53 protein-coding genes, 1 pseudogene and 2 other annotated features (1 of these 56 running past the window's edge) are annotated in these 57,671 nt (G+C 38.2%); of the genes and pseudogenes, 9 read left to right on the plus strand and 45 right to left on the minus strand.

All coding sequences use genetic code 11. The features are described from left to right. The coding region (locus AC58NB_RS05985) for a PTS transporter subunit EIIC (RefSeq protein WP_497425919.1) at nt 1-726 on the minus strand (726 nt) is incomplete at its 3' end. Nucleotides 727-909: 183 nt separating this feature from the next. Between AC58NB_RS05985 and AC58NB_RS05990 the strand changes: the two genes are divergently transcribed. Further along, nucleotides 910-1,620, plus strand: coding sequence for a GntR family transcriptional regulator (locus AC58NB_RS05990; protein WP_497425920.1), 711 nt, complete (start codon nt 910-912; stop codon nt 1,618-1,620). Nucleotides 1,621-1,628: 8 nt separating this feature from the next. Further along, a pseudogene (locus AC58NB_RS05995) lies at nt 1,629-1,948 on the plus strand (aldo/keto reductase); the annotation flags it as partial. Nucleotides 1,949-2,021: 73 nt separating this feature from the next. Here AC58NB_RS05995 and AC58NB_RS06000 read toward each other — a convergent pair. The 9 genes from AC58NB_RS06000 to AC58NB_RS06040 all read right to left on the minus strand — a co-directional run bounded on the left by AC58NB_RS06000 (nt 2,022) and on the right by AC58NB_RS06040 (nt 9,994). Beyond that, nucleotides 2,022-3,449: a glycoside hydrolase family 1 protein gene (locus tag AC58NB_RS06000; protein ID WP_497425921.1), complete on the minus strand. Its 1,428-nt coding sequence runs from the start codon at nt 3,447-3,449 to the stop codon at nt 2,022-2,024. Nucleotides 3,450-3,530: 81 nt separating this feature from the next. Then, nucleotides 3,531-4,442 carry an ROK family protein gene (locus AC58NB_RS06005; protein WP_497425922.1) on the minus strand — a complete coding sequence of 304 codons (912 nt, stop codon included), beginning with the start codon at nt 4,440-4,442 and terminating at the stop codon, nt 3,531-3,533. Between the two features lie 105 nt (nt 4,443-4,547). Continuing rightward, a complete protein-coding gene (locus AC58NB_RS06010; RefSeq protein ID WP_497425923.1) occupies nt 4,548-5,552 on the minus strand; it encodes a LacI family DNA-binding transcriptional regulator in 1,005 nt (334 codons plus the stop codon). An 88-nt stretch (nt 5,553-5,640) separates the two neighbouring features. Then, complete coding sequence (locus AC58NB_RS06015) at nt 5,641-6,483, minus strand: carbohydrate ABC transporter permease (protein ID WP_497425924.1); 843 nt, start codon at nt 6,481-6,483, stop codon at nt 5,641-5,643. Then, on the minus strand, nt 6,480-7,439 hold the full coding sequence (locus AC58NB_RS06020) for a carbohydrate ABC transporter permease (RefSeq protein WP_497425925.1): 960 nt from the start codon (nt 7,437-7,439) through the stop codon (nt 6,480-6,482). Before AC58NB_RS06020 ends, AC58NB_RS06015 begins: the two co-directional genes overlap by 4 nt. A gap of 92 nt (nt 7,440-7,531) precedes the next feature. Continuing rightward, a complete protein-coding gene (locus tag AC58NB_RS06025; protein WP_497425926.1) occupies nt 7,532-8,827 on the minus strand; it encodes an ABC transporter substrate-binding protein in 1,296 nt (431 codons plus the stop codon). Nucleotides 8,828-9,278: 451 nt separating this feature from the next. Further along, nucleotides 9,279-9,560, minus strand: a complete 282-nt coding sequence (locus AC58NB_RS06030; protein ID WP_497425927.1) for an MBL fold metallo-hydrolase — start codon at nt 9,558-9,560, stop codon at nt 9,279-9,281. 39 nt (nt 9,561-9,599) lie between these two features. After that, on the minus strand, nt 9,600-9,728 hold the full coding sequence (locus AC58NB_RS06035; RefSeq protein ID WP_497425928.1) for a hypothetical protein: 129 nt from the start codon (nt 9,726-9,728) through the stop codon (nt 9,600-9,602). A 53-nt stretch (nt 9,729-9,781) separates the two neighbouring features. Then, nucleotides 9,782-9,994 carry a hypothetical protein gene (locus AC58NB_RS06040; protein ID WP_497425929.1) on the minus strand — a complete coding sequence of 71 codons (213 nt, stop codon included), beginning with the start codon at nt 9,992-9,994 and terminating at the stop codon, nt 9,782-9,784. Between the two features lie 181 nt (nt 9,995-10,175). Here AC58NB_RS06040 and AC58NB_RS06045 point away from each other — a divergent pair, with 181 nt between their 5' ends. Continuing rightward, complete coding sequence (locus AC58NB_RS06045; protein ID WP_497425930.1) at nt 10,176-10,880, plus strand: type 1 glutamine amidotransferase domain-containing protein; 705 nt, start codon at nt 10,176-10,178, stop codon at nt 10,878-10,880. A gap of 59 nt (nt 10,881-10,939) precedes the next feature. On the opposite strand, the gene trhA is transcribed toward AC58NB_RS06045, so the two are convergent. The 3 genes from trhA to AC58NB_RS06060 form a co-directional block, all read right to left on the minus strand. Further along, nucleotides 10,940-11,584, minus strand: a complete 645-nt coding sequence (trhA, locus tag AC58NB_RS06050; protein WP_497425931.1) for a PAQR family membrane homeostasis protein TrhA — start codon at nt 11,582-11,584, stop codon at nt 10,940-10,942. A gap of 67 nt (nt 11,585-11,651) precedes the next feature. Further along, on the minus strand, nt 11,652-13,109 hold the full coding sequence (locus AC58NB_RS06055; protein ID WP_497425932.1) for an NAD(P)H-hydrate dehydratase: 1,458 nt from the start codon (nt 13,107-13,109) through the stop codon (nt 11,652-11,654). 500 nt (nt 13,110-13,609) lie between these two features. After that, the gene (locus AC58NB_RS06060) at nt 13,610-14,434 is read right to left on the minus strand and encodes a 5'-nucleotidase, lipoprotein e(P4) family (protein ID WP_497425933.1); all 825 of its coding nucleotides are present in this window, start codon (nt 14,432-14,434) and stop codon (nt 13,610-13,612) included. A gap of 91 nt (nt 14,435-14,525) precedes the next feature. On the opposite strand from AC58NB_RS06060, the gene AC58NB_RS06065 reads away from it, so the two are divergent. After that, nucleotides 14,526-14,822, plus strand: a complete 297-nt coding sequence (locus tag AC58NB_RS06065; protein ID WP_497425934.1) for a hypothetical protein — start codon at nt 14,526-14,528, stop codon at nt 14,820-14,822. Between the two features lie 118 nt (nt 14,823-14,940). Here the strand turns inward: AC58NB_RS06065 and AC58NB_RS06070 are convergent, their stop codons facing one another. The 16 genes from AC58NB_RS06070 to AC58NB_RS06145 form a co-directional block, all read right to left on the minus strand. Then, entirely contained in the window at nt 14,941-15,738 is a 798-nt protein-coding gene (locus AC58NB_RS06070) for a phosphotransferase (RefSeq protein ID WP_497425935.1), read from the minus strand. 413 nt (nt 15,739-16,151) lie between these two features. Beyond that, a complete protein-coding gene (locus AC58NB_RS06075; RefSeq protein WP_497425936.1) occupies nt 16,152-16,637 on the minus strand; it encodes a DinB family protein in 486 nt (161 codons plus the stop codon). Between the two features lie 124 nt (nt 16,638-16,761). Continuing rightward, on the minus strand, nt 16,762-17,565 hold the full coding sequence (gene trpA / locus AC58NB_RS06080) for a tryptophan synthase subunit alpha (protein WP_497425937.1): 804 nt from the start codon (nt 17,563-17,565) through the stop codon (nt 16,762-16,764). Continuing rightward, nucleotides 17,555-18,766, minus strand: a complete 1,212-nt coding sequence (gene trpB, locus AC58NB_RS06085; RefSeq protein WP_497425938.1) for a tryptophan synthase subunit beta — start codon at nt 18,764-18,766, stop codon at nt 17,555-17,557. The genes trpA and trpB overlap by 11 nt, the downstream gene beginning before the upstream one ends. Next, nucleotides 18,763-19,380, minus strand: a complete 618-nt coding sequence (locus AC58NB_RS06090; protein ID WP_497425939.1) for a phosphoribosylanthranilate isomerase — start codon at nt 19,378-19,380, stop codon at nt 18,763-18,765. The genes trpB and AC58NB_RS06090 overlap by 4 nt, the downstream gene beginning before the upstream one ends. Next, entirely contained in the window at nt 19,377-20,168 is a 792-nt protein-coding gene (trpC, locus tag AC58NB_RS06095; protein WP_497425940.1) for an indole-3-glycerol phosphate synthase TrpC, read from the minus strand. Before trpC ends, AC58NB_RS06090 begins: the two co-directional genes overlap by 4 nt. Continuing rightward, nucleotides 20,153-21,190, minus strand: a complete 1,038-nt coding sequence (gene trpD, locus AC58NB_RS06100; RefSeq protein WP_497425941.1) for an anthranilate phosphoribosyltransferase — start codon at nt 21,188-21,190, stop codon at nt 20,153-20,155. Before trpD ends, trpC begins: the two co-directional genes overlap by 16 nt. Beyond that, on the minus strand, nt 21,183-21,773 hold the full coding sequence (locus AC58NB_RS06105; RefSeq protein ID WP_497425942.1) for an anthranilate synthase component II: 591 nt from the start codon (nt 21,771-21,773) through the stop codon (nt 21,183-21,185). The genes trpD and AC58NB_RS06105 overlap by 8 nt, the downstream gene beginning before the upstream one ends. Further along, complete coding sequence (locus tag AC58NB_RS06110) at nt 21,754-23,148, minus strand: anthranilate synthase component I family protein (protein ID WP_497425943.1); 1,395 nt, start codon at nt 23,146-23,148, stop codon at nt 21,754-21,756. Before AC58NB_RS06110 ends, AC58NB_RS06105 begins: the two co-directional genes overlap by 20 nt. A gap of 51 nt (nt 23,149-23,199) precedes the next feature. Beyond that, nucleotides 23,200-23,433: a binding site (T-box leader), on the minus strand. Nucleotides 23,434-23,475: 42 nt separating this feature from the next. Beyond that, nucleotides 23,476-23,736 (minus strand) — a binding site (T-box leader). 362 nt (nt 23,737-24,098) lie between these two features. Further along, nucleotides 24,099-25,352, minus strand: a complete 1,254-nt coding sequence (odhB, locus tag AC58NB_RS06115) for a 2-oxoglutarate dehydrogenase complex dihydrolipoyllysine-residue succinyltransferase (protein ID WP_497425944.1) — start codon at nt 25,350-25,352, stop codon at nt 24,099-24,101. Between the two features lie 16 nt (nt 25,353-25,368). Beyond that, a complete protein-coding gene (gene sucA / locus AC58NB_RS06120; protein ID WP_497425945.1) occupies nt 25,369-28,209 on the minus strand; it encodes a 2-oxoglutarate dehydrogenase E1 component in 2,841 nt (946 codons plus the stop codon). Between the two features lie 214 nt (nt 28,210-28,423). Then, nucleotides 28,424-29,290 (minus strand): GNAT family N-acetyltransferase, encoded by an 867-nt coding sequence (locus AC58NB_RS06125; RefSeq protein WP_497425946.1) that lies wholly within the window; start codon nt 29,288-29,290, stop codon nt 28,424-28,426. 180 nt (nt 29,291-29,470) lie between these two features. Then, entirely contained in the window at nt 29,471-30,616 is a 1,146-nt protein-coding gene (locus AC58NB_RS06130) for an ATP-binding protein (protein WP_497425947.1), read from the minus strand. 296 nt (nt 30,617-30,912) lie between these two features. Next, nucleotides 30,913-32,136, minus strand: coding sequence for a beta-ketoacyl synthase N-terminal-like domain-containing protein (locus tag AC58NB_RS06135; RefSeq protein ID WP_497425948.1), 1,224 nt, complete (start codon nt 32,134-32,136; stop codon nt 30,913-30,915). A gap of 338 nt (nt 32,137-32,474) precedes the next feature. Further along, nucleotides 32,475-33,131 (minus strand): class I SAM-dependent methyltransferase, encoded by a 657-nt coding sequence (locus AC58NB_RS06140; RefSeq protein ID WP_497425949.1) that lies wholly within the window; start codon nt 33,129-33,131, stop codon nt 32,475-32,477. Between the two features lie 92 nt (nt 33,132-33,223). Beyond that, nucleotides 33,224-33,751, minus strand: coding sequence for a hypothetical protein (locus AC58NB_RS06145; RefSeq protein WP_497425950.1), 528 nt, complete (start codon nt 33,749-33,751; stop codon nt 33,224-33,226). A gap of 145 nt (nt 33,752-33,896) precedes the next feature. On the opposite strand from AC58NB_RS06145, the gene AC58NB_RS06150 reads away from it, so the two are divergent. Next, nucleotides 33,897-34,364, plus strand: coding sequence for a DUF6241 domain-containing protein (locus tag AC58NB_RS06150; RefSeq protein ID WP_497425951.1), 468 nt, complete (start codon nt 33,897-33,899; stop codon nt 34,362-34,364). 381 nt (nt 34,365-34,745) lie between these two features. Here the strand turns inward: AC58NB_RS06150 and AC58NB_RS06155 are convergent, their stop codons facing one another. Next, nucleotides 34,746-36,062 carry an aromatic amino acid transport family protein gene (locus AC58NB_RS06155; RefSeq protein ID WP_497425952.1) on the minus strand — a complete coding sequence of 439 codons (1,317 nt, stop codon included), beginning with the start codon at nt 36,060-36,062 and terminating at the stop codon, nt 34,746-34,748. Nucleotides 36,063-36,905: 843 nt separating this feature from the next. Here AC58NB_RS06155 and AC58NB_RS06160 point away from each other — a divergent pair. The 4 genes from AC58NB_RS06160 (at nt 36,906) to AC58NB_RS06175 (ending at nt 41,705) form a co-directional block, all read left to right on the plus strand. After that, complete coding sequence (locus AC58NB_RS06160) at nt 36,906-37,583, plus strand: helix-turn-helix transcriptional regulator (protein WP_497425953.1); 678 nt, start codon at nt 36,906-36,908, stop codon at nt 37,581-37,583. A 355-nt stretch (nt 37,584-37,938) separates the two neighbouring features. After that, on the plus strand, nt 37,939-38,685 hold the full coding sequence (locus AC58NB_RS06165) for an NADPH-dependent oxidoreductase (protein WP_497425954.1): 747 nt from the start codon (nt 37,939-37,941) through the stop codon (nt 38,683-38,685). Nucleotides 38,686-38,912: 227 nt separating this feature from the next. Further along, nucleotides 38,913-40,136, plus strand: coding sequence for a dicarboxylate/amino acid:cation symporter (locus AC58NB_RS06170; protein ID WP_497425955.1), 1,224 nt, complete (start codon nt 38,913-38,915; stop codon nt 40,134-40,136). 651 nt (nt 40,137-40,787) lie between these two features. Beyond that, the gene (locus AC58NB_RS06175; protein ID WP_497425956.1) at nt 40,788-41,705 is read left to right on the plus strand and encodes an MBL fold metallo-hydrolase; all 918 of its coding nucleotides are present in this window, start codon (nt 40,788-40,790) and stop codon (nt 41,703-41,705) included. 53 nt (nt 41,706-41,758) lie between these two features. Here the strand turns inward: AC58NB_RS06175 and AC58NB_RS06180 are convergent, their stop codons facing one another. The 15 genes from AC58NB_RS06180 to AC58NB_RS06250 all read right to left on the minus strand — a co-directional run. Further along, nucleotides 41,759-42,943, minus strand: coding sequence for a CaiB/BaiF CoA transferase family protein (locus AC58NB_RS06180; protein WP_497425957.1), 1,185 nt, complete (start codon nt 42,941-42,943; stop codon nt 41,759-41,761). 21 nt (nt 42,944-42,964) lie between these two features. After that, nucleotides 42,965-44,116, minus strand: coding sequence for an acyl-CoA dehydrogenase family protein (locus AC58NB_RS06185; RefSeq protein WP_497425958.1), 1,152 nt, complete (start codon nt 44,114-44,116; stop codon nt 42,965-42,967). A gap of 5 nt (nt 44,117-44,121) precedes the next feature. Beyond that, nucleotides 44,122-44,853: a carboxymuconolactone decarboxylase family protein gene (locus AC58NB_RS06190; RefSeq protein WP_497425959.1), complete on the minus strand. Its 732-nt coding sequence runs from the start codon at nt 44,851-44,853 to the stop codon at nt 44,122-44,124. A 13-nt stretch (nt 44,854-44,866) separates the two neighbouring features. Continuing rightward, nucleotides 44,867-45,370: a flavin reductase family protein gene (locus AC58NB_RS06195; protein WP_497425960.1), complete on the minus strand. Its 504-nt coding sequence runs from the start codon at nt 45,368-45,370 to the stop codon at nt 44,867-44,869. Further along, nucleotides 45,367-45,918 (minus strand): NADPH-dependent FMN reductase, encoded by a 552-nt coding sequence (locus AC58NB_RS06200; protein ID WP_497425961.1) that lies wholly within the window; start codon nt 45,916-45,918, stop codon nt 45,367-45,369. Before AC58NB_RS06200 ends, AC58NB_RS06195 begins: the two co-directional genes overlap by 4 nt. A 15-nt stretch (nt 45,919-45,933) precedes the next feature. After that, nucleotides 45,934-46,698: an SDR family NAD(P)-dependent oxidoreductase gene (locus AC58NB_RS06205; protein WP_497425962.1), complete on the minus strand. Its 765-nt coding sequence runs from the start codon at nt 46,696-46,698 to the stop codon at nt 45,934-45,936. Nucleotides 46,699-46,717: 19 nt separating this feature from the next. After that, a complete protein-coding gene (locus tag AC58NB_RS06210; protein WP_497425963.1) occupies nt 46,718-47,527 on the minus strand; it encodes an enoyl-CoA hydratase-related protein in 810 nt (269 codons plus the stop codon). A gap of 13 nt (nt 47,528-47,540) precedes the next feature. Further along, a complete protein-coding gene (locus tag AC58NB_RS06215; protein ID WP_497425964.1) occupies nt 47,541-48,776 on the minus strand; it encodes an acyl-CoA dehydrogenase family protein in 1,236 nt (411 codons plus the stop codon). Between the two features lie 25 nt (nt 48,777-48,801). Then, nucleotides 48,802-50,907, minus strand: coding sequence for an acetate--CoA ligase family protein (locus AC58NB_RS06220; protein ID WP_497425965.1), 2,106 nt, complete (start codon nt 50,905-50,907; stop codon nt 48,802-48,804). Between the two features lie 510 nt (nt 50,908-51,417). Continuing rightward, entirely contained in the window at nt 51,418-53,343 is a 1,926-nt protein-coding gene (locus AC58NB_RS06225) for a sigma 54-interacting transcriptional regulator (protein ID WP_497425966.1), read from the minus strand. A 148-nt stretch (nt 53,344-53,491) separates the two neighbouring features. Beyond that, nucleotides 53,492-54,421, minus strand: a complete 930-nt coding sequence (locus AC58NB_RS06230; RefSeq protein ID WP_497425967.1) for a phosphotriesterase family protein — start codon at nt 54,419-54,421, stop codon at nt 53,492-53,494. 30 nt (nt 54,422-54,451) lie between these two features. Beyond that, nucleotides 54,452-55,759: a TRAP transporter large permease gene (locus tag AC58NB_RS06235; RefSeq protein ID WP_497425968.1), complete on the minus strand. Its 1,308-nt coding sequence runs from the start codon at nt 55,757-55,759 to the stop codon at nt 54,452-54,454. A 12-nt stretch (nt 55,760-55,771) separates the two neighbouring features. Further along, nucleotides 55,772-56,257 (minus strand): TRAP transporter small permease, encoded by a 486-nt coding sequence (locus AC58NB_RS06240; RefSeq protein WP_497425969.1) that lies wholly within the window; start codon nt 56,255-56,257, stop codon nt 55,772-55,774. Between the two features lie 60 nt (nt 56,258-56,317). After that, complete coding sequence (locus AC58NB_RS06245; RefSeq protein WP_497425970.1) at nt 56,318-57,388, minus strand: TRAP transporter substrate-binding protein; 1,071 nt, start codon at nt 57,386-57,388, stop codon at nt 56,318-56,320. Nucleotides 57,389-57,418: 30 nt separating this feature from the next. Continuing rightward, nucleotides 57,419-57,671, minus strand: the 3' end of a protein-coding gene (locus AC58NB_RS06250) for an LLM class flavin-dependent oxidoreductase (protein WP_497425971.1). The gene runs 803 nt beyond the window's last position; the window shows 253 of its 1,056 coding nt (coding positions 804-1,056); its start codon lies off the right edge, out of view; its stop codon occupies nt 57,419-57,421.

Genomic DNA, 57,671 nt, shown 5'->3' on the forward strand with positions numbered 1-57,671 from the left:
TTCATTCATGCGCTTGTTTAAGAATTTTTCAAGGTATGACATAATCCAGACTAGAAATAATGGCGGTAGCACAGATGATGTATAAGTTGTCTCTGATAAAGCAATACCTAAAAATGTAATCGTCTTTCCTTCTGCAATTTGTACAGCCATATCTGCCCAGGTCGGACTGACAAGTGCCGCCACACTGGCAACTGCAATAAATGTATTTGTCTTAAAATGTTTCGATGCCGTGATGGCAATAAATATTGGGAGGAAAGTAAATGGTGCCCAAGACATAAAGCTTAATACCTGATATGTACCTGTATTAGCAAAATCCTCGAAAAATAGATTAATAATGATTAAAGCACCCTGCAGAATACCGGCAGCTGCTAAGACATATATAAAAGGAGCGAACACCGCCGACATAGTGGCAATAATACGATTTAAAATCGTCCCCTTATTCTCATCTTCATCATTAGTAGTTTCAATGTTTACTAGTTGGATAAATTCATCATAAACATCACCGACATGCTGACCAATGACAACCTGAAATTGGCCGTTGTTTTCTACCACGGTAATAACACCTGGTAATGAGGCAACCGTATCTTTTGCTTTTGGGTTAGATCTCTTTAACACTAAACGCAATCTCGTAGCACAGCGTGTTACTCCAATTACATTTTCTTCTCCACCGACCGCTGCCAAAATGTCTTTTGCCAACTTAGGATAATCTCTCACTTTAGTCGACATATCCTGTCCTCCTAATCTGATATTTATAGTAAAAATTGTATGTAAACCCAATGTTTACGTTTTCATTATAATTGTATCGGTATAATTTTACAATACATATACAATATTTTTATTTATACCTAATTTATTTGATAGAGTTATGTTATAATGTGGTAAAAATATCGATAAGTTGAGGAAGCGGTCATGTTAAAATACCAGCAGATAGCAAATGAAATAGAAAAATATATAGAGACCCATGACCTTCAGCAAGGTGAAAAATTGCCAATCCTAGAAACATTAATGGCGCAGTATGGGGTAAGTAAGAGTACAATCACGAAATCTTTAGATCTATTGGAGAAAAAAGGAGTCGTTTTTCAAGTTCGCGGAAGCGGTATCTTTGTTAGACGTCATAAAAGGAAAGGTTATATTAGCCTTCTTTCCAACCAAGGGTTTAAAAAAGACCTTGAAGATTATCAATTAACATCAAAGGTCATAGAATTAGAGGTTATTAAACCAACACAAGAAATCATGGATAACTTAAATATCGAACCGGATCAAGACGTCTATTCTGTCAAAAGAATTCGCTACATTAACGGAGAAACATTATGTATTGAGCACTCTTATTTTAATAAAGAGATTATTACCTATTTAAATAAGGAAATTGTTACAGAATCGATATTTGATTACATTCGTGAAGGCCTCGGGCTGAAGATTGGCTTTACAGATATGTTCCTTCAAGCCGACAAATTAAACAGTGAAGAAGCAGAGCTTTTAGGGTTAGAGCCTTGCGACCCTAAGTTTTGTATCGAAAGTGTTTTTCATTTAACCAATGGTCAGCCATTTGATTTTTCAAAGGTCACTTATAACTACAAACAATCCAATTTCTTTATTCAGGCGAACGGCCAGTTAATGTAACAGGGGTTCTAATAAGAATAGAAAGAATCGGAGTAACTCCATACAGCCCATTGGCCTCAGGAAGGCTGACCCGTGATTGGACAGAAAAACATTGCGCTCTGAAACTGATCAGATTCAGAAAGCTAAACGAGGAGTGCCGCATGTTCAAATAGCACTTGCCTGGTTATTACAGAAAAAACCAGTAACAGCTCCTATTATAGCCGCTACCAAGATCTCTCATCTCGAGGATTCGGTTGCTTCACTTTCCATTAAATTAACCCCTGAAGAAATAGCGTATTTGGAAGAACCATATATTCCACATCCAATAAGTGGCTTTGGATTAAAATAATTTGTGTCCATTCATCAAAACGACGACCCTAGTTTTTACTAGGGTCGTCGTTTAATTTGCCATTTTTCTCTTCTTAAATTCCGTTCGATTCAATAACTTGCTTGTACCAATAGAAACTATCTTTTTTGATACGACGGAGGTCATGGGTTCCTTCTTCGTGTTGATTGACATAGACGAATCCGTAGCGTTTTTGGAAACCGTTTAGCCAGCTTAATAGATCCGTGAAGGACCAGACACAATACCCAATCACTTCGGCACCATCGGAAATGGCGTCTTGTATCGCTTCCACATGTGCACGAAGATAAGCAATCCGATAATCATCATGGATTTGATCCCCCGCTTCTACCTGATCGAATTCACCGAGCCCGTTTTCACTTATCAGTATCGGCAAATCATATCGGTTTGTGATTCGGCGAAGCGCAACTCTTAACCCTTGCGGATCAATATTCCAATCCCAATTGGTCCGTTCAAGATTTGGATTCTTCGTTGTTTTAAATAACCCTGGAATCCCTGAGTCCTTTGATGTCCCTTTGATGCCGGTTGTATTCATTTCACCGGAGCCCACACCGTCTAATGGATTGACTTCAAAAGTTGTGCTTTGATAATAGTTTAAGCCCATAAAGTCTGGCTTACCCTCTCTTAATAAGGCAAAGTCTCCCTCTTCCACTTCTGGCGCAAGGCCTTCTTCCACTAAGTAGTTCCATGCTGCCTTCGGATATTTTCCCCAAGTATAAATATCCATCCACCAATGGCTATTGAGCTCCTCAGCATTCTCTGCAGCCAAAATATCTTCTGGCTTTGAAGAAGCCGGGTAAGCTGGTCCATAAGCAAAGCTTGGACCAATCTGACCATCCGGTACATAGTGACGGAACGCTTTGATGACACTGGCATTGGCCAAATTTGCGTGATGATTTACCTGATAGAATAGCTTCTTATCTTTTACACCTGGCGGATGTGATCCTTTTTCATATCCATGGCTAGTAAAAATATTTTGTTCATTTAAGCTAACCCAATACTTCACGCGGTCTCCAAAGCGTTTAAAACATTCCACACTATAATTTGTAAAGTCCTCAATGATTCTTCGGGACTCCCAACCGCCATATTCATCCTGAAGTGCCTGTGGCAAATCCCAATGGTACAAGGTTAGAATCGGCTCAATTTGATAGTTACGCAGCTCATTAATTAAATCATCATAAAAGGCGAGGCCCTGCTCGTTGATTTCACCTCTTCCATTTGGAAAAATACGCGCCCACGATACTGAAAAACGGTAAGTCTTTAACCCCATTTCCGCCATTAAACGGACATCTTCCTTATAACGATGATAGTGATCTACAGCCACATCTCCTGTTGTCCCTTTATAGGTCTTACCTGGGATACGTACAAACTGGTCCCAATTACTAATCCCTTTCCCGTCTATATCCCATGCTCCTTCAATTTGATAGGCAGCGGAAGCGGCTCCCCATAAAAAGTCTTTTGGAAATGGTTTAACTGTTTTATACATAAGCGTTTTAGTCTCCCTTCCGTCAAATGTTGCTTCATTTCTTTTATCAACTTGTCACATAGACACTCTCGTAATCTAGCTTTAAACCAAAATGGAATCCTTCTGCCGCTGTAAAAAATGGTACAAAGCACCGATTAGATTGGAGTCATTTCCAAACTGACATCTTTCGACTTTGACTGTTAATCCTTCGTTATCATATTTCATGTCGTTTAAGGTTTCATTAATCTGATTGATAAATCCCTCGCGATTACTGATGGCACCGCCAATCAAAATCTTCTCTGGATCAAGGATAAATTGTAGATTGTAGATGCCGACAGCAAGCCGCCGCATGAACTTATCAATTTCCTCCTGTACTTCCGTATCTCCACTTTCAGCAAGCTCAAATATCAGCTTACCGGTAAGAGCATCGGGGTCCATGCCTTTTCGTTTAGCCACCTGCTTGATTAATCCACCTACCGCTGCCAACGTGCTATAGGTTTCTACTGGTTGCGTCCCCAGATAGTTCTCCATCATCATATATCCGAATTCTCCGGCAAACCCATTTTTTCCGTGTCGAACCTTTTTATCAAGAACCACTGCACCGCCAATGCCCGTGCCAATTACCAAACATAGATAATCCTTTACATCCTTTGCTGCACCAATCCAGCCTTCAGCTAGTCCAGCACAATTTGCGTCATTCTCCAATTCAACCGGTAACTCTGTTCGCTCATGAAGAAGGTCCTTCATATTGGGCCCATGAATATAAGGAAGGGCTGTAATTCCCTCAATCATTCCTGTCTCCACATTCACGGCACCCGGCATGCTCACAGCCAGACCTTTTAACTGATACTTTTTTTTAAACTCCTTCACGATTGAATCAACCGTATCCATAAATTTGGCGAGACTCTTTTTAGGAGTCGGAAGGGAGGATTTTTCTATAAAACAACCCGTTTCATCCATGAGAGCATATTTAATGGCAGAACCTCCAACATCAAGTACCACGTAGTAACTCACCATATAACCTCCAGCTGCTCAATTTTTTAAATTTAATGGTCCAAATCCTCTGTTTATTAGCAGTGGATTTTTCACCAAAATTTTTTACAAGATCAGAGACATTTTTCAGCACGATTCCCGAACAATTAATTCTGAGTCAATAAATACAGGTTTTAATTGAGATCTCTCATTAATTAAATCATCTAGCATATAAGCGGATAATTTACCGAACTTTTCTTTATCCTGTTTCACCGTTGTTAATTTTGGATGACTATAACGGCAGGCTGCAATATCATCACAGCCAATTAACCGGATATCGTCTGGACAGTTTAAGCCTGCATCTTTAATCGCTTGCAATGCTCCAAGTGCCATCATATCTGATGTCGCAAAAATAGCCTCAGGTAAGGTTTTAGATTGAAGTATTTGCTTCATTGCCACATACCCGCTCTCTTCATGAAAATCTCCATATTGAATCCAGTCCTCACGAATCTCCAGACCAAATTGATTCAGCGCTTCGAGGAAACCTTGTTTGCGAAAGATCGAAACAGGCGAATCAAATTTGCCGCCAATAAAACCGATTTTTTTAATGGCATGAAGATAGAAGTACTCCACTACTTTTCTCGACAGCCCTAAATTATCCGTCATGATGTAACACGCTTTAGGTCCTTTTAATTCAATATCGATTCCAATACAAGGTAGACCGTCTAAGGCTAAAGCGTAGGTGGATTCTTCTACTTCTTCACCCGCAATAATTAAACAGCCATCCACATTAAAATGACGGCATCTTGCCAAATAACTTCCATTATCCGATTGAAAGTTTTCGTTTGAAAACATTAAAATATCGTATCCTAGTAAACCTATATTTTTTTTGAAGGAAGAGATCACCTCATTGAAATAAGGATGGGTCATATCTACGTTAATTCTTCCTGCATAAATTAACCCAATCAGATTTGACTTTTTCGTTGCTAGGGATCTAGCGGAAAAATTGGGCTCGTAACCATTTTGGTTAATGATATCCATAACCTTTTTCTTCGTTTTTTCACTTATTCCCTCGTAATTATTAAGGACCTTTGAAACGGTCCCCTGAGAAACATTGGCCATTTGTGCTATATCTTTAATGGTTAAATTCATGTTAATCCCTTCTAAATCCGAGTCATCTAGTGTTTCCCATTTAGAATACTAGTAGTTTCAATAGCTACCTATAATCCGGTTTGACTGCTTATTTCACAGAGCCTTCTGTGATACTTGAGATAAATAATTTATTAAAGAATAAGAATACTAGTAACAGAGGAACTGTTGCCCAAAATACTCCTGACATAATCATTCCAAAGTCCACATTATGTGTATTGCTTAATTGAGCCAATGCTACCTGAATGGTATAGTTTTCTGGATCCCTTAACACAGTAAACTGCCATAAGAACTCACCCCATACTGCCGTAAAAACAATAATACCCAATGTCGCAAAGGCAGGAAGAGTAATCGGTACGACGATACTGCGATAAATTCTGAAATTCGAACAACCATCCAATTTCGCCGCTTCAATAAGCTCATCTGGAACCGATTTACTTATATATTGCCGCATGAGGAATATTCCTAAAGGATTTAAAAAAAACAGCACCATAACTCCTGGCAAGGTATCAAGCAAACCTGCATTCGATATTAAGAAGTACTGTGGGATCAAACCCAATTGCGGTGGAATAATCATCGTTATCAGTATGGCGATAAAGAATACATTTTTTCCGCGGAAATTAAATTTTGCAAAGGCAAATCCGGCCAATGAACTAATGAATAATACAACGATTGTCACAATGGCACAAATAACAAATGAATTCCACATTGAACCGAAGAAATCAATCTGATTTAAAACCTTTTTAAAATTTTCCACTAATAAATTCCCAGGTGTAAGGGTAGGAGGAATCGAGTTAAAGGCCGAACTGGGTCTAGTGGCCATAACAAACATCCAATAAAACGGGAACAAGGATAATAAGGAGGTAATCGTCAATAAACCATAGACTAGTAGTTTACTTATGGTAAATTTCCTTACCTTTTCTTGTTTTTTCATTGTACATCCCTCCTTTTTCTTCCGGCACCTGATGTTAAGTACACATTAATTGCGGCAATTGCTGAGATCAGTACTAATAAAATGATGGCTGTTGCAGATGCGGTACCAAAGGATTGTAACTTGAACGCATCACGATATAAGTACATAACAATTGTCATTGCTTCATCCCTTGTGAAAGCACCCGTTCCCAAAAAGATCGTTGGCTCGGAAAACAGCTGCAATGCTCCAACGGTGGAAGTAAAGACTGTCAGTATAATAAATGGTTTTAACATAGGAACGGTAATATAGCGAAATTGTTGGAATTTATTTGCCCCATCTATTGTCGCGGCTTCATACAAATCATTTGGAATGCTCTGAATTCCCGCGAGGTAAATGATTGTGTTATATCCGACCCATCGCCAGAAAACCATAATTGAAATCGCAATTTTCGTTCCCCATTCTGAACTTGCCCAACTGATAGGATCAAGACCTGCTAAACTTAAAACATAATTGGCTAATGAGGATTCATGGTTACTAAACAGCACACTGAAAATCAGGGCCACCGCCACCATGGATGTTATATAAGGCATAAAAATGGTGATTCTGAAGAAGTTTCTAAATCTTAGAAAGGCCATGTTCAAAAAATAAGCAAAAATAATTCCGAACACAATTTGCGGAGCAGTACCCATGATCCCCATGACAAGCGTGTTATAAACAGCTTTCCAAAACAGAGGATCTGTTAAGACAATCTGAAAATTATCCAATCCCACTGAGACCATAGGACTGAGACCGTTCCATTTTTGAAACGCTAAATAAATACTGAAAATCATAGGATACAAACCAATAATCGCAAAAATGATAAAGAAAGGAGCGATGTATAAATAAGCAGAATACATATCTTTTTTTGCCTCTGACCTAAAGCGCTTCTTTTTCATCTTGATTTTATTCGTACCGGTATTCGCTTTCACTGGATCCATATTTACACCTCTTTTCCTATCAAAGATGGGAGTGGCGCATTCCCTTTTAAGAGTCACGCCAATCCCCACCTTATCTGGTAATCTACTTAAAATTAGCGATCTAATAAGCCCTTGGATCGTTTAACAGCAGCTTTCCATTCTTTTTCAGGATCCGTTCCTTTACTTTGAACATTCTTTAAGCTATTTAATACTTCTGAATAGATTGGGAAGTATTTTTCGCCTTTATAAACAGTCCCATTAATATCTTGTGCAGCTTGTGCAAATACCGGTGCGGTTGATTGTCCGCCAAAGAATTCATCTTTATTTGTTTTGAAAGTATCCATTTCATATACAGCTTGTGCAGAAGGGAAAAGTCCCTTGTCTTGGAAGGATTTTAGTTGATTATCTGGAGAAACTAACCATGAAGTAAATTTATAGGCTTCTTTCGCATTTTTTGTTTCGCTTGGTATGGAGATAAAAGAACCGCCCCAGTTTGCCGCAAATTCAGTTGGAAGTGTCGCAACTCTCCATTTACCGGAAGCTTCTTGCGCATTCCCCTCCATCCAACCTTTTAACCAGCCAGCCCCTAATTCAGCAGCAAATTCACCTTTGTTCACAGCATTTGCCCACTCTGGTGACCACATTTCAAATTTACCCACTATACCCATTTCATTCAGTTTCACAGCATAATCATAGGCCTCTTTAACAGCGTTCCCTTCTTCTTCTATCAGTAACTCCCCTTTAGAGTTAAGGAATGTAGTCTCAGCTCCATCTAAGTAAGCTCTGAATGCCATTTCGATACTATCGATAAATACCTTGCCTGTTTTTTCTTTCACTTTAACTCCAGCTTCTTCAAAAGCTTTTGGTGAATTGATTAATGCTGTTACTTCTTCCGGTTCTGTTGGCAGACCAGCAGCTTCAAATAAATCTGCACGATAGTATAGCGCTTTCGGTCCAATATCTGTTGGCAGACCAATCAAGAAATCACCACTATCGTCCTCACCTGTTTTCCATTTCCAATCCAAGTACTGATCCTGAATATCTTTTGCACCATGATCGTATAAGTTTTCAAAACGATCCTGCGCTCCTTTAAAACGGTCAAGTTGATCAATTTCCAACATGGTAATATCAGGCGCTCCACTTCCAGCAGATAGTGCTGTAAATAACGCATCATGGTGTTCCGCGGTTTCTGCAGCTCTTACTTTAACTGTGACATTCGGGTTTTCTTTCTCATATTCTTTCGCCAATTCTTCATAATTCGTAGCACCAAATGTCCAGAAATCCAGGGTGACTTTTTCTCCACTTTTACCATCGTTAGAAGATGCCTTTTCATTGTCTTTACATGCAGCTAACGAAAATACCAGGGCCGTAGATAATCCAATCACAGCCAATTTTTTCAAGCTTTTCAATTGTGATACCCCCCTATTATTGTTTTGTCAAACGTTCACCAAATGGTTTAAGGCTACAAAATAAATTTCGAGTAATTCTTATCCTTTCCTACCTCCTTTACCATGCTGTTCTCTAAAAATATGATAATAGCTCTACTACATAGAAACCGGTTTCCTAATAAGTTCAAGTGTTATGTAAATAATTAATAATGAAACCGCTTTCAATAGTGATTATAATTCCAATATTCTAAAAAATCAACCACTTATTGGAAATTTTATCTGCATATTTGGAAATCGCTTTCGTAAACTATTCTTCTAAATTCCTCATACCAAGAAAGTACGTGATTATACTCGGAAATAAATAAAAAAAGCGCTAGGATGTTATTCCTAGCGCTGCCTTCATCACCGAAAGAATTATGAAACTTTATTTCTCTTATCATCTAGTTATGCAAAACCAAGACCAAGAAATAGATTAATTTCGAGCAATTAATGCTTTGATTTTCTGATTAATTTCTCCACGCATTAGTCCGCCGTGATAACAGACAACGGTCTCGATATCAAATGGTGTAAACTTCTCCAGTGATTGTAAAGCCTGCTCCATGTTTACTGTAGAATACAAGGAGGAAGATAGTAGCTCACCGTTGTCGATTACTAAAGCATCACTCGCAATCAACATCTTGCTTGTGTGATGATACAGTGGTGTATGCCCTGGCTTATGAATGACTGTCAGACCCCCTCCTATTGGAAGTCTCATTCCGTCCGTCAATAGTTACTTCAGATGAGGCTTGGACGATCAAATAAAAACATTTTCGAACGATGTACGTACCTCATCCAGTAAAATTGCTAACTCGGCAGTTAAATTCTCGAGCGGGAACTTTAAAAGACCAACTTTTCCATCAATCGTCTTCATGAGCATAGACATCAAACGATGCCTCTCCCGTTTCAGCTAAGAATCCCGGAAAACCTCCATTATGGTCAATATCCTGAAGCATCAGTAAGATAGCCCGAAGTGGCTTGCTCGACATACGAGAGTATGTCTTCTGCCATGCCGGGTATACCCGTATCAATTAACGTCCAATTTTCCTCATCATATACGATAACAGGGTGAATCATCATAGAGCGTCCACTAAGCTTCATTTCCAATTCTAACATTCCTAATCTATCCTCATTTCGCATCATCATTACCAATCCTCGACGCACCTCCCTTTTAGGAATCCTTTAACATTAGAGACGAACCACGTTACTTAGATTCTTATAAGCCTGATTAATAGACTCTACCTACTTCTTCCTTCATTTTACAACACCATAACAATAGGATAATCGAGTCAATTTATGTTAAAATTACACTTTACAGATGGGAGGAATTATGATGGTCAAAAAGAAAGTATTGGCGGTTGTTACAAGCCATGGATATATGAAAAACGAAAAAGATAAAACAGGTTTATGGTTAAGTGAACTTGTACATTTTTATGATTGTTTGAAATTAGCAGGATATGAGGTTGATATTGTCTCTACAAAGGGTGGTAAAGTACCTCTTGATCCGAAAAGCCTTCTCCCTGTCTTGTTGGATAACAGAACAAAGGAATATTATCTGGACCCTTACTTTATTAGTAGATTGGATAAAACCACTTCGATTGATGAGATTAAGGCTGATGAATATAGCTGCATCTATTTTGCCGGCGGGCATGGAACCATGTGGGACTTCCCTAATCAGTCAAGCATTCAAAAACTGACTGCTGAGATTTATGAAAAGGGCGGTGTCGTTTCGGCTGTTTGCCACGGACCTGCTGCTTTATTAAATGTTGAGTTATCAGATGGGACTCATCTCTTGGAAGGTAAAACAGTAACCGGTTATACAAATATGGAAGAAATGATCCTATTTGCAACAAGTAAAATACCGTTTAAACTACAGGATCAGTTATCTGCTAAAGCTGAAAAATTCACAAAATCTGCTGTTCCATTTACATCACATGTGGTAGAAGATGAGCGAGTAATCACGGGACAAAATCCACAAAGTGCACGTGCAGTAGGCGAGACTACGTTACGCTTCTTACAAAATCGGAGAGCCTATTAAAAAATGTCGATTCAAACTCCAAACCTTTGTTGGAGTATTGAATCGACATTTTTTATGACTTACATCGGCAAAACATACAAAAAGATAGATAAAAAATGAAGAATTGAAGCAACCAATACCATTAGATGCCAAATTGCATGGTGATAAGGAAACCCTCTCCATACATAAAAAATGCTACCTAATGTGTATAATAAACCGCCATACACGAGCATCATTAATCCCGTTGTAGGAACTGCTATTTTCAAAGGCTCCCAAGCTACAATAATCAACCAACCCATTACGATATAAATCATGGTAGAGAGAATGACAAATTTCCTCAGACAAAAAGCCTTAAAAATAATCCCACCTATAGCTAAAGTCCAAATGATTGCCAATAATGTATATCCTGTTTTACCTCCAATTGCAATGACTGCATATGGAGTATACGTCCCTGCAATAAATAAATAGATGGAAGTATGATCAAAAAATTCCATAACTATTTTGGCTTTTCCTTCAGGAAATGCATGTGTAAGAGTCGAAAATGTATAAAGCATCACCATTGATATCCCATAAATTAGAACAACCCATAGTCTACCTTCTGCTCCATTGGTTACTGTAAATACAATCATTAAAATGAGTGCTGCAAAGGATAAAGCTGCTCCTATGCCATGCGTAACTGCATTTACAATTTCTTCCTCCTTAGTGTACGTATAGACTCGATTCATTATAAGGCTCCTTTCTATGTTGTTATTTGTCTATTCCCGCTTTTTTGCTAACTTAATACCTCTCTAACTATTTTTTTAGATTTAATTCTTTTAACAGATAAGGCCAAACCTGCATAATGTCGGTTGCCAGCATCGCGCTCGGCTCACGATCATTTGCCCAATATTCTGACGCTTTTCCGTGTAGATAAACAGCATTCGCTACTGCTGAAGAATAGGATGATTCCCTACCCTGGCAGATTAACCCTAAAATAATACCGAGCAATGTATCACCAGAACCTCCTTTTGAAAGCCCACGATTACCCGTTTGATTGATATAGCCCGTTCCATCAGGAAAGGCAATCACCGTATTTGCCCCTTTTAAAACAACAATCACCCCATGCTCAATCGCATAGTCACGCGCTGCCGAGAAGCGATTTTCATTGATCCACTTAACTGATAAGCCTGTTATTCGTGCCATCTCGCCAGGATGAGGGGTCAGAATAATAGGTGCTAGCCGCCCCTTTGGATACTCTCTTTTTTGAAGAGCTGCCGCGTCTAAAATGAGAGGGAGATCAGACTGCTCCAACAAAAACTGAATTTTATCCTCCAACTGATCATCATGATCTAAGCCCGGTCCTATTGCTACTGCTTTCATACTTGATAGTTGTTTATTCTCTTTCAATTTTTGAAGTGGTTGATACCAATAAGTTGCTTCAGGAAGCCGCTGACAAATAATGTTCGATACACGTTGATCGGTTGCAATCGTCAGTTTCCCGATCCCGGAACGCATAGCACCGAGTCCAGCCAAAATTGCACAACCAGGCATCTCTTCGCTCCCAGCAATTAATAACCCAGTTCCAAACGATCCCTTGTGCGGATTATTCGGTAAAGCCGGCCATGTTGTTTTGACATCATTCTCCGTCCATACTCTCCAGCCCGACTGCTGAATCAACCCAATATCAAGTGATTTAACTGTACCGTAATAGTTACTCGATGGGACTAAAAATGCTGAAGGTTTAACGCCGTGTAAACATAAAGTGTAATCCGCCTTAAATGCTGTCACAACCGTACCTCGATCTGCTTCAACACCGGATGGAATATCAATTGCTATCTTCATGGCTGATGATTGGTTCCAATAAGCAAGCACTCGATTTGCTTCATCAGAAAATGTCGGTTTGAAACCAATACCAAATAGCCCATCGATCAGAACATCATATTCATTTTCAATCGGTTGCGTGTATGGATACCCACAAGTAACAAAATAAGAAAAATGCTTTTGTGCGACTTCAGACTTTGGCAGTCCAAACGGGAAAATTAGCCTTGCCTTATACCCATTATTTAACAATAATCTCGCAAGAACAATCGCATCGCCGCCATTATTTCCTTGCCCGGCTAATATACCAATTTCGTCTTCCTTATCAATCAGGTTCGATACCTCTCTAAACAAAGCCTGTCCGGAATTTTCCATCAAAGTAAAGATGGAAAGCCCATCCGCTTCTGCTTTACGATCGATTTTCCTAATTTCATTCGAAAAATAAATATTCATCCAAAGCCACCTCTTTTCTTTTTACTTCTCCTTCTAGTATACAACAATAACATCTAGCAATTTAAGCGATATCATTTATCCTGTTGCTTGGAGCAGGGATAGGTGTGGGATAGCTATACCATAGATGTGTCAAAGGTACGCGATAGCCGGGACATAGTTACTTCATAGCCTGGGGAAAGTGACTTTGACCTGCCTTTCACACGCCCTTGACCCGGACTAGCCGGGGCATAGCCGCCTCATAGCCCGACAATAGTGACTTTTACCTGCCTTTCACCCGCCTTTGTCCCGGTATAGCCAGGGCATAGGCGGGTCATAGCCCGACAATAGTGACTTTGACCTGCCTTTCACACGCCTTTGACCCGGTATAGCCAGGGCATAGGCGGGTCATAGCCCGGGGAAAGCGGCTTTAACCTACCTTTCACACGCCTATTGACTAGCTATAGGCGGGCAATAGCTGTAGTATCGAAAAAGCCGGCTCCGCAATCGGCGCCGACCTCCCTTTAACCATCTGTATCTAGTAATGTTTTCCGATCAATACCTGGTATTCTTCCTTTATTTAATGCTTTCTCCCAGTTTCCATACATCGGATTCGGAAAGACAATAAACTTATTTCCTATTCTATTCTTCATTAACTCAACTTGTCTTTTTCGTTCCTCTGCATCCAGGGAGTCGAATTCCTTGGAGAAATCAATTAAATTATCTCCAAGGAGTAGAATAACGTCGTGGTTTTTTTCGATAGTTTGCCGTCTTGATTCTTTACTCACTTCGTCTGTCAGTAAAATAAGATGCCCATTATCTATTTGCGGAAAACCAGCCTTCTTCAAGTTCTTTTCGGTAGCCTCATATAAGTGTTTTTTTCTGTTTGTCACATAAAAGATTTTGATTCCTTTCATATCTGCATATTGAAGGAATTCCAAAGCCCCGGGTAACGGCTTGGCATTTGCTTGAGACACCCACTCATCCCATCCTTCATTAAAGGAAATGTTCTTTTGGACTATTTGAGCTAAAAAAGGACTATTATTTAATACGGTCTCATCAATGTCCAAAATAATGGCTTTATCCTTATCCGTCTTATGTTGTAGTGCTTGATCAAGTCTTAGTTTAGCCAGTTCATACCCTTGCCTGTATAATGCATCGGCTTCCGCTGACTGTTGATACCAAAGGATCGATGTAACATTTTCATCCTGCTGCATGCTTGCTTCAACACTGTTCGACGGATTTGCCAAAACAAAAAATAGACCGATAGCCATAAATGCATTTCTTATCGTATTCCTTTTCATTCCAATCACCTCTCGAACAGTTTCTCCAATGGTATATACTTTCATGAAAAATTATCGTAAAACAAATCCGTCTTCACTTGGTTATATATGGTAATATTTGATAAAGGATTTATTTATGAGAGGAGTGGTATTAAAAATGGCTGTGAGAGTTTTATTAGAACTTATAAGAATTCCTGTTATATTCTTGCTTCTAGGAGCACTGGGTGGATTCTTTCTAGATTCGATTTATACATCAATTGGTACGGACTCTAAGTATTTCTGGTTAGGCTATATCGCCATTCTTATTTTAATTCTCGTTCTATACAGAAATAAGTTGCAATTTAGTGGGTGGTATAAGGATAAAGGGATGAAAAGACTTCCGAAAACAATAACAAAAACCCTTATGATCAGTGCAGGTATCCTGCTATTATTACCACCAATTCTAAGCAACTGAATGGATTACTTTAAGAATTACAGAAACACTTAGATTTTATAATAAAAAAACTGAATAACCCAGCAAAAATAACGCTAAACCTACTAGGCTTAACGCTTTCACTTTCTTCATTACTATCTTAGATCCACTCTTTCCCGTGTTTACGAATAAAGTCGATATCTTTTTGATAATGGTCCAGCTCTCCTCGATCAATCATCTGCCGAAAAGCAAGATTACCTTCACGAGCTTTTTGAATCATAGTTTGCCGTAAAGCTTGTAAGCGTAGTAGGACCATCTCAATAAATCCTTCTTTCAAGTCCACCCTCCCATACGATTCAAAAAATAGTTCCACTCGTTGTTTAATTCGGTCGGCATCTGCTGAAGACTTATAATAAACCGCCTCACCTGTTTCCGTTTGATAATGCCTACTTAAAGGAGCACATGTATAAAGTGTATAGGCGATATCCCAAATTCTTGGCCCTGGAGCAGCCATATCGAAATCAATGATACCGACCGGCTTTTTGTGATTAAAAATGATATTATATATGGCAAAATCGTTATGACAGATAACCTCCATTTTGTCTGGAGTCTGATCCATCGGTTTCCATTCATCTGCTAAGGGAAAGTCACTTACAGCATCATGATAGAGCCGAAGCATAAGCGCTATGTCTTTTAAGATATCATTAGACCACATATACTCTTTTAATGGATAATGACCAGCTTCTCCTTCGATAAATGACAGAATCTCTCTTCCTTTTTCATCAACACCTAAAAATGTTGGCGCACTAGTAAACCCTTTGTTCTCCAAATGCTTTAAAAGCTTATGAATGTTAGTCCCCTCTGCCTTTAAATCTCGTCGCACCGTATCACCAATCCGATAGACGTTTGAGACATTTCCACCTTCCAACACTTCTTCACTTTCGTACTCATTTTCCATTTAAATTCCTCCATTTTAGGGAGCTTTAGTTATGAAAATAAAGATGTATTTTCGCCCTGGTATATGGAACTTACATATACCCCCTCATTAAATCCCTTGAATGGTTTCGGCTCAAGTGATTCTTAACAATAATAAAGCATCCAACGATTACATTTAGATAAAATAGATTCCCTCTTCCTTCATCTAATGCGCCGCTTACCAAATTTCACCATATAGATGGAGGTAGGTTAAATGTTTGTGAGAAATTATTATCGTTAAAACGCTGTCCTAGTGCTTCCTCTCCTATAGAAATTCAACATTACTCTCCAGAGGTCCTTGCAAATACAAAAAAGAAATTCAGAATATAGGGCCATCAAGACCCCTTCTGAATTCCTAATATCTTTCGTATCTAAGCAGGTATCAAACCGCCTACATTAATATTGATTAGTCGTTTTATTCTGTTTAACTAATTTTTTCAACGATTGAATCTGCCCTAGGTGCATTGCCTCATGGTTCAGTAACATATGGAACAGTTCGCTTTTCGTTTTAAGATTAAACTTTGTAAAAGGACCTGTTATCTCTTCTCCCCAGTATTCTTGCGGAAGGTCTTTAATTCTCTTTTCTTGTGAAAGATAATTTGATTTTATATCATCCAGAGAAGGCGCGCTTCTTTGCCAATACTTTGGAGCAGTCCCACGGCTAAAAAATTCTGCATATAACTTCGATAGCGGTGATTGGCTGCCAGGATAATCAAATAAGAATGATTCTGCACTGACCAGTAAATGCCCTAATTGCCAGCGAATCGTATTATTAAAACCTTCTGGTTGAAAATCAGCTTCCGCTTCAGATAAACCTTCCATGATTTCCTGTAGCTTGCTTCTAGTCATTTCAAATTGTTTTTGCATACCAGCTGTCTCCATATTTACCCCTCCAAATAATCTATTTCCCTCAAAAAATAATGGACTTCTATCCTTATACCCTATCTTTTCTGGAAAAAAACAGAAGGTAAACAGGATAACACTGATCAATCATCATTTCTACAAATTATTGGCTGGTTGTTTGTTTCTCCTTATTTCTGTTCAGCTCTCCGATAAATGATTCTAATACCTGATGGGTCCCTTGATAGAGAGAAGTCACGACCTTACTTCCCACAATAATTCCATCGCAATAGTCATATAATTGGTTAGCCATCTTAGCACTGGAAATCCCGAATCCGGCATAAATCGGACAATCTGCATAGTACGTGAGATGTTGAATTTGTTCTTTAAAGGCATTTTCATTTAACTGAGTCTTTTCACCTGTCGTTCCATTTACGGTTACGGCATAAATAAAACCTTCAGCTCCATCACAAAGTTCTTCCATTCGTGTTGGATCGGCAGTTAATGGTACGAGTCTGATCAACACAATTCCGTACTTACTGAGCGCTTCTTTAAACATCCGCTCTTCTTCAAGGGGTACATCCGGAATTATACAGGCACTAATACTTGCTTCACTGCACTTGACAGCAAACTGTTCGATTCCCATCCTTAGTACAGGATTGGCATACGTCATAACAATCATTGGTATCGCAATGTTTTCTCCCGTATGGATCAACTCATCCAATATATCCGGAAGGGTGACCCCTTGTTTCAGGGCACGTATTCCCGCCTCTTGAATGCTTGGACCATCAGCCACTGGGTCAGAAAATGGAACCCCAATTTCAATAGCGGATGCTTCCAACTTCTCAAAATATTGAATGGTTGAAACGAGCTGATGAAGTCCACCGTCACCACCCATAATATAAGGAATAAACCCTTTTTCTCCACGCTTTTTAGCATCAGAAAGGTATTCCACCAGCTTATTCGGCATGCTCTCCACCTCCAATTATGTTCATGACCGTACTCATATCCTTATCTCCTCTTCCCGATAAACAAATCACAATCGACTGGTTCTTTTCCATTTTAGGTGCCCTTTTGGCCGCTTCCGCTATCGCATGTGCGCTTTCCAGTGCAGGAATAATTCCTTCCTTTCTTGTTAAAAGCTTAAATGCTTCAAATGCTTCGTCATCTCGAATAGATGTATACTCCACTCTTCCCTCATCCTTCAAAAAGCAGTGTTCCGGCCCGACTCCCGGATAATCGAGTCCAGCTGATATGGAGTGGGCTTCCTCCACCTGCCCCGCTTCATCCTGTAACATATACATAAGGGCGCCATGTAAAATCCCCTTCTCTCCTTTTGAAAGGGAAGCTGCGTGCTCTTTCGTATTCAATCCTTTGCCAGCCGCTTCTACACCAATCAACGAGACTTGACGATCCTCTAAGAAATCGTAAAACATCCCCATTGAATTACTGCCGCCTCCAATGCAGGCAATAATTTGATCCGGTAATTGATCATGTAACTCCAGGAATTGCTCCCTTGTTTCCTGGCCGATTACACGTTGGAAATCTCGTACAATTTGTGGGAAAGGATGAGGACCCATAACGGAACCTAATAAATAATGAGTATCCTCAATGTGACTGACCCAATAACGCAAAGCCTCATTTACGGCATCCTTTAACGAGCGACTTCCCTGCAACACAGGTACCACCTTTGCACCTAGCAATTCCATTTTGAGTACATTCGGCATTTGTCTCTTTACATCTTTTTCCCCCATAAAGATCACTGGTTCTAAACCTAGTAAAGCACAAACGGTTGCAGTCGCGACTCCATGCTGGCCGGCACCTGTTTCCGCAACAATTCTTCTTTTGCCCATTGCTTTGGCAAGTAAGGCCTGACCAAGTGTATTATTAATTTTGTGTGCGCCCGTATGGTTCAAATCCTCGCGTTTCAGGTAAATCTGGGCACCCCCAAAATATCCAGTCAAGTTCTTCGCAAAGTATAAGGGAGTCTCTCTTCCTACATAATGCTTTAACAGAGATCTATATTCAGCGATAAATGCATCATTCTGAGCAATTGTTTTATAGGCTTCTTCTAATTCATACAACGCAGGCATTAATGTTTCCGGTACAAACCGACCCCCATATTCCCCATATCGTCCTGTTGCATCTGGATTTTCTTTTATCTTAATCATTTGATTGCCCCCTCTTTTGCCTTTTTTATAAATTCAACGATTCTCCTCGTATTTTTTCTTCCATCCATCTCCACTCCACTGCTGACATCGACCATATACGGACACACAACTTCAATCGCAGTACCTACATTTTCAGGATTCAGGCCACCAGCAAGAATGATATTGGGATATTTACGTCCCATACCTCTCGCCTTTTCCCAATCAAATGGCACGCCGTTTCCTCCCCTATATCCCTGTGCGGCTGCATCCAATAAAATATAATCAGCATGCTGTACTTGTCTAAATTCTAAATCTGCTTGATAGGATTCAATCCCTAGAGATTTAATAATCGGCAAGCCAACCTCCAAATAATCTGCAGGTTGTTCTTCTCCATGAAGTTGAATCGCTGACAACTCGCAATACTGTGCTATTTTCATTACCTTTTCAACCTCTTCATTGACAAAGACTCCAACCTTCCAGCTTTTCTTTCCTAATTTAGAGATTATCTGTTTTGCGAGCTCAGGAGTAATCCTTCGCTTACTATCAGCAAACATAAACCCTAGTGCATCCGCACCTGCTTTTTCGGCTGCCCGTGCATTCTCGATTTTTTGAATCCCACAGATTTTCACCTTCAACGCCTGGTCCTTCTTTCGATTTGTTTAATCTCTTTAATAAAGGGAGCGGGATTTTGCTTTTTCATTAAGGTTTCTCCAATCAGAATCGCATCCACCCCTGCACCGGCTACACGCAAACAATCTTCCAGATTCCTGATGCTACTTTCACTAACAACGATGATGGATGGATCATCAATTAAGTAGATTAAACGCTCCGTAACAGCTAAATCCGTTTTAAATGATTGAAGATTTCGATTATTTATTCCAATAAGTGTTGGCTGAAGAGAAAGAGCTGCCTCCAAATCGTCTTCATCATGTACTTCAAGTAATACTTCCAGGCCTAAATGGATGGCATACTCATGCAGAGCTTTTAATTTTAGTGGCGGGAGGATTCGCACAATCAGCAGAATCAAACTTGCACCAGATAAAAAGGCCCGATTAATCTGAGATTCTTCCATTATAAAATCCTTACATAAGACTGGCAGTTTAGTTTGACTGCTTACTATCTGCAAATCTTCAAAACTACCGTTAAAGTATTCTTTATCCGTCAAAACCGAAATCCCGTCGGCGCCGCCTTCTACATATTTATTAGCTATTTCTATCGGATTGGCCAGAGCTTGAATGACTCCTTTTGAGGGAGACGACCGTTTAAATTCGGCAATCACACCAAGTGTCGATTGACTCCTGACTCGATCTACAAATGAACCTCTAACCTGTTTGTATGGAGCGTGATCCTCTATTTCAATTGCTTTTAAACTATTTAGTTCTTTTCTCTTCTGTTCCACTATATTTGTTAAATAGGTTGGCATACACCCTCGGCTCCTTTCGTATAAATCTGTCCTTTAATTTCTTGTAGTTTCTTATAAACAGCACCTGAATCGATTAAATCAGCCGCATACGTTACACCGTCTCTGATTGTATGTACCTTTTCTGCTACAAACAATCCAATACCAGCATTCAATATGACAGCATCACGGCATGAATTCTGATCGCCCTGGAAAATCTCAATCATTTTTTTGGCATTGTCGATTGGTCTACCACCCGCTAAATGGCTATTATCCGATAGATCTAATCCAACATCATGAGGATGAAGAGTTTCTTCTGATATTTTTCCATTTTGAACGAAGTATAGTTTGTTTTCACCAGCTAACGAAGCTTCATCCATATTTCCTGCTCCGTGGATGATAGCGGCCCTCTTTCTCCCAGCCTTCAAAAGCACCTCCCCATACACCCTTAATAGCTTTTCATCATACACACCAACCATTTGATAGGTTAATTGAACAGGATTGGTTAAGGGACCGATTGCATTAAAAATCGTAGGGATTCCCAGTTGCTTTCTGACAGCAGCAATTCTTTTTAATTTGGGATGGATATGGCCGGCATTCAAAAAGACTAAATTAGATTGATGAAGAATTTCTCTCGCTTCTTCCAGTTGATTAATCGTATTAATGCCCAGTGCTTTTAAAACATCCATACTGCCGGATTGACTCGTCATATTTTTATTTCCGTGCTTTGCCATCTTGATTCCTGCACTGGCCAAGACAAATGCCGAGGCTGTACTGATATTAAAACTATTGCTCCGGTCTCCGCCCGTTCCGCAATTATCCATCGCACCAGGAAGATCCCCGAGTTGGTGCGTTGACTCCTTCCGAATGATGTCTGCGATAATATACAATTCCTGACTCCCGTATCCCTTCATTCCAATGGCCATCAAAAACGCAGCCAGTTCCGCTTCAGAAACAGTTGGACTTAATATTTGATTTGCCGCATCCTTCATCTCATCCTCTGATAAACTCTTACCTTTACTTAATTTGAAAAGAAACTCATTCATGCAAGACAGCCTCCTTCACAGTGCTGAGAAAATTAGTTAGTATCGTTCTTCCATAAGGTGTTCCTATTGATTCAGGATGAAATTGTACGCCATATAAGGGATATTCTTTATGACGAATGGCCATAATCTCCTGATCATCCTCTGACACTGCAATAATCTTAAACTCGTTTGGAAGGGTCTCTCTTTTTATAATTAAGGAATGATATCTCATGGCTAGGAACCCTTGTGGTGTATCCTTAAAAATCTCATCTCCTGTATGGATGATGTTTGAGGATTTACCGTGTTTGATTATTACCGCTCTGCTTACTGTAGCACCAAATACCTGACCAATAGTCTGATGGCCAAGACATACGCCTAAGATTGGAATTTGGGTGCTTAGATTTTCAATTAGCTCCTGACATATGCCACTCTCTTCCGGTCGTCCTGGCCCAGGTGACAAGATAATGGAAGTCGGTGATAATTCTTTTACTTCCTGAAGCGTAAGGGAATTATTTCGTTTAACTAGGACCTCTTCACCCAATTCCAATAAAAGCTGATACAGGTTATACGTAAAGGAATCAAAATTATCGATAAGTAAAATCATGGCTTCCAACCTCCTTAAACCCTGCTTTATGAAGCGTTTCATTCCATTCATTTTCCGGAATGGAATCATAGACAATGCCGGCACCTGCCTGAAAATGAATATATTGGTCCTTGATTACAGCCATCCTGATTGCCAATGTCATATCCAATTCCCCACCATAAGAGAGAAAGCCAACTCCTCCGCCATATGCTCCTCTTCTTTCCTGCTCAGCCTCTGAAATTAATTCCATCGCTCGTATTTTAGGGGCACCTGAAACGGTTCCTGCCGGAAGACAGGCTTTAATGGCATCCATCGGGTGAACCTCTTCCTTTAATACACCTGTCATTTCTGAGACAAGATGGATGACATGTTTAAATCTCTCAATCTCCATAAATCGTTTAATACGTATACTTTGCGGTTCGCAAATTTTTCCTAAATCATTTCTGGCCAGGTCAACCAGCATGATATGTTCTGCCTTCTCTTTCTCATCATCTAGTAAGCTGGCTACTTGTTCTTCGTCTTCTTGAAGGTTTTCCCCTCTTGGCCTAGTACCTGCGATTGGATTGGAATAAATGACACCCTCATTAATTGCAATCAATCGTTCGGGAGAACAGCCCACTAATTGATAGGATCCAAAATCAATATGAAAATGGAATGTTTCAGGATGATCTTTCTTTAACTTACGGAAATAATCTTCCGACTCTCCCGTAAACGCTCCGGTCCAACGCTGTGATAAAACAGCCTGAAATATATCTCCATTTTTGATTCTTGATTTTAATGATTCTACTGACACCATAAACTTTTCCTTATTCGTATTGCTTTTAATTCCATGAATCACATACTTTCGATTTTCAGCTGCCTTACTGGAAATGGCTAGTTTTTCTCGAAAGCCTTGCATCCTTTCAATCAATTCCTCCCTTGATTGGTCACTTTCGTAATCCACATGCAGATGGCTGCATTCTGATAAATCGTTCCCACTGTAAACAAAATAATCGGTATGATAGAGAAAGTGTAGATCCGGAATACCAACTGGATTCATTTCCGGTGGCTCTATATTTTCAAAGAGAAAATTATACGAATAGCCTGCAAATCCAATGGCTCCTCCTTTAAATGGAAGATCGGGATAAAGAGAAGCATCTATATGAAGTGAAGCTTTTATAAACTCATGCGGATTGTTCACTTTCTTTTCTATCTGATCACCTTGCATAAAGATAGTTCCAGCCAACTCCATCTTTATTTCTGCATATCGATTAAAGGCTATAATTCTAGTTCTGCTATCACTTGGAGATGGAAATTCAAGCACAGACTTATATGGATCATTGATTTCACTAATAAACTTGAGCTTATTCTGTTCTTCACTGCTCAGGTGCACCCTGATTATGGTCGGTTTTCTCATGTTTATCCCCCCTGAAAATAAAAAAATCCCCCATAAGCAAACAAATTGCTTATGGAGGACGTATGATCGTGGTGCCACCCCCGTTGGGTCTCTTCGGATACGTAGACGAATTAAATCATCATTTAATATCCTATCCTTTTAACGGTGGAATCCCGTATTCCCCTACTAACATTCAGGGAATCACTCGAAAGCCCATTCACATAAAGTCTGCATACCGGTTCTCACCAACTCCGGCTCTCTGTAGTGCTGTCCTTTTATGCTACTCCTCTTTCTTAACGTTTTACGTATTTACTTTTTCCCATACAAAAAGGGCCTAACTTCCCTATAAAAAAGGACGAGAGACCCGCGGTACCACCTTCATTGATTGCTGGATGAAACAAGCAATCCACTTCAAAACAGCTGTTGTCATCAACAACTAACTGTCAGCCTATTATAACGATCGGCTAAATCGGCCAAAGCATACTGATCCATACGCGTTCTGCCTGGCAACTCCGAAGTCCATTCACAAATGAAATTGTACCGATTCCCACCACCCATCGGCTCTCTAAAACTTTTTCAAATGTTACTACTCTTCATCAACGCATTATTATGTTTAAGTTGTTGTTAATACTAATTTAATCATTCTGAATTGTCAACCTATTCAGTTAAATTCAGGTAAAAAGATGGATATTAATTTAGAGTATTACATTGCATTATTATTTTGATTTTTTTGAAACACATATTTTGATTAATTATTAATTTATCCTTCAGGCTACTAAGAGATTCTCTGCTATATCAAATTAACCCAAAATCCCTCTATTACTTGACTTCATGGTATTTAAATGATGGCCAAACTACTATGTATGTACAAAAAAAGAGTGCCAAATCAGTATGATTAGACACTCTTTTCACAACAAATCATTTGGATCTTATATTAATTATTAATTTATCATATCGAGTTTTAAAAAAAATCATCCCTCAAGCAATAAAGATTCCGGATCTTCGATTAATTTTTTCACATTGGCAAGGAAGCTAACTGCTTCTGCTCCGTCGACAATACGGTGATCGTAAGATAATGCGATATACATCATTGGGCGAACTTCGATTTTATCATCCTCAACAGCAATCGGGCGTTTTTTAATCCCATGCATGCCAAGGATCCCTACTTGTGTACCATTTAAGATAGGCGTAGACATTAGGGAACCGAAAACACCGCCGTTTGTGATCGTAAAGGTTCCGCCTTGTAAATCTGATAGGGCCAATTTATTATCACGTGCTTTTTTCGCCAAACTGCCTATTTCTCTTTCAATTTCAGCAAAATTCATACGGTCTGCATCTCTTACCACTGGAACAACCAGTCCTTCAGGAGCAGATACCGCTACACCAATATCATAGTATTTTTTGATAAGCAGCTCTTCGCCTTGGATCTCAGCGTTTAAAAGTGGATATTTCTTAAGAGAACCTACAACTGCTTTTGTGAAGAAGGACATAAATCCTAATTTCACATCATTCTCTTTTTGGAATGCATCCTTACGTTTATTACGCAAGTTCATGATATTCGTCATGTCTACTTCGTTAAAGGTAGTCAGCATCGCTGTATTATGCTGCACTTCAACTAAACGTTTCGCAATCGTTTGACGTCTACGAGACATTTTCACACGCTCTTCCGGTTTACCAGATACTTGAGCCGGGGCAGGTACAGCTTTTTTTGGTTCAGGTTTTGGAGGCTTAGGCGCTGGCACACTAGGTTGTGCTTGTCCATTATAGGATTCAACATCTTGCTTACGTACTCTACCAAGAGGGTCCACTGTTGGGATTTCATTTAAATCAATCCCTTTTTCTCTTGCTAGTTTACGGGCAGATGGAGAAGCTACTGGTTTATTTCCTTTTTTCTCTTCTTTTAGTTCAGGAGCTGGCGCTGCTTCTTTTGGTTCTTCTTTCTCTTGCTCTTTTGCTGCAGGCTCCTGCTCTTTACTACTTGCAGGCGCGCCGTCAGCGTCTACAACGGCAATTGCTTCACCGACAAGAACAATATCGCCTTCTTCTTTTAATTGCTCAGACAAAACTCCTTCATAGTCAGAGATAATTTCAACATTGACTTTATCTGTTTCAAGTTCAACAATGTATTCCCCTTTTTCAACCGTATCACCCGGTTGTTTAAGCCACTGAGCAATCGTTCCCTCTGTAATAGATTCCGCTAATTCTGGTACTTTTACTTCTGCCATCTCTCTATTTCCTCCTCTATTCGCGAGTTAATGCGCTGGTAATTATTCGATTTTGTCCTTGTTTATGAATAGTTGGGTCGCCCTCTGCCGGACTGGATCGTCTTCTTCTGCCGATGTAGGTAACCTTAACTCCTTCTGGTGCTGCTGTTACGAGGCGTGGCTCTACGAAATTCCATGCCCCCATGTTTTTTGGTTCTTCCTGTACCCAAACGATTTCTTTTAGATTAGGATAAGAAGCAAATAACTCTTGTACGCCCTTGAGTGGGAATGGATAAATTTCTTCAATCCGGACAATATGAACCCAATCAAGATCATCTTGAGCTTCAACTGCCTGTGATAAATCAATTGCCATTTTACCTGTACAACAGATGATTCTTTCCACACTGTCTTTGTTAGTGCCTAAGCCCGGCTGCTCAATAAAGGACTTAAATTCACCATCGCTTAATTCTTCAGGAGCACTGGCAACAATCTGGTTTCTAAGCAAGCTTTTCGGTGTCATCAACACGAGCGGACGAACTTCATTTTTGCCCAAAATAGCCGCTTGCCTTCTTAAAATATGGAAGTATTGTGCTGCGGAACTTAAATTTGCTACAGTCCAGTTATTCTCCGCCGCCAATGATAAAAAGCGTTCCAAACGGGCACTGGAATGTTCAGGACCCTGACCTTCATAGCCATGAGGCAACAGCATCACTAAGCCTGATTTTTGACCCCATTTTGCTCGGCCGGCAGCAATAAATTGATCAAAGAATACTTGAGCTGTGTTGGCAAAGTCGCCATATTGCGCTTCCCATAATACAAGCGTATCAGGGGATTGTACATTGTACCCATATTCAAATCCAATAACTGCCGCTTCAGATAACGGACTATTATGAACAGCAAAAGAAGCTTTTGCCCCCTCTAGTCCATGTAATGGAGAGTAGGTTTCACCCGTTTCACTGTCATGCAGGACAATGTTTCTGTGAGCAAAGGTGCCACGCTCAGAGTCCTGACCAGTAAGACGAACTGGAGTACCATCCTGTAAAATACTTGCAAAAGCAAGTGTTTCTGCTAAGGCCCAGTCGACTTTATTTCCTTCGTTTAAAGCATCCTGTCTTCTCATTAGGATTTTATCGAGCTTATTAAATACTTTATAGTTCTCCGGCCTTTTTAGAAGGTCCGCATTTATTTTCTTTAATACATCCAGCTCCACTTTTGTATCTACTTTCGGAATACCGGATTCAATAATCTTAGGAACATCAGCTGCTTCAAGCGGAGAATCTTCTTTAGCCCCAACTTGATTATAGTAATCTTTCAACTTATCAAAAAGTTCCTGTTCTAAACTAGCTACCTCTTCCTCTGTGACAAGCCCCTCTTCAACTAGTTTCTTAGCATACACCTCTCTTGGTGTTGGATGCTCATGCACCATCTTGTACATTTGTGGATTTGTTGTCATTGGCTCATCCATTTCGTTGTGGCCATAACGTCTATATCCAATTAAATCTATTAAAAAGTCTTTTTGGAAGGTTTGGCGATATAAAATAGCCACATATGCTGCCGCCAAGACCGCCTCAGGATCATCTGCATTAACATGTATAATCGGAATTTCATACCCTTTTGCCAGGTCACTTGAGTAACGAGTAGAGCGAGAATCACGGCTTTCTGTTGTAAATCCAATCATATTATTCGCGATAATATGAACAGTTCCTCCCGTTTGATACCCATCAAGGCGACTTAAATTCAAGGTTTCTGCAACAATTCCCTGACCCGGGAAAGCTGCGTCTCCATGTATAATAATAGACATACTGGAATTTTGATCCTGAACAGGATACCCTTTTTGACTTCTGTCATCCTGTACGGCTCTTGTATATCCGTTTACGATTGGATTGACAAATTCCAAGTGACTTGGGTTATTAGCCAACGTAATAATCGCTTCTCTTGTATTTTCTTCTTTAAGTTTACGATCTGCACCTAGATGGTATTTCACATCGCCTGTCCATCCGAACGTAACACCAATTGATCCTTCTGATGGTACTAATTTTTTATCAGGAGCATGTTGGAACTCCGAGAATATTTTTTTGTACGGTTTGCCCAGTACATGAGCTAGTACATTCAATCTACCCCTGTGTGCCATTCCAATATTGATGGAAGTTGTCCCGCCGCGAACGGATTTTGAGACTAATTCGTCAAGGAGTGGCACTAAAGAATCGACACCTTCTATTGAAAATCTCTTTTGTCCAACAAAGGTTTTATGTAAGAATCTTTCAAATCCATCCACTTCTGTTAAGCGCTTTAACAAATTTTTCTTTTTAGCTGCCGAAATAGCAAAACCGGAGGCTGTATGTTCTACCATTTGTGTAAGCCACTTTTTCTCTTCCATGTCATGGATATGATCGAATTCAAAAGCAATCGTTCTAGTGTATAACACTTTTAAATATTCAATAGCTTCATGGCCATCTTTAATATGAGCAGGCAAAACATCACTGATTAGAGAAGCTGGCATCGCTTTCAATTCATCAGTCGTTAAATCATATTTACCTAATCCCAGATTGATATCTTTTTTTTGCTTGCTGTATAACGGATAAATATCCGCGGCCAGATGTCCATTTGTTCGAATATCTTCAGCCAATTTAACAGCCTGAGCAACTTTATACATCATTTGAGATGTAAATTGTGCGCCTGAAACTTCTTTACTTTGATTACCCCTTGTTTGTTCGGTTTCCTCTAAAGTTGGAGGCCCCCACTCTTCAAATAATCTCACCAAATCCGGATCCACTTGCTCTGGGTCCTGTAAAAAAACTTCGTACATTTCCTGGACGTAACCCAAATTTGGCCCCTGAAACTCAAGCCAAGGGTTTGTTACAGGTGTATCAAGTTTCATTATGAAATCCCCCTGTTTAACATTGTTTTGCCTTAATCCTGCGACTGAATAATATATAATAATAACGTTTATCAAAAAAGTCGGAAGGATAAAACATTTCCGACATCATTCTACCATGTTTTGGTGATTATACTCAAAGGTTTACACTTAATTCACGCAGAAATCAAAATTTTCCCATAAATCGACTATTATAAAATAGTGATATAAGAAATATCTATACCACTAGTTCTCCCTTCGGATTAATCCCAAATTGAATCATGCTCGATTCACATACCCATTCATATCCTATTTTTTGATAGATTGAATTAGGGATCGGGTTCAATAAATCCGTATATAGACTGCAAAATGAGTATTTCTCTAACAGTTGCTTCGTAAAAGCATGGACAGAAGAGCTTGCATAGCCATTTCCTCTTTCTTCATCTGGGGTATAAACCAACGAGACTACAATTCCATTTTTCTTCGGACGTGCCCACTTCACCATTGATACCGGTCGATGCTGATCTATCCATAGATATAATGACTGACACTTTATAAACTCATTTGCTTTATCCTGACACTCTTTAAGTGATAAAGATTCAACTGTATATTCAGTGAATGCCTTAATCCATTCAACAACTAAAGGAGCATCTTCAGGGACTGCCGGACGGAGATAACCCGTCGTGGAAGTAATAGGTTTTAGTTTGGTTATCTTATAGATTCCCTGCTGAACACCAACATACCATTCCATCCCCGTTGCTCGCTCCCATTTCTTCGCAAATAATTCAGAAACTTTCTTTTCTCCAGTAACACCCGGAAACATGAATCCAGCTTCCATAAAGGTGTGTACAGCGAATGATATTGCTTCTTCTGGATCAGGAATGCCTGCAATCAACAGATTATGTGGATAGGTTCGTAAGAAAATAAGGACAATCTGATCCTCTTCCTCTACCGTACACATAAATAGTTTTGCAGAATCTATTGGATTTTGGACTAAATGGTTCACGATTCCTAGAATGACATTATGCATCGCTTCCTCTTTTAAAAGAATCGGTTCGATTTTTTCCTTAAATGGCTTAACAGAATCGTAATATGTTATATTCACTATCCCCTCATCCTCCCTTAATCATTTATTTCCCTTTAACAAGCATGTTTATTCCATTCTAATATGTATATAAAAATGAAGGAGTTCGAGGTTACATACTATTTTTATAATTTATCTCTAGAATTGTCGTAAAACAAAAGCAGCAACCCTAGAAAGGATTGCTGCTAAAACATTGCCTATTTATGCGTTGCCTTTACTCATTATATCCAATATACCATTCTGTGGTAATTCGATGATAAAGTGAGTTCCTTCGGGACAGCTTTCAGCAATGGAAATGGTACCTAAATGCTCTATAATCGTTTTCTTAACAAAAGGTAAACCCAAACCCATCCCTCGCTTATCTATTGAGATAAATGGATCAAATACACTTTCCCAGTTAGCTGGCGGGATCCCTTTTCCTGTATCAATAAAATGAATTAAAATCTGTTCATTTTTTAATTCTGTTTTAATCATTATTTTCTTATTCGCTCGATCTTCTGGCATAGCTTCTACGCTATTCTTGATTAAGTTGATGAAAACTTGTCCCAAATTAGTACGATTCACATAGGTAATTAATGGTTGATATTTATTGTGAAACTCTATTTCTACCTGATTCGTTCGCAACATTTCAGAAGATAGGTTAATGGATTCTTGAATAACCTCTATTAAGTTTTCCTTTTTCAGGACCAGGTTAGATGACTTCATATAGTCTTTATAATTATTGGTTAGTTTCCCTAAATGATCAGAAGACTTTTGTATCATATCCAACGTTCTCTTATCTGCATCATTTAAGTCACTACTTTTACTAAGAAGACTCGAGAAACTCTTGATGATTTGGTTGGTATTTTTGACTTCATGAATTAAACTTCCTGCCAAATTCCCAGTATAGTCCAGCTTCTTTTGTCGTTCCATCAAGTTATAGTAACTCTCTTTTAGACTGGTGTTCAACTTAACATAAAAATGAAAAATTGAAATGGAGAATATAATGACTCCAATACTACTTGTAATGGCACCCATAGCAGGAGAAAAATTAAATAAACCGAGTATAATTAGCCAAATGGAAGCTAAAGAAATGGCTGTTAAAAGATTTCTAAAGCTTGGGTTAGAAATTTTCCTTGAAATCCAAAAGACAAGGAATACGAAGATAATAAATCCAAACATATGGGCAATGAATATCCAGCCTAGAGGTCCATATACTGGATAATAAAAACTGGATGAAGCAGCCTTCTCTACAGTTAACCCGCTAATACCCAAATTTGTTAGGTTGATCACATATAAGACTCCGCTCCAAATAGTAAAGAAAATGAGTGATTTTTTAGTAAGCAATACCCGAGAAACTCTCAACAACCAATCAGTCTCTTTTAACATAGTAGGCTGATCTTTTATGATTGTGTACGCTAAATAGAGAACTATTGGCACCCCAAAAGTAGGCCCTATGCGTAAAACTTTAAATAACCATAGAATGGTATTCTCAGAAAAAGTATCTAAAAAATATAGACTTCCAATATCAAGTTGCCAAATGGTAATAAAGGACAAATACAAAAATAGGCTTGATGACAAACTTGAATTATTATACATACTTTTGATAACAAAAGAGACAAGTAAAGGACTTAAACCAATGCTACATACTAGTAATCCGATAATCATTTACTTTCGCACTCCATTGCTGAATAATTGGGTGTGTATTTTTTGATATAAGCACAAGCGTTATTTCCTCCATGTCCATGATTGGTAACGGCAACTTCATTAACTTCCTGATATTTTGTTTCGGTCACAATATTCATCTCTTCATAGCCTTTTTTGGTTGTTCTTATAGTAGGTGGGATAAAATTATGTTCCACACTCAATAGTGAAGATATAACTTGTAAGATTCCACTGGCCCCAAGAGCATTGCCGAACATACTTTTTATTGATGTGTAAGGCGTTTGATGGTTGAATAATTCCCTTGAGCACCTTTCCTCTATACGATCATTTATCTGGATCCCAAGTGCCTGACTGTTGATATAATCTGGGGATCGGCCATATGTGATTTCTTTTAAGGCACTTACCATTTGTTCTCCAGTTTGATCCGTGCTATAAATGTAAATTCCATCATTATTAGAGATAGCGTCTACAAATTCCCCTTTAATTGAAGCTCCGCGATGAAGTGCATCTTCTTCTCTTTCTAATACCAAGGCACCGGCAGCTTCTGCTATTGCAAATCCTTTACTATTTTCTTGGAAAGGTACCGCTCCATCTTTCATATCTTGGTCAAGTGGCAACACTCGTGTTCTAGCAAATGAATAAGTGACCGTTCTGTCAATGGAGCTTTCCGTTCCACCTACTATGGCTACATCAATTTTACCGGACTTCAAATATAGCAAAGCCGATTCGATTGCTTCCAGACTAGATGTGCAACCGGTAGTGATAGTTCTAGTTATACCTTTTGCACCTAAAAAGTAAGCAATTGATGAAGTAATGCTATGATAATTAACATAGTGAGGGAATGTAATAGGTACTTTTTTATATTCATCATTATTGATATGTATAACAGAGTCCTGGAATGGTCTTTCTGTAATGGACCCAAGTGATGTGCCAAAGAAAACTCCAACTTTTTTTCCTTCTATATTAATCCTTGCTGATTCCAATGCCTCTTTTCCTGCCGCGATTCCTAATTTAGAGACTTTAGGTAATCGATTAACTTTCCTATCTTTCTCTAATTCTTCTAATCCATGATGTATTAGTCCAACTATATTGGATTCATTTTTGTATCCTTCATCTTCTAATAATTCCAATGAGTTGACACCTTGTTGTAAATTATATAAAAATTCATCAATATTTCGTGTATTTGGGGCTATTACTCCATAACCACTAACTACTATTTTCATGTTATTTTCCGCCTCAGCTGAGAATATTTACCTAAAAAGTATAACAGAAAACGATTTGTATTGACTATAGGAAAAACCTAATAAAAAAATGTCGGAATAAATAGAATAATAAGTTATTTTGTCGAATCAATAGGTATATTTTCTCATTAAGATTAACAGAAAAGAAGAACTATGTAAAAAATCATTCAACATTAGCTTGGAATGAGTAGAAATAATGCTCTAGGAAAACCACTGAAAACAAAAACCCACTTAGTAAAGTGGGTTGCAGATTAAACTCTCTTCTTTCATAAGGGATCCCTTCCTTAATTCAACATCACATTAATGAATTTATTTATTGATTAAGGCTTCTGAGCCAGTAATTCCATTGTACTATGATAATGAGGTTCTCCATGTGACAGATCTAAAGAGTGTGACTGGCAAAAGCTAATTGATTTAAAGTTTAAAAAATAGCCCTCTAATTCGCTTTTTGTAAAATAATGAATAAACATATCCAAGCACTCGTTATAAAATGAATTTTCCCTCAGCTGCCTATACTGTTCGCTAGCTTTCACTCTACCTGGTTCATGATTATCAAATACATTGATATAGACTAGCCCATTTTTTGACAATCCCTTTTTGACCTTTTCTACAATATTTCTTATATCATGTTCAGGGAAGAAATTGAGTACATTGGAAAGTATAATTAAAGAATAAGAATTAGGTTTTATTTTAAATGATATAATGTCATCAACCTTTGCATCCATATGCAAGTTATATTCTTGCGAAAGTTCCATACACCGCTGTATAGCTGTTTCTGAAATATCGATTCCCTCCACACTGAAACCTTGTTTAGCGAAAAATAACGCATTCCTTCCTTCTCCTACACCTATATCCAGAATCTTACCATTTTGCGGGATCAATTCAGCGTATTTTGATAAGATGCTATTCGGTTGCAGTCCCCATAAATATTCTTTATCAGTAGTTTTATACTCTTCTTCCCAATAATTTAGTTTCATCTTTCCCCTCCAAAACTGTCATTATAATCGACTTATAGTATTTTATTTTTTGAGAAAACATGCTTTCGTTGTAACCATCAAGTTTTTAAAACTTATTTTCTCCATATGAAATAACTAATGCTGATTACTAGGTCAACGCCTACTACTAATGACCATACTTTAAAAATATCTGATAATGCCTCTGTTCTGGTTGGATCATTTATGAAAAATACCATACCTACTAGCAATCCAGCCCCGATACAGTAGGCTAGGAGATGCTGTAACCACCCTTTAAAATAATGTTTGGCATAATCAAGACCAACCCTTTTAATAAGTTTATCGCCTTGCTTAACGATATAATACTGAAACCTTTCATCTGCCCATTGAATCATACTTTTACCAAACGCAATGGATATACCGATATATACGGCTGAGATAGCATGAGCCTTTGTAGCTGTTGCCCCCATATACAAATCTACTCCTGTAATAACTAGTAATATCACATCAACAACAGGTGTCATGGCCAAAAGAAATAAACCTAGTTTCTCTTTTTTAAAAAAATATCTAGTTATCAAGCCCATAATAATAAACACCCAAAACAATACTTCACAAGCTACAATACTCCAAGCAATCGCATTCATGTTATTTCTCCTATTCTATTTTTACGTAAACAGACTGTCTGACTATTATCGTAAATAACCATCCATATATTTTGAATAAATTACCAAAATATGAAATGATAATATATAGATACACAGAATCTTTAGATTACGGGGTGTGCCTGAGATGATACATAAATTACTAGTTGCGGGTTCATTTGTGACAACTGCAACAGCCATTTTTTGCTTATCTTTTTGGATAACGGGTGTTATAGATAGAGAACTGCCTTCTAATGCCGATTCTAATACTCCTGAGGAAGAATATTTATCCCAACTTGGATATTCCAATAATGAATATCAGCTCAAAATTGGTGAAAATAGCTCCGAAATTGATGTTTACAGTATTATGCATAGAATGACTCATAGTAAAATTGAAGTAAAAGAGGAGAAAAATGACTTTATAGAAACATACAATTATGAAGAATTTATCCCGATCACCCATCAAACTATATCTACATTAAAAGAACATATAGAAAAGACAGATTATGCTATGAAAAATGAAATGCTTGCTATTATTGATAAGTGGGAAATAGGCTTTTTTGGCTCTATACAGCAAGATCATGATTGGTGTATAGCCATGCTCGGCGAAATGTAATAAGTAACGATTCAATTGGAATCGTTTCTTTTTTATGTATTTAAAAATGATGTAATGAAGACTCTCTGTCGGTTGAAATTCACATTTGTATGCTATATGAATGTGAACTCCCAAGCTTTTTCTCTACTCTAATCATTCTTCTCTTATACCTGCAAAATATTAATCATTTATATATTCTATAAATGCTTGGATTCCCCTGCTTACATTATGCAAATGCTGTAGATTACCTTCCCCACAATCAGGGACAAAACTCTAGTCATACATTACTAAAAAAAGCTGCCTTCCCAAAAAGTTAGGGAACACAGCTATATCGTTGACTTAACCTTTATACGTTTTTACTTTTTATACCTTCCAATTCACTTATAATCCTAAAAAAGTAAATTAGAAGAACGCTTTAATACTTGCAAGGATTGTGAGCACGCCTATAACAATGACAAACACGTTGCTCATTTTGCCTCTGTATTTTGCTAGTACAGGTACCTTACGAATTGCATACATTGGTAATACACAAAGGATAGCAGCAACCAATGGTCCGCTGAGAGTATCAATTAGTCCAAGAATGCTAGGGTTTGCATAAGCAGTATACCAACATGTTAAGACTACAAAAACTAGAATGGATGTTTTAATTGTTTTCTCTTTTATATTTTTCCCACGGGCTTTACTAGTGGCGATAATCATGTCACGCATCACCTCGTAAGCTCCTACATAATGGCCAAGGAAGGACTTTGTGATGGCCACGAATGCAATAATCGGAGCTGCAATGGCAATTACTGGGGAATCCAGTTCATTGGCTAGATAAGATAGAATAGATAAATTCTGTTCTTTTGCCATGACAAGATCATTTGGAGTTAGACTTAATACACTACTCCAAACAAAGAACATTACAACAGCGAATGTCATGATATAACAAACTTTTTGTATCTGTGCGCATTTGGCGTCAGTAGCATCTCTTCCATAGGTTGCCCTTTGTTTCATAACAAAGGAAGATACGATAGGAGAATGATTAAATGAGAAGACGATAATTGGCAATATCAACAAAATAACTCCTAAATATCCTGTTCCTGATGAAGCTGTTGAAACATTTGAAGCACTAAAGATCGAAGTATTCCATTGCGGAATCAAAGATATGGCGATAAACATCAGCGAAGCTATGAATGGATAGACTAACATACTCATTACTTTGACAGTAATGTCTTGTCCAAAGTTCAAGATCACAATCAGACCGAGTACCAATACAAGAGATAAAATAGCCCTTGGCGGCTCGCTCATATGCAATTGATTTACCATAAAACTACTTGCCGTATTTGTGAGTGCAACCGAATACATAAGCACAATCGTATAAATGGAGAAGAAATATACGATGTTAAAGATGATACTTGCCTTATTCCCAAAATACTCTCTTATTGTACCTGTAATCCCCTGATCAGGAGAATTTGAAGCGGCGATCATTTTAGCAAGTGCCCTATGGGAATAGTACATAACAGGAAAAGCAAGGATGGTAATTAACAGTAATGATAGTAACCCTCCTGAACCTGCATTAATCGGCAAAAAGAGAACACCTGCACCAATGGCTGTTCCAAATAGGCTCAATGCCCAGGTGGTATCTTGTTTATGCCATTTCTGAGGATCTGGAAAATTTTCTTTTACTAAACTATCTTCAACTGGCAAATCGAGTTTTTTCGCTGTATTTCCATTCATAATATAATTTCTCCTTTTATATACCCTCGAGTGTCAAATAAAGCTTCTAAATTGGGACCATTTCTTTAAAGATTCATTACGCACCCGATAAATACCGTTTGAATGGATAAAATCAGTCATCTACTAGTACCCATCTATCCAATCAATATGTTTAGTACCATCGAGCTTAATAAACAACGTTCTTAATGTAAAGGTTTTCATTTTTATCCAAAATTTGCAGATTACATTTATTTTAAACCTAATCAACATTGTCTTCTTATTACTGTAATAATGCCTCAAATAATAATGAGTTACTGTTTCTAATAGTTGAATAAATCCGAATCCAGATACACCACCTTTAGCATAAAATAGAAAAGCTTCAGGTATGAGGGTACCGCATGGCTCTGGCAAGAATACATCTTTCTATTCATAGTGTTTTAATGAACGTTATGAATAACTTTCAAGAGTGTAAGGACATTAATAAATATTGCAAAATTTGTCCATTCTTAAATTGGTCCCTATTAAACTTTTCCAAAAAATTATTATAGTAGTTTTTTTTTACTACTTGCACAAAGTATCACTCAAATGGATTAATATGTCAATCAAAAATAGAGAAAATTTATTTTTGTAAAAATTTTTTACTAGATTGTGATAGGTTTGATATAATTATTGGTAGAAAGTACCTTACAATATAGATTATGCAAAATTAATTTAAGGCCCCGTGGATTTCCTACTTCTGTAAACAAAGCATAGAATTAAAGCGCTTACTTATAATGGAGAATTATAACTTGCATCTAGGGTGTTGATATGTATTTCGTTTCAGCACGTTCCATTAAATAGTTTCGTAAAAGGAGGATTACTGAATTGGATAACGAACTATTTCGACATTATCAAAATATAATGAATTATTTTGGAGAAATTTTAGGAGCTAATTATGAATTTGTTTTACATATTTTAAACGCTGATGGAGGTTCTCATATTGGTCACATAGTTAATGGGGACTTAAGTGAGAGATCTTTAAATAGCCCCTTAACAAACTATGCAAAAAAGTTAATCAACGAAAAGGCTTATCTAAATAATGAGTATGTTGTCGGATATGTCGGCGAAGGTCCACGAGGAAAAAAATTTCGTTCATCCACTCTGTTTATAAAAGATCCTGAAGGTCAAGTACAGGGACTTTTATGTATAAATTTTGATGCAGACGTCTATCGAAAAGTCGCCAAAGATATTTTAAAGTTAGCGAATCTAAGCATGGATATAGAACAGATCGAAAAGAGAACCGATCAAGAACAACCTGTTGAAAAACTTCATGATCACGTACGTACGATCATTTATACAGTTATCGATAAAAATATAGTAGAATCCGGTGCCCAACTATCACCCGATCAAAAGAAACTAGCTATCACTAAATTAAAAGAAAAAGGGATATTTGATAGAAAAGGCACTATTAATGAAGTTTCCGAAATAATGGGGATGTCAGAATCAAGTGTTTATCGGTACCTTAAAATGGTATCACGAAACGAAAAATTAGCCCGGGTGTAAATATGTTGATGAGTGATTTAAATAAGCTGTAGAATCTGTGAATCGAGTTAAAATTCTCAGACTCTACTGCTTATTTTTTAGGATTCAATGATTATGTTCTTCAGTGCACCCACCAATTATAGATCATGATATCTACCTTGTCTTAAGTAAGGATGTACACACAAATTGTACTCCCTCTTACCTATTTTACTTTTTTAAGTGACATTTTTATCATCCTTCTACGGGTACAGCTTTAGAGGGTCTACTGGCTTAATTATTTGCATAACAACTCCTTAGCTGTCTTTCTATTAGGGATCATAAACCCGTTTGTACTATACTAAAGACGAAACAAAATACCGAAGGAGGAGACCTCATCGTGAACGAAATAATGAATACCTTATTATCACACCGCTCCATCCGATCTTATAAGGACAAAACAGTAACGGATGAACAATTAGAACAAATCATGAAAGCTGTCCAAGCTGCACCAAGCTGGATAAATGGACAACAAGTTTCCGTTATTGCCGTTAAAGACCCTATCAGAAAGAAAAAGTTTGCAGAGCTTTGCGGCGGGCAAAAACATATTGAAGAGGCCCCTGTATTCCTCGTATTCTGCTCAGACTTTTATAGAGCTTATTTATCCAGCAAACTCGAAAACACCCCATTTGCGGTCCCTGAAAATATTGATACATTATTGGTCGGGGCTACTGATGTTGGAATTGCTCTAGAAGCAGCCATTACAGCATCTGAATCATTAGGCCTTGGTACAGTCTGCATTGGCGGTATACGGAGAAATTTAGATGAAGTCATAAAAGAACTTAACCTACCTTCCTATGTTCTTCCCATTGCAGGCCTATGTATCGGCTATCCAGCAGAAGATCCAGGTTTAAAACCACGCCTGCCGGTAAAAGCGGTCTATCATAGTGAAACCTATCAGCACGATATACAAGAAGAACTTGAAGCTTATAATCAAATATACTCAGATTACCTATCCGAGCGTTCAGGTGGCCAACAGTCAAGTACATGGACAAAAGCGGTATCCAGCTTTTATAGCAAAATCTATTATCAAGGCATTGATGAGGCGATTGATCAGCAAATGCTGAAACGTCACCATAAAAAATAAATGGTAGTGATTATATAGAAACAAAAGGAAGAGAAGCATCCATAAGCCTTCTCTTCCTTTTTGCTCTTTTTATTACCCCTATGATTCTATTTTCATAACTTTAAAGTTATTTTACATGAGTAATTTATCATTCCGTGGTAAAATGTCCATTAATAGCAAATCTTTGGAATATAAGGATAAATATGATAGTTTATGTCGGAATTTATGATTCAGCAAGGAGGAAACATATGAACTTAACAAAAAAGATTATCTATGCATTAATTTTAGGTGCCCTTGTAGGTCTTTCCCTAAATATTTTCTCCCCATCTCTATTTGAAACACTCAACAAATTTCTTTTCGATCCTTTAGGCACCATCTTTATTAATCTGATTAAATTGTTAGTAGTCCCAATTGTATTGTTTTCCATTATTTTAGGCGTAGCTGGCCTGGGAGATCCTAAAAAACTTGGATCCATCGGTTTTAAAACCGTTTTCTACTTCCTATGTACAACAGGTATAGCCATTATATTGGCCATCGTTCTTGCGATTGTTATTTCTCCGGGAACAAAAGGCGAATTTGATACAGAAAACGCAACTTTTGAGGCTGAAGAAGCCCCTTCAATCGGAGAAACATTCATTACCATTATTCCAGATAATCCGCTCATGGCCATGGCAGAAGGTAATATGCTACAAATTATTTTCATGGCTGCTTTAATAGGATTCGCTTTAACCGCTTTAGGAAAAAAAACAGAAGGAATTGTAAAGCTGGTTGAGCAAGGGAACGAATTGGTCATGTATCTCGTAACCTGGGTAATGAAATTAGCTCCATATGGAACATTTGGTCTGATTGCTTCAGCAATTGGAGAACAAGGCTACAGTGCAATGAAAGCGATGGCATTATATATGATAGTCGTTGTAATTGCGCTAATCCTTCATACTCTATTGGTTTATGGAGGAACCATTTTCTTCTTCGCGCGCAAAAGTCCAATATGGTTCTTTAAAGGCTTTGCACCTGCCATGACAGTTGGATTCAGTACATCAAGCAGTAATGCCACTTTACCTCTATCCATGGAAGCGGCTCAGGATAATTTAGGTGTTAAAAAAGAAATATCAAGCTTTGTTCAACCTCTAGGAGCGACAATCAATATGGACGGAACAGCCATCATGCAGGGTGTTGCCACCATCTTTATCGCTCAAGTCTATGGTGTAGATTTATCGTTTACGGCCTTAGTTACTGTTGTGTTAACAGCTGTTCTTGCCAGCATTGGTACAGCAGGTGTACCTGGTGTAGGACTGATTATGCTTGCCATGGTACTTAGCTCCGTCAACTTGCCTGTTGAAGGGATCGGGTTAATTCTTGGGATCGACCGTATTCTGGATATGGCACGAACATCTGTCAATATTACAGGTGATGCAGCCTGTGCTGTCATGATTAATGAACAAGAAAAACGAAAAGAACAAAATGCTGCATAATCATAAATACTAGCATTATATACTATTTATATATCCTTATATCCGCTGCATCTTTATTGCGATAAACCTCGTAAATAAAGATGCAGTTTTTATCTCAAAACTTATCAAAGCAAAGAAAACAAAAATTGATTTCCTTGAGGCTCTTTGAAAAAATTCAAAAAAACCATCGCGTCTATAAAGTAGCGAGGATTCCATATTTTTATTTTACAGCTGGATTGCTCCCTGCACCACAAGTCCATTGATAAACTGTTGCCATTTCTTACAATCTAATTCCTATCACAGTCCATCATGCAAGATAATAGGAATTCTCCAGCGTCAGCTCTGAGTGTTTTCCAAGCTGAAATGCTGAAGAATCTAATCCTTACAACCATACGGAATAACATGGTCGACTGAAGAAAAAGATTCCGAGTATAAGGCAGCTCTATGTCCGGCTTATCTACAAGTAAGAATCTACGACTTTGCTTCCCTTTTAACCCGTTAAAAATGGAACGGAAAGGACTGCCTTGCTGGTCATGATGCCGACAATATCTCGTAGGATAGGCGTGCCAGCAAAAGCGTAAGGACACTTCCTTGACTGTCTGACAATAATTGTATTACATGTAATATTTGGTATAATTAAATAAACTGAATTTTATAAAAAGGGGTGTGGCATTGTTAAAGAAACTGACAAATCGAATCTCTCAAATTACGTTGCCTTCTGTCTATAATCGTCACGTACATTGTTATTTACTCGAATTTAATACATATTATGTACTGATTGATTGTGGTGAGAATAATAATGAATCGAAAATATTCTGGCAACAGTTTTTAAAGACATTAACTAAGCCTATTACACATCTCATTATTTCGCATATTCATACAGATCATATCGGCTGTTGCCATTTACTACAAAAGCAGATGCCTTTATGTATTATCGCATCAGTAATCAGCAAACGAAAGCTCCAAACTATGCAGCAGGACACAACAAACCATGGTCTTATTAAAAGTGCTGCTCGCTATGGTATTACATACCCCTATCAACAAAAGCAATTACTTAATGAAGCAGAGGCATATGATTTTCAAATTGATGAAACATTTGAAGAAGATCATAGGTTTCATTTTGACGACTACACATTCCAAGCCATCGCAACTCCTGGGCATTCCATTGACCAATTTTCTTTTTATGCTGAAAACGACCAAGTATTATTTGCCAGTGACCATTTAATAGCAGATTTCAGCCCCGTATTAATTATAGAAGAAACATTTCAAAACCCACTTCAAATCTATTTAAATTCTTTAGATAAGCTTACATCCCTTCCAATGACTCTTGGATTTTCTGGCCATGGAGCCATGATCGAACAACCTGCCGAGTTAATCGAGACGTTAAAACATCGTCATTTTAAAAAATTGCAGGCAATTCAACAACATTTACAGCAGCAATCTTATACTGCTGAGGAACTGCTCTATCTTTTATATAAAAAAGATACATCGAATTCCTCACCTCAACTTATGCAGCTACTAAGCTATTTAAATTATTTAATGTATGAAAGTAAAATATCCCAAGATAATTTTTCCCTATCAGCCCACTAAAAAAGCAAGGCATTTGATCGAGCCTTGCTTTTTTGCTTATTTAATTAAAGGTATTAAATGATTCCTTGGCTTTTTAAATGAGCGATTTCTTGTTCAGCATACCCTAGTTGCTGGAGTACCTCATTTGTATGCTGACCAAGCAAAGGGGGGGGTGAATGTACAATCGCTGGTGTACCCGAAAATTTAACCGGGAATGCTGGTACTTGTAAGTCAGGTACATTTGGATGGGCTATTGGCACCATCATTTCTCGTGCAATGACTTGGGGGTTTTGCAACACTTGTTCAATATTTTGAATTGGTCCACATGGCACGCCTTCATTCGTCAAAGCATCGATAATAGTTTCCGCGGTCATTGTTGAAAATCTATCATTCATAATTATCTCCAGCTCCACTCGAAGGGCAACACGGTCTTTATTATAAAGGAACCTCTCATCAATTAACAAATCTCGCCAGTCTAATGCATGACATAACTTTTTCCATAATCCATCATTTGCAACGGCAAGTACTATGTCATCCGTTTTAGTCCGAAATCCGCCATATGGAACAAGCGTCCCATGTGCAGTTCCCATACGTTTTGGATAGGTTCCTGTTGCCACATAGCCTGTTGCCATGTGGTTTAGCAAGGCAACTTGGCAGTCTAATAGACTAGCATCTAAATATTGTCCGACCCCATTCTTCTGGACGCCCATCAATGCACTGACAATGGAAAATGCAGCAAAGATTCCTGTTGATAAGTCTGCAATAGACATCCCTGCTTTTGCCGGTGCTTCCTCTGTTCCAGTAATGCTCATTAACCCCCCGTATGCTTGCAGCAATACATCATAACCAGCCCGATCCTTTTCTGGGCCTGTCCGCCCAAAACCCGATATTGAGCAGAAAACAATTCGTGGATTAATCTCTTTTATCACTTCATAGCCAATTCCCAGTTTTTCCATCGTACCTGTCCGGAAGTTCTCTACAAGAACATCCGCTGTGCTTACTAGCCTTTTGATAATCTCAATACCTGCCTCTGTCTTTAAATTGACAGTAATGCCTTTTTTATTTCGATTAGCTGATAAATAATAACAACTTTCATCATTCCATATTGGCGGTGTGAATCTCCTAGATTCGTCCCCTACATTCGTTTGCTCCACTTTAATAATATCTGCTCCCATATCTGAGAGCATCATAGTTGCGTATGGTCCGGCTAGTGTTCTAGATAAATCCAAAACTTTTATGCCGCTTAATGGCTGTTCCATGTAATCACTCCCGTATAGCGGTTATTTCACGTATTCTTTAATCAATTGAGAGGCAATTATATTTTTTTGAATTTCCGATGTCCCTTCATAAATCTTCGTAATCCGGGCATCACGATAATAACGCTCAATGGCATATTCACGAATATAACCAATGCCTCCATGAATCTGCACCGCTTTATCTGCTACACGGTTATAAACTTCTGAACCAAATAGCTTCACCATTGCTGCTTCTTTGATTACTTTTTGTTCACGGTCTACTAAGCCGGCCACATGATATGTTAAAGCTCTCAGGGATTCGATATCCAATGCCATTTCAGCTAGATAATGTTGAATGATTTGCTGCTGTATAATCGGCTTCCCAAATTGAACACGTTCACTTGCATATTTGACGGACATTTCCAACAATTTTTGGGATGAACCTAAGTTTCGTGCAGCTAACCCAGCACGACCATTCGCTAAGATCTTCAATGCATTGACATAGCCCATACCTTCTTCACCAAGTACGTTTTCGACTGGTACTTCACAATCTTCAAGGAAAACTTCCGCAGTATGAGAGCCACGCAAACCCATTTTTTCCTCATGCTTTCCAATAATTAATCCTGGGAAATCTTTTTCAATAATAAAGGATGTAATTCCTTTTGCACCTTTCCCTTTATCCGTTATAGCCATTAAAGTAAATACAGTTGCCTCTGGCGCATTCGTAATATAGTGCTTCGAGCCATTTATCACATATTTATCGCCTTTGCGTACGGCTGTTGTTTGCAAGGCAGTTGCATCAGACCCTGCACTTGGCTCTGTAAGAGCAAATGCGCCAATATATTCTCCCGTGGCCATTTTCGGCAAGTATTTTTGCTTTTGCTGTTCATTCCCAATTTCCACAATACCTACTGATCCAATACCTGTATGCGCACCAATTAACGTAGTGTAGCCATTAATGGTACGGCCAAGCTCCTCATAAATACCGCATTTCCCGGTCATATCCAAGCCTAAACCGCCATACTCTTCAGGAATACTAAGGCCAAATAAGCCCATTTCTTGACTCATTTTCAAAATCCGTTCTGGCACTTGATCCTCTCTCTCAATGTGGTCTGCAACAGCATCTACCTCATTGTCGATAAAGTCGCGTACTCCTCGCTTTAAATCTAATAAGTCTTCTGTCAGTACATTCACCATCTGATTCATCCTTTAGTTAATTTTATTTTTTTTGCTACTTCCTCTTCTAAAATTGGCAGCATGTCTAATAATGTATGAAATCCTAATGCAGAAGTTAGTTGGAATACTTCTAGTAGTTCTCCTTGTGTTGCGCCACACTGTATAGCATTTTTTATATGTACCTCTATGCCCTTTTCAAATAAATGGGTAGTTGAAGAATCTATGGCTATATAAATGAATTCAATGATTTTTGGCTCTAATATCCCTCTGCGTGTCGGTATAGTTAAAAAATCATAATAAGCTTCAAAGTAAGCTGTATCCATATGAATTAAGTCGTCCCGAAAATCATTCCAGTAGCCCATCGTTGCAATAAACTTTTCTTTGAGTACTTGCTGCTCAGGAGTATACGTTAACTTATTCGATAATTTCTCTTCAGTGCGATAGTGCGCCATCATTATTGGAATTCCGACTGCGCAAGTATGCACACCTAAAATACTGACGGTTTTTAATACTTCGGCAATCTCTTCCTGAGTCGCATTGGCTTCTAATGCCTGTTTAATATGAAATTGAACCGCCTCTTTATTTAAATGTGTTGGAGAGGCACTTAACGCAATATTAATTAATTCTTTCGTTTTTGTATCTAAATGCTTACTGCGCCAAGGTGCTGCGGTAAATTGTTCAAACACTTTTTGAAAATCCGGATCATGTTGTAAATACCGCATAATTTTTTCATTTATATAGGTTGGAGACTGCTGCATATATCACTGCCTCCTACTCACCAAAATCATCCGGTACTGCACCAATTTTACGGCGGAAATAAAGCATTGGTTCATGGTCATTTTTTTCAATATCTATTACTTCTCCAATTAAAATATAATGATCGCCTGCATCCACAACTTGATGCTTCTTACAAACTAAGTTAGCAAACGCCTCTTTAATAATTGGTACATTTGATTCGGTCATTTCCCATGAACATTTACTAAAGCGGTCTGGCTCTGATCGACTTGCAAAAGCCCAACAAATATCTGATTGCTCTGCTGCTAAAATATTGACAGCGAAATGATTAGCTTCATCAAAAGCAGCATAGCTTCCTGATTTTTTATCAATACACCATAGGATTAATAGCGGATCAATCGAAACAGATACAAACGAATTGGCAGTTAGTCCGACTGGCTGTTGTTCTTTATCGACTGTCGTTACCACTGTAACGCCTGATGGATAGCTACCCATTACCTCTTTAAATAATTGTTCTGATGTCGCTTGTATATTTGTCATACAACTTCCTCCTTGATATTTTTTAAACTCATCATGTACTCTGAAAAATGCCTAGTTAAAGCTTGTAATTGACTATCCACTTCTGCTGATATCCTATTTTGCTTGGTAAATTGAGAGGACAGAACAAAAGCATATTCTGGGAAAGAATACATTTTTAAATAATTGGCAACTGGTTTAATTGAACTTTCTACAGCTAAGTAATGCTGCTCATTACCGCCGCTCACCGCAAAAAGAACACTTTTATTCGCAAAAGCATGAACTGGTACAAGCTCGAAAATATTTTTAAGCACACTAGGCATAGCACTATGCAAAATGGTCGTTCCGACAATAAATGCATCTGCCTCTGTTATTTTTTTAATAAAAGCTTGCGTATCAGTGTTATAAGCCTCTGTAGACCGTCCATCGCAAAAATTCAAATCATATTGGCGTGCATCTATGAAATCAATCTCAATATCGGGCTTATGCGTTTTCACTTGTTTAAGCAATGTATCTACTAAAATAGCTGGCTTTGAACCTACCAATGTTCCGCTAATACCTAGTAATTTCATCTTATACCCCTCCCGTTACGGCGCGCCGGTTACATATAATGTTTGGCCTGTGATGTAATCCGCCTCTGTTGAAGCTAAAAATAAAATGGCATTTGCAATATCCTTTGGTTTGCCCGTACGTTGGATTGGATTACTTGCAATAAATCTTTCCTTGAATTGTTGAAAGTCATTGATGCCTCTCTTTGCTGCAGACTGTGCTGAAATCTCGCTCATTTCAGTATCAATAAACCCCGGTGCTACAGCATTGACAGTTATGCCTTCATGACCAAGCTCTAATGCTAAAGTACGTGTGATTCCTTGGACACCAGCTTTAGAAGCGGAGTAATTGACTCGACCTTTGGCACCGCGTGCGGCTGCTGAAGATATAAACACGATTTTTCCAGTTTGCTGTTTAATCATCGGTGGCGTTACATGCTGTGCTAATAAATAGGAGCCCTTTAAATTAACAGCAAGAACCTGATCCCACTCTGCTTCAGTCATATTCGTCAGCATATTATCTTGTAATATACCAGCGCAGTTGACTAAAATATCTACTCTTTGATAGGCTTGTATAATTTTTTCCATTGTTCTTGCAATTTGTTCACTATTCGTAATATCAACTACATCATATATGACCGTTGCACCTTGCTGCTTTAAGGCAGATGCTGTTTCTACTAATTTTTGCTCATTAACATCAAGGAGCACAATATGTGCTCCTTCCTGTGCAAACATCTCTGCAGTTACTGCCCCTATTCCGCGTGCTCCACCTGTTATGATGACTACCTTCTTCTCAAATCTCATATTATCCCTGCTTTGTCTTTTATACTTCTTGCTCGTTAAACCACTGGATTGCACCTTTTAAGCCGTTCTCAGAAATTTTTTGCTGCACCTGCTTAATACCATCTGCCGTATGAATAATGGCATCTTGTTCTGGACCAAACATAAGCCCTGTACGAAAGCCTTGTAAATCCATAATCCGGTTATGTGCTTGCTTTTTCAGTTTTAAAATATCCAACGGAGTTTTCGCAATACCACGCGCAATTTCTAATGTTGCTTCATCCAATTCACCTGGCTTCACACATTTAGCAGCAATGCCATATTGTTCTGCTTCACGTCCTGTAATACGGCTACCCGCTGTTAAATCAAGCAACTTTGCACGTTGATGCCCAACATGCCATCCCCAATAAATACCGACAAACCCGCCACCTAAAGGCAATGATGGAAAGCCAAACTGAGTATCTTCGTCTGTTACCACGATGTCACAGCAAGCAACAAGCTGTGTTCCTCCAGCTAAAGCATAGCCATGAACTTGTGCAATGATCGGCTTTGGGTACTCCCAAACACGTAACCAGCGACGTGTGTACCCTTCCAGATTATTTTTATCCTCAATCACAGAGGGTGATTTATATTTTTCTACATCATAGCCAACACAAAATGCTCGGCCGTTTCCTTTAATGATGACTACACTAACGCTATCATCATGCTCCAGTTCATCAAGCGCAGCATCTAAATGTTGAAATAATGCTTTGTTTAAGGCATTCAATTTATCTGGGCGATTAAGAATGATATACCCAACACGTCCTTTACGTTCTATAAATACTTCTTTCTTCATTGTTATTTCATTTGCCATGAATATGACCTCCTTAACTGAAGTTTAAATTCCCCTTTAACAAGCTTCGGGCTATTGTACGACGATGAATCTCTGACGTACCATCAGGAATCCTCATCGTACGTGCCAAACGGAAGCCTTCTTCTAGCTCTAACTCATTTGATATCCCCATACCACCATGAATTTGAATCGCACGGTCATACACACGGCCCATCATCTCTGTACAATATGCTTTAACCATAGATATTTCTTTCGCAGGAGTTTTTTCTGAATTATCAATTTTCCAAGCACAGTGTAATGCCATGTTGCGTGCAGCATAGATATCCATCGCACTCTCTGCCAGCATTTGCTGAATCATTTGATGCTCACCAATTTTCTTGCCAAATGTTTCACGGATATTGGCATAGTCAACTGCTTTTTTAAGTGCCCACTGTGCTGAACCAATGCACCTTCCACTTAAGCCCATACGTCCGTTATTAATGCCATGAATAGCTTTTGTGAATCCATCATCCACTTTGCCAATCACATGCTCATGCGGTACACGCAAATTATCCATGCTGATAATAGTCGCTTCTCCACCTAAAGATCCCATCACAGGAATAATTGACTCTACTTCAAAGCCATCCCATTTTGTATCAACGAAGAAACAGGATATACCGCCTTTACGTTGCGCAAATAAATCTTCATTTGTAACCGCGAATAATAAACAATAGTCTGCATAAGCTGCATTTGATATCCACTGCTTTGTCCCATTAATAATCCAATCATCGCCTTCACGTACAGCTCGCGTTCTAATGCTCCAAACGTCTGAACCGGCGTCAGGCTCTGTTAAACCAAAGCATAATGTTTCTTCACCGCTTGCAATTTTCGGTAAATACTTTTCTTTTAGTGAAGGTTGCAATCCTTTTAATACAGGTGTTAATCCATTAGTAAATGGTGATGGGATAATCACATGCTCAATTAATTTTCGATTTGGATATAGTTTGTTTAACCCTTCTGCCACGAGTAATGCAGTAACAGCACCCAGTTGTTCGCCACCTAACTCTTTATCTCCAAACATCGTATAGAAGCCTGCTTTTGCCGATTCCATCCGGACAATTTTTCGTAATGCTTCCACTTCTGGATGGCGTCGGCCATCCTCTAAGTAGTAATTACGCTCGTTATATAGCAAATTGCGATTCTCTTCTTCTAGCGGTACAACCACTTTTTCTACAAATTGTTTGAGTGCATCAATAATCGCCTCTGTTTCTTCAGGCATACGAAAATCCATGATTATTCTCTCCTTTGATATACATTTAAATTTTTGCTAACTGCTTATGAAATGTCATTAAACCATCTGCTATTTTTACGCCCTGACCCTCGTTAAAAACCATTACTGGGTTTAAATCCGATTCGATTAAATCATCTTCTAATGCTGCTACAACCTCACTAAATTTAGAAATGACTTCACTTAGCGCATTTATATCACTTGCGGGCTTTCCGCGATAGGCTTCGAGCACTTTTGCTGCTTGTAGCTCAGCTAGCATTTCTTTTGCTTCATGCTGATTAACTGGCGCTTTACGCATCGCAATATCCTTTAACACTTCGATATAAATACCGCCGAGACCGACAATGATCATTTGTCCAAAAATCGGATCACGCTTTGAGCCGATAAATAATTCTTTAAAGTCGCCATTTATCATTTCTTGAACTAATATTCCTTCAAAATCAGCACCCGGTGTCGAAGTAATAATTTCTTGTAAGCGCTTAAACTCAGCTATTGCTTGCTCTTCAAAACGTATATTTATACTCACTAATCCCTTATCTGATTTGTGTAAAATCTGAGGTGACATTCCTTTTAATACAATTGGAAATGTAAATTCCTTTAATAAAAGCCTCAATTCATTTTCAGATGTAGCGAGCTTTTCATACGTGATTGGTAAATTAAATTGTTTTAAAAACTTTTTACTTCCATACTCTGTTAATAAACTATCTACATTCCTTAAATCAATTGCTGATAACTTGCTGTTTACGGTTAACCCTTTCTGGTTGTAATTCGCAAAGTCTTTTAATGCTTTTAAAGCAATGACTGCGCGAGTAGGATCTTGTAAGACTGGGACATTTGCGTCTCTGAAAGCCATGCTGGATTCTAGACTATTGATAGTCACTGTCATTTGTGGAATATCCGCATATTTTTGTTGCATACGTTGTAATGTAGATATTCGTTCTCTAATTGAATCATGCTTTAAACCTGCAAACCCCAAGAAAATGACCGCCGCATCATATGCACCACTACTTAATACTGCATCCATGAATTCTTCCAGTAAATTCGGTATATATGATATTTGCGCTGTCGTATCTATAGGATTTTGGGTTCCTGCGATTGGTAATATTGCTTTTAATTTTTCTTTTACATAATCTGGTGTTTCAGGTAGTGTGAATCCGTTTTCAATTAGTTGGTCAGCTAACATGATCCCTACTCCACCTGAGATAGTAAACACTGCAACTCGATTTCCAAGTGGTGAAGGCAATTGGGAAGCTGCATATGTAACATCTAAAAATTCATCAATTGTCGTAGCGCGGTACACACCTTGCTGCTTAAACACAGTACTAAAAACTTCATCAGAACCGACTATGGAACCAGTGTGTGAAACAGCGGCTTTCATCCCTGCTTCAGTTCGCCCAACCTTTAGCGCAATCACCGGTTTGCCATTCTCTCTAGCCAGTTTTAACGCTTGAATCAGCTTTTTGCCATCTTTAACTCCTTCTATGTAGCAGGCAATAACATCTGTATGTGAATCTGTCGCTAAAAACTCAATACAATCAGCTACATCAACATCTGCTTCATTACCAGTAGCGACAAAATAGCTAAAGCCTATATTTTGTTGGCGTGCCAGTGTGAAAACATGCGATCCGAAGGCACCACTTTGGCTGACGAAGCCGATACGGCTTTCCAGTGGCTTTTCTTCTTCAATAATGGTTGAAAATGTACCATAGAAGTTATTGCGTACATTAAAAATACCTAAACAGTTTGGTCCGAGTAGACGAATGCCATGCTCCGCAGCAATATCTTTTAATTCCTGCTGCGCTGCTCGACCTTCTTCACCCAGTTCTCCAAAACCTGCGCTGAAAATGACGACAGCTTTCACCTTTTTTTGACCACATTTGCGCACAGTATTAAGAACAGCGTGACTTGGTAATGCGATAATGACAACATCAACAGGCGCTTCAATATTTAATAAATCCGGATAGCATGTTAAATCATTAATCATGTCATACTTCGGATTGACAGGATATATGTTCCCTGGATAGCCATAGCGTTGCAAATAGCTAAGTGGACGTCCACCTATTTTTTTTGCATCTGGTGAAGCACCGATAATAGCTACACTTTTTGGATTAAACAGCGGCTCCAAATGACTCATAGCTACACCCCTTCCTATCTCGTGTGATTTCGTTTTGTTTAGCAATTATTCGATACAATATATATAAAGCAACCTCGATGCCAAACGTACGGAAACTTATCCAAAAACTTAAATTTATTTCTTTTAATGAAACATTTTCATAAGTTATTGCTAACCTTTGTCTATATCTAATTAGTTTCTGCATCATTTTGAAACACTGTGTTTCAAAAGTATTCAATCTCAAAGATCAAAGACAAAAGGGAGTAGAAATGAAAACATTCCGACTCCCTTTGTTTTAAAAATATAATTATCCGTTTATAATATTTATCTCTTAATTACTATAGAAAATAGGAAGAGTGGTAAAACTTCAAATTCCTTTCTGTTACGTGTACACTTGATATTAAAATCTATTTATGTATTGCCAGAATCAACAGGAAAGGTGTTTTTATATAAAAAAATAGTCGAAATCGAAAATCCAAGAGTTTCTCTACATCATTCATTTTCTCTGAAAATCGCCTTAAGATAATTTCATTATTTATCTGCACCTTCGTTTATTTTTCTCCATAATGTACTTCGACTAATGCCTAATATTTTTGCAGCTTCTTGCTTATTGCCATTTGTACGTGCTAACACCTCTTGAATTTTTGTATACTCTACTTCTTTAATCGTTTGATGAAAACTTTCTTCCTCACTGCTTCTATTTAATAAGTATGTATTTTCCTGAATGGCTTCATCCAAATAAGAGACAAATAATGTTTCATCAATATGGTCCTCTGCAATTAAGTACGCAAATAAACGTTCAATTGTATTTTCAAATTCACGCACATTGCCTTCCCATAAATGCTTCTCTAGTAAAGGTAAAGCAGCTTTGAAAAATGGCGCTATTTTCGGATATAAAGCTGGACTATGATGAATGGTAAAATGTTCAAACAAACGCTGAATATCACCTTGGCGTTCATTTAAATTTGGTAAAAATAAATTTAATACCGCCACACGATAATATAGATCCATCCGGAAATCTCCAGCTTTTACCCCTTCCATTAAATTGACGTTTGTCGCGGAAATGACACGTACATTAATCGGAATCGCTGCAGCACCACCAACACGACGCACATTTTTTTCCTGTAATACGCGCAGCAGCTTGGCTTGCATGCTTAATGGCAGCTCACCAATCTCATCTAAAAAAATGGTTCCGTTATGTGCTACTTCAAATAAGCCTGCCTTTCCACCTTTTAAAGCTCCTGTAAATGCGCCATCGCTATAACCAAAAAATTCACTTTCTAATAAATTTTCAGGAATGGCTGCGCAGTTTATAGCCACAAACGGCTGACTCGCCCGGTTGCTAGCATTATGTATACTTTGTGCAAATAACTCTTTACCAGTACCAGATTCCCCTAGTATTAAAACATTGGCATCTGCTTTCGCAAATTTTTGTGCCTTCATCTTGGCTTTTAACATTGGCTCACTTTCACCGATAATATCCTCGAAAATATATGTTGCACCTTCGTTATTTTTATTCATTTTTTTACGTACTTTATTTTCTTTTTGCTGCAATGTTTCAACATCCGATAACATGACAACATAGCCATCCAGCACATCGTTTACATATATGGCTTGTTTATTTATAATCAATGTTTTTTGCTTGTATTTAACAATGTTATCACTAACCTCATTTTTTTTGAGTAATTCATTTAGTAACTCACTTCTGCCAATAACTTCTGAAATCAATTGAGATTCATAATTTGAGCTTTGATCCAAATCTAAAACGCTTATAGCTGCCTGATTCATATTCAAGACACGATTCATACTATTTAAGCTAATGACACCCTCTTGAAAATTCTCCATGATAATTCCCTGACGCTTGTGGTTACCTCGTTCTATTACTTTTGCTTGTAAAATCGCAAAAGCGATGTCGACCGAAAGCCGAATAGTTTCTTCACTGTACCACAGCACACCATGCATACTGTACTTCTTTGCCATATTGACAATGAGTCCTGAACCGACAATCACATTTTTAGGATCGGCGCTCAACTTTTTTACAACCTTTTCTGCATCTTCTGTAGATTTAAAGACATATTGCTTTAAGTTAATTCCAACCATCTTACTAAAGCTTTGCTCATCAAAATGAGAATCTTTCTTTAAGAATTCCTTATAATAGTTTACTATGCAAATTTGGTCAGATACTTTTGATGCCGATACTAGCGCACGGATAAAATCTCGCGTTTGAACTCTCAAAGGTACAATATGCCCTCTAACGTTTAAAGCTTTTAATCGTTCTGCTAGTACAACACCACAAATCAAAATATCCTCATTTCTTATATAATAGGGTCGCTTCAAAATATGCTTTGAATCGACTTCCTGTATCGTTAAATTAGGTACTGAATCTCTTCTTTTAAATATTTCCTTCTTCACAAAATCTACCAAAGGATATGAACCTGATACTAAAAGCTTTAACATGAACAAATCACCCCTTGCTCATATTATAGAACAAAATTATACATTTGTTTACATTTAAAGTAAATCCACCCAATTATACCTATCAAAATTTATAATATTTTAATATAAAACAAAAAAAGTGAAGGATTTCTCCTCCTCTTTGATTTGATTATTTAGCACCATACCAGTGTCTTACATTGTCATTCATCATTTGGGAAATTTGCTCTTTTGACACACCCTGTTGTTGCAATCTTGGGAGCACAGTATGCATTAAGTAGGTCATCGACCAGTCAGGGCTCGCCTTCTTTTGCAAATGTGTCGGTTTATACATATCGGTTGTACAGCAATAATCCTGCGATAAAAACATGCGGTTCACATAACCTTTATCTATTAAAGTTTTCACTGTATTGTTTCGCTTATCTGTCGGGAGTACTTTTAAAATGCCGTAGCGGTCCATACCAATAAACACACCGTAGCTTAATACACGTTCAATATAATCGATATTGTCAGTATCACCACAATGTCCGATTAAAACCTTTGACAAGTCTACTTGTTCTTCTTTAAAAATTTCAATTTGGCGTAAGCCCGTTTCAGTCGCCGGATGAGAATGTGTCATAATGGGCAAACCGGTTTGAAGATGTGCTCTTGCTACAGCCCGTAATACCTTTTCTACACCAGGCGTTACGCCTTGCTTGTCTGTAGCACATTTCAAAAATCCGGCTTTTATTGTCGTCCGCTGAATTCCGACTTCAGCATCCCGAATGAATTGCTCTGCTAAAAAATCAACACTATTTACTGAAAAACGCGTCGGCAATTCATTAAATGTATATACACCAGTAGCTGCTATGATTTGAACACCTGTCTCTTTAGAAATTCGCTTCATCAACAAAACATCTCGGTCCAGTCCCATTACAGTTGGATCAAAAATGCTCTGTATACCATAAGTTTTTGCTCCTAAAACCTGTACTTTTGCTAATTGAAACTCTTCTTCATCATCATATAAATGAGGAAATTGGATAGCAACTGCTTCTGAACGTGTCCGCATATGCTCATGAATTAATGTTGTTCCTAACTCATCGATATGTATTGGTCCTGTCACAGATTCAATATAAATTTCGTTCCGCCTCCTTTACTTAATAAAATTCGGTAAAAATGTTACGATATCAGGGATTGCATACAAAAGGAAGATAAGCGCCATGATCGGAATCACAAAGATAAGGGCACCTTTAAAAATACTTCCTAGATCCAACTCTTTTACTACTCCTCGCAAGACGAAGCAATTCATACCAACTGGTGGTGAAATTAATGCTACTTCTACTAATAATACAATAATGACACCGAACCAAATTAAATCAAAATCATACGCAATTAGTGTAGGTAACAAAATGGGAATCGTTACCACTACCATTGCAAGTGTATCCATAATGGCCCCAAGAACTAAATACATCACAACCATTAATAAGAAGAAGACAAATGGCGACAAGTTTGCACCAAATAAAAGGTCTGCCAATAAGTTAGGTACCCGTGTGACGGTTAATACATAGTTTAATAGAAACGCACCCATTACAATAACGAAGATAAAACCTGTCGTTTTAATTGTGCCAAAAATGGCTTCAGAGTATACTTTCCATGTTAGTTTACGGCGTAATAGAGCAATTATAAATGCTCCAAATGCACCCACACCAGCCGCTTCCGTTGCTGTGAAGAACCCTAAATAAATCCCTCCCATTACAACGATGAATAAGCAAATAATCCAAATATTTACCTTCAATGAAGCTAATTTTTCTGACCAGCTTACTGGCTCGTCTAGTTGGTCTCCAACCATATTCGGACGTAATTTTAAGACGATATAAATGGTTAATACAAAGAATAATGTTAATAAAATCCCCGGTACGATACCAGCAATTAATAGCTTTCCGATAGATTGCTCTGTAATCATCCCATATATAATAAACATTGTACTTGGCGGAATCAAAATCCCTAGAGTACCACCAGCGACTATCGCCCCACCTGTTAATGATTTTGCATAATTAGCCTTTAACATTTCCTTGGCAGCAACTAAACCAATCGTACTTGTTGTCGCCAAACTAGAACCTGATGATGATGCGAATACTGATGATGCAATAATAGTCGCCATCGCTAAACCACCACGGATACGACCAAAAAACTTTCGAAAAGTATCAAATAAATCATCTGTGAATCCAGCTGAGAATAAAAACTGACCCATTAAAACGAATAAAGGAATTGTGCTTAAAGTGTAATTACTACTCCGATCCCAAATGATACTTTCAATTGCTGCAAATAAAGCTACTTCCGTCTTTAAGTATAGGATTGCAATAAAGGAAGGCAATGCCATCGCTAACACAATCGGAACACGCAAGAACATTAAAATGAACACTGATACTATTACAACTACACCAACCATTTCCATGCTCATCATTTCAACCTCCTATTCTTCAAACTTTTTATACTCTTTCATTCTTAGCAATACGGTAATCTTTTGGAATGCCATAATCGCCCATGCTAGAAAACCAGCAATTAAAAGCGCTTTCAAAGGAAAGTACTTGTAACCTAGTAAAATAGAAGAATGTTCTGTATCAAATTTTGTATAAAAAGCATACGCCACAATTAGACAAAAAATCATCGTTAACGTTAAAGATAGAATATCAAGGAACTTTTGAATACCAGCTGGAAAATGGTCAGCAATAATCCCTACTTCAACATGACCATTACGATATTCCGTATAGGCCATCGAACCTGCCACTAATATAACCATACATAATTGGACAATTTCCACATCACCAATAATAGGATAATTCATTGCCCGTGCAACCGCGGCTACACTCACAAAGACCATCATCACGACAAGTGCTGCATAGGCAATATAGGCGATAAAGAATGTAAACCACTTTGCAAATTTATCAAAAAACGCCATGTGCATCCTCCTTTTCACAAAAGTGGTGGCAAAAGCTCGTCACTTTTGCCACTATAAAGATTATTTTGGAACCTCTACCCCTTCAGCTTCTAAAAGTTCAACATAATAATCCATCATTTCCTGCCCATCATAACCACGTTTGTTTGCTTCTTTTACCCAAGCATTCATTTGTGCTTTAATTGGCTTTTTCCATTGTGCGATTTCTTCCTCTGTTGGTTCATATACACCGCCACCATTAGCACCAACGCGATCTTCATACACTCCAATGTTTTTAGTAGCCATGTTCGCATACAGCTCTGTACATAATTGATTAAATTTCGGCCCTAAATCAGTGATCATTAATACTTGCAAATCTTCCGGCAATGACTCTACAAATGCTGAATTAATATAAAATGGCATTACACTGACCGCCATATCCACTTTTGTCATCCAATTTGTTACTTCATCAAATTTATAGCCTAATGCCCCTAGCCCTGTATAAACTGCGTAATCCGTAATGCCACGTTCCAATGATTCATATAAATCTGCATTCCCTAATGATACTGGTGTTGCACCTATTGTCTTAAATAATTCAATCCGTCCAGCTACACTATCAGATACTTTTTGTTGTTTTAAATCCTTAGTCCCTTTAATCGGTTCTTGACCGAATAATTGATATGAATCTGTGGACGTAACTCCGAGGTATGTCACATCATTTGAGATATCCTCACCGTACTTTTCAATAAATGGACCTAAAACTTTTGGGACAATTTCTGGATAACGTAATAGAAATGGAATATCTCCAATGGTTAATGGGAACATATCTGTATCTGTATGCAACCCTGGAATAATAAATCCAGCTTCATATACACTCGCCTCAATATCTACATATCCTGAATTTAGCGTACCTAACGCTGCCCCGGAATAAGCATGTACCTTTAATCTTCCTTCTGATTTTTCCTCCACATATTCAATCCAGGGATCTACCACTTGCTTCGCAAAATCACTAGAGGCTGAAGCAGAGAAATTCAAACTAAATGCGTGAATCTTTTCACCAGATGCGGTAACCCTTGATTCCCCTGAGCCGCATGCTGATAAAAATGTGCAAGTCATTAACAACAAGATTACTAGTAGACTTTGTTTTTTCTTCATTGTCATCCCCATTCCAAGAAGAATTATTAACTATACTTTTTGTACTCCGACACCTTCAAAATAAGGCATTACTTGTTCAGAAAATAATTTCATAGACTTCAGTACATTTGTTTGAGGCTGCCCCCCAATATTCATCCATAAAATAATATTATTTAAGCCTGTTTCTTTTCTAAATTCTTTAATATCTTCAATAACTTTTTCTGGAGAACCAACGAGTGTATTTTCTGATTGTAAGAAACGCTCATAATCTACATTACGCTCACGATCAATGACGCCAAAAGTC

It is taken from the genome of Pradoshia sp. TA40_28, from assembly GCF_059694525.1.

Bases quoted from the DNA above. Each gene is read 5' to 3' on its own strand.
- AC58NB_RS06245 (WP_497425970.1), bottom strand. From the start codon at position 57,388: ATGAAGAAAAAACAAAGTCTACTAGTAATCTTGTTGTTAATGACTTGC.
- trpC (WP_497425940.1), bottom strand. From the start codon at position 20,168: ATGCCAACCTATTTAACAAATATAGTGGAACAGAAGAGAAAAGAACTA.
- AC58NB_RS06220 (WP_497425965.1), bottom strand. From the start codon at position 50,907: ATGAGTCATTTGGAGCCGCTGTTTAATCCAAAAAGTGTAGCTATTATC.
- AC58NB_RS06055 (WP_497425932.1), bottom strand. From the start codon at position 13,109: ATGAATATTTATTTTTCGAATGAAATTAGGAAAATCGATCGTAAAGCA.
- AC58NB_RS06105 (WP_497425942.1), bottom strand. From the start codon at position 21,773: ATGATTTTACTTATCGATAATTTTGATTCCTTTACGTATAACCTGTAT.
- AC58NB_RS06185 (WP_497425958.1), bottom strand. From the start codon at position 44,116: ATGGTGAATGTACTGACAGAAGACTTATTAGATTTAAAGCGAGGAGTA.
- AC58NB_RS06240 (WP_497425969.1), bottom strand. From the start codon at position 56,257: ATGGCGTTTTTTGATAAATTTGCAAAGTGGTTTACATTCTTTATCGCC.
- AC58NB_RS06190 (WP_497425959.1), bottom strand. From the start codon at position 44,853: ATGCAGCAGTCTCCAACCTATATAAATGAAAAAATTATGCGGTATTTA.
- AC58NB_RS06170 (WP_497425955.1), top strand. From the start codon at position 38,913: ATGAACTTAACAAAAAAGATTATCTATGCATTAATTTTAGGTGCCCTT.
- odhB (WP_497425944.1), bottom strand. From the start codon at position 25,352: ATGGCAGAAGTAAAAGTACCAGAATTAGCGGAATCTATTACAGAGGGA.
- trhA (WP_497425931.1), bottom strand. From the start codon at position 11,584: ATGAATCGAGTCTATACGTACACTAAGGAGGAAGAAATTGTAAATGCA.
- AC58NB_RS06010 (WP_497425923.1), bottom strand. From the start codon at position 5,552: ATGAATTTAACCATTAAAGATATAGCACAAATGGCCAATGTTTCTCAG.
- AC58NB_RS06145 (WP_497425950.1), bottom strand. From the start codon at position 33,751: ATGAATGCGATTGCTTGGAGTATTGTAGCTTGTGAAGTATTGTTTTGG.
- AC58NB_RS06150 (WP_497425951.1), top strand. From the start codon at position 33,897: ATGATACATAAATTACTAGTTGCGGGTTCATTTGTGACAACTGCAACA.
- AC58NB_RS06135 (WP_497425948.1), bottom strand. From the start codon at position 32,136: ATGAAAATAGTAGTTAGTGGTTATGGAGTAATAGCCCCAAATACACGA.
- AC58NB_RS06070 (WP_497425935.1), bottom strand. From the start codon at position 15,738: ATGGAAAATGAGTACGAAAGTGAAGAAGTGTTGGAAGGTGGAAATGTC.
- AC58NB_RS06155 (WP_497425952.1), bottom strand. From the start codon at position 36,062: ATGAATGGAAATACAGCGAAAAAACTCGATTTGCCAGTTGAAGATAGT.
- AC58NB_RS06200 (WP_497425961.1), bottom strand. From the start codon at position 45,918: ATGAAATTACTAGGTATTAGCGGAACATTGGTAGGTTCAAAGCCAGCT.
- AC58NB_RS06075 (WP_497425936.1), bottom strand. From the start codon at position 16,637: ATGGAGACAGCTGGTATGCAAAAACAATTTGAAATGACTAGAAGCAAG.
- AC58NB_RS06195 (WP_497425960.1), bottom strand. From the start codon at position 45,370: ATGACAAATATACAAGCGACATCAGAACAATTATTTAAAGAGGTAATG.
- AC58NB_RS06060 (WP_497425933.1), bottom strand. From the start codon at position 14,434: ATGAAAGTATATACCATTGGAGAAACTGTTCGAGAGGTGATTGGAATG.
- AC58NB_RS06235 (WP_497425968.1), bottom strand. From the start codon at position 55,759: ATGAGCATGGAAATGGTTGGTGTAGTTGTAATAGTATCAGTGTTCATT.
- AC58NB_RS06065 (WP_497425934.1), top strand. From the start codon at position 14,526: ATGGCTGTGAGAGTTTTATTAGAACTTATAAGAATTCCTGTTATATTC.
- AC58NB_RS06110 (WP_497425943.1), bottom strand. From the start codon at position 23,148: ATGAGAAAACCGACCATAATCAGGGTGCACCTGAGCAGTGAAGAACAG.
- trpD (WP_497425941.1), bottom strand. From the start codon at position 21,190: ATGAATGAGTTTCTTTTCAAATTAAGTAAAGGTAAGAGTTTATCAGAG.
- AC58NB_RS06030 (WP_497425927.1), bottom strand. From the start codon at position 9,560: ATGAGACTTCCAATAGGAGGGGGTCTGACAGTCATTCATAAGCCAGGG.
- AC58NB_RS05990 (WP_497425920.1), top strand. From the start codon at position 910: ATGTTAAAATACCAGCAGATAGCAAATGAAATAGAAAAATATATAGAG.
- AC58NB_RS06000 (WP_497425921.1), bottom strand. From the start codon at position 3,449: ATGTATAAAACAGTTAAACCATTTCCAAAAGACTTTTTATGGGGAGCC.
- sucA (WP_497425945.1), bottom strand. From the start codon at position 28,209: ATGAAACTTGATACACCTGTAACAAACCCTTGGCTTGAGTTTCAGGGG.
- AC58NB_RS06045 (WP_497425930.1), top strand. From the start codon at position 10,176: ATGGTCAAAAAGAAAGTATTGGCGGTTGTTACAAGCCATGGATATATG.
- AC58NB_RS06035 (WP_497425928.1), bottom strand. From the start codon at position 9,728: ATGTCTATGCTCATGAAGACGATTGATGGAAAAGTTGGTCTTTTAAAG.
- AC58NB_RS06015 (WP_497425924.1), bottom strand. From the start codon at position 6,483: ATGAAAAAACAAGAAAAGGTAAGGAAATTTACCATAAGTAAACTACTA.
- AC58NB_RS06210 (WP_497425963.1), bottom strand. From the start codon at position 47,527: ATGGCAAATGAAATAACAATGAAGAAAGAAGTATTTATAGAACGTAAA.
- trpA (WP_497425937.1), bottom strand. From the start codon at position 17,565: ATGCCGAATAAGCTGGTGGAATACCTTTCTGATGCTAAAAAGCGTGGA.
- AC58NB_RS06020 (WP_497425925.1), bottom strand. From the start codon at position 7,439: ATGGATCCAGTGAAAGCGAATACCGGTACGAATAAAATCAAGATGAAA.
- AC58NB_RS06140 (WP_497425949.1), bottom strand. From the start codon at position 33,131: ATGAAACTAAATTATTGGGAAGAAGAGTATAAAACTACTGATAAAGAA.
- AC58NB_RS06215 (WP_497425964.1), bottom strand. From the start codon at position 48,776: ATGGATTTTCGTATGCCTGAAGAAACAGAGGCGATTATTGATGCACTC.
- trpB (WP_497425938.1), bottom strand. From the start codon at position 18,766: ATGATTAAGATAAAAGAAAATCCAGATGCAACAGGACGATATGGGGAA.
- AC58NB_RS06180 (WP_497425957.1), bottom strand. From the start codon at position 42,943: ATGGAACAGCCATTAAGCGGCATAAAAGTTTTGGATTTATCTAGAACA.
- AC58NB_RS06205 (WP_497425962.1), bottom strand. From the start codon at position 46,698: ATGAGATTTGAGAAGAAGGTAGTCATCATAACAGGTGGAGCACGCGGA.
- AC58NB_RS06225 (WP_497425966.1), bottom strand. From the start codon at position 53,343: ATGTTAAAGCTTTTAGTATCAGGTTCATATCCTTTGGTAGATTTTGTG.